At 57.0% G+C, this 57259-nt stretch carries 52 protein-coding genes and 1 tRNA gene (2 of these 53 running past the window's edge); 26 read left to right on the top strand and 27 right to left on the bottom strand.

Features of this window, described 5'->3' with window-relative positions; genetic code table 11:
- Both moaA and ACR0L9_RS12530 read left to right on the top strand, forming a co-directional pair.
- On the top strand, positions 1–68 hold the 3' portion of the coding sequence (gene moaA, locus ACR0L9_RS12525) for a GTP 3',8-cyclase MoaA (RefSeq protein WP_480895792.1). 940 nt of this gene lie to the left of the window's left edge; 68 of the gene's 1008 nt are visible here — the last part of the coding sequence; its start codon lies beyond the left edge, outside the window; the stop codon is at positions 66–68.
- Position 69: 1 nt separating this feature from the next.
- Positions 70–1368 (top strand): 3-deoxy-D-manno-octulosonic acid transferase, encoded by a 1299-nt coding sequence (locus ACR0L9_RS12530; protein ID WP_480895793.1) that lies wholly within the window; start codon positions 70–72, stop codon positions 1366–1368.
- A 74-nt stretch (positions 1369–1442) separates the two neighbouring features.
- Here the strand turns inward: ACR0L9_RS12530 and ACR0L9_RS12535 are convergent, their stop codons facing one another.
- Genes ACR0L9_RS12535 through ACR0L9_RS12555 form a run of 5 tightly spaced genes read right to left on the bottom strand, consistent with a single transcriptional unit; the run spans position 1443 to position 7983 of the window.
- Positions 1443–2606, bottom strand: a complete 1164-nt coding sequence (locus tag ACR0L9_RS12535; RefSeq protein WP_170511235.1) for a M20 aminoacylase family protein — start codon at positions 2604–2606, stop codon at positions 1443–1445.
- Positions 2607–2623: 17 nt separating this feature from the next.
- Positions 2624–3787: a M20 aminoacylase family protein gene (locus ACR0L9_RS12540; protein WP_170397097.1), complete on the bottom strand. Its 1164-nt coding sequence runs from the start codon at positions 3785–3787 to the stop codon at positions 2624–2626.
- 14 nt (positions 3788–3801) lie between these two features.
- Positions 3802–4968 carry a M20 aminoacylase family protein gene (locus tag ACR0L9_RS12545; RefSeq protein WP_170818027.1) on the bottom strand — a complete coding sequence of 389 codons (1167 nt, stop codon included), beginning with the start codon at positions 4966–4968 and terminating at the stop codon, positions 3802–3804.
- Positions 4969–4990: 22 nt separating this feature from the next.
- Positions 4991–6157, bottom strand: coding sequence for an acetylornithine deacetylase (argE, locus tag ACR0L9_RS12550; RefSeq protein ID WP_480895794.1), 1167 nt, complete (start codon positions 6155–6157; stop codon positions 4991–4993).
- Positions 6158–6162: 5 nt separating this feature from the next.
- Entirely contained in the window at positions 6163–7983 is a 1821-nt protein-coding gene (locus ACR0L9_RS12555) for an ABC transporter ATP-binding protein (RefSeq protein WP_480895795.1), read from the bottom strand.
- 285 nt (positions 7984–8268) lie between these two features.
- Between ACR0L9_RS12555 and ACR0L9_RS12560 the strand changes: the two genes are divergently transcribed.
- The 3 genes from ACR0L9_RS12560 to ACR0L9_RS12570 all read left to right on the top strand — a co-directional run bounded on the left by ACR0L9_RS12560 (position 8269) and on the right by ACR0L9_RS12570 (position 12050).
- The gene (locus ACR0L9_RS12560; RefSeq protein WP_170404084.1) at positions 8269–9975 is read left to right on the top strand and encodes a peptide ABC transporter substrate-binding protein; all 1707 of its coding nucleotides are present in this window, start codon (positions 8269–8271) and stop codon (positions 9973–9975) included.
- Between the two features lie 94 nt (positions 9976–10069).
- Positions 10070–11077 (top strand): ABC transporter permease, encoded by a 1008-nt coding sequence (locus ACR0L9_RS12565; RefSeq protein ID WP_170397107.1) that lies wholly within the window; start codon positions 10070–10072, stop codon positions 11075–11077.
- Positions 11070–12050, top strand: a complete 981-nt coding sequence (locus ACR0L9_RS12570) for an ABC transporter permease (protein WP_170397109.1) — start codon at positions 11070–11072, stop codon at positions 12048–12050. The genes ACR0L9_RS12565 and ACR0L9_RS12570 overlap by 8 nt, the downstream gene beginning before the upstream one ends.
- Positions 12051–12056: 6 nt before the next feature.
- On the opposite strand, the gene ACR0L9_RS12575 is transcribed toward ACR0L9_RS12570, so the two are convergent.
- From ACR0L9_RS12575 to ACR0L9_RS12600, 6 genes are all read right to left on the bottom strand, one after another.
- Positions 12057–13193 carry an MFS transporter gene (locus ACR0L9_RS12575; protein ID WP_480763592.1) on the bottom strand — a complete coding sequence of 379 codons (1137 nt, stop codon included), beginning with the start codon at positions 13191–13193 and terminating at the stop codon, positions 12057–12059.
- A 69-nt stretch (positions 13194–13262) separates the two neighbouring features.
- Entirely contained in the window at positions 13263–14540 is a 1278-nt protein-coding gene (locus tag ACR0L9_RS12580) for a DUF3422 family protein (RefSeq protein WP_480895796.1), read from the bottom strand.
- Between the two features lie 107 nt (positions 14541–14647).
- Positions 14648–15004: a VOC family protein gene (locus tag ACR0L9_RS12585; RefSeq protein ID WP_170597040.1), complete on the bottom strand. Its 357-nt coding sequence runs from the start codon at positions 15002–15004 to the stop codon at positions 14648–14650.
- 159 nt (positions 15005–15163) lie between these two features.
- On the bottom strand, positions 15164–16618 hold the full coding sequence (locus ACR0L9_RS12590) for an NAD(P)(+) transhydrogenase (Re/Si-specific) subunit beta (protein ID WP_170397117.1): 1455 nt from the start codon (positions 16616–16618) through the stop codon (positions 15164–15166).
- A 14-nt stretch (positions 16619–16632) separates the two neighbouring features.
- A complete protein-coding gene (locus tag ACR0L9_RS12595) occupies positions 16633–18204 on the bottom strand; it encodes a Re/Si-specific NAD(P)(+) transhydrogenase subunit alpha (protein ID WP_480895797.1) in 1572 nt (523 codons plus the stop codon).
- A gap of 132 nt (positions 18205–18336) precedes the next feature.
- Complete coding sequence (locus tag ACR0L9_RS12600; RefSeq protein WP_170397122.1) at positions 18337–18786, bottom strand: methyltransferase family protein; 450 nt, start codon at positions 18784–18786, stop codon at positions 18337–18339.
- 196 nt (positions 18787–18982) lie between these two features.
- On the opposite strand from ACR0L9_RS12600, the gene kynU reads away from it, so the two are divergent.
- Positions 18983–20176 carry a kynureninase gene (gene kynU, locus ACR0L9_RS12605; protein WP_480895798.1) on the top strand — a complete coding sequence of 398 codons (1194 nt, stop codon included), beginning with the start codon at positions 18983–18985 and terminating at the stop codon, positions 20174–20176.
- Here kynU and ACR0L9_RS12610 read toward each other — a convergent pair.
- Entirely contained in the window at positions 20169–20747 is a 579-nt protein-coding gene (locus ACR0L9_RS12610; protein ID WP_170424159.1) for a TetR/AcrR family transcriptional regulator, read from the bottom strand. The genes kynU and ACR0L9_RS12610 overlap by 8 nt on opposite strands.
- Before the next feature lie 99 nt (positions 20748–20846).
- Here ACR0L9_RS12610 and ACR0L9_RS12615 point away from each other — a divergent pair, with 99 nt between their 5' ends.
- Positions 20847–21311 (top strand): (2Fe-2S)-binding protein, encoded by a 465-nt coding sequence (locus tag ACR0L9_RS12615; protein WP_170397127.1) that lies wholly within the window; start codon positions 20847–20849, stop codon positions 21309–21311.
- Between the two features lie 3 nt (positions 21312–21314).
- A complete protein-coding gene (locus tag ACR0L9_RS12620) occupies positions 21315–23555 on the top strand; it encodes a molybdopterin cofactor-binding domain-containing protein (RefSeq protein ID WP_170424162.1) in 2241 nt (746 codons plus the stop codon).
- Positions 23556–23606: 51 nt separating this feature from the next.
- Here ACR0L9_RS12620 and ACR0L9_RS12625 read toward each other — a convergent pair whose 3' ends face one another.
- The 4 genes from ACR0L9_RS12625 to ACR0L9_RS12640 form a co-directional block, all read right to left on the bottom strand.
- The gene (locus ACR0L9_RS12625) at positions 23607–24947 is read right to left on the bottom strand and encodes an autotransporter outer membrane beta-barrel domain-containing protein (RefSeq protein WP_480592228.1); all 1341 of its coding nucleotides are present in this window, start codon (positions 24945–24947) and stop codon (positions 23607–23609) included.
- Between the two features lie 403 nt (positions 24948–25350).
- Positions 25351–26130 (bottom strand): gamma-glutamyl-gamma-aminobutyrate hydrolase family protein, encoded by a 780-nt coding sequence (locus tag ACR0L9_RS12630; protein WP_170397133.1) that lies wholly within the window; start codon positions 26128–26130, stop codon positions 25351–25353.
- Positions 26131–26264: 134 nt separating this feature from the next.
- Complete coding sequence (locus tag ACR0L9_RS12635; RefSeq protein WP_480895799.1) at positions 26265–26690, bottom strand: GlcG/HbpS family heme-binding protein; 426 nt, start codon at positions 26688–26690, stop codon at positions 26265–26267.
- Between the two features lie 81 nt (positions 26691–26771).
- Entirely contained in the window at positions 26772–28907 is a 2136-nt protein-coding gene (locus ACR0L9_RS12640) for a malate synthase G (RefSeq protein WP_480895800.1), read from the bottom strand.
- Between the two features lie 204 nt (positions 28908–29111).
- On the opposite strand from ACR0L9_RS12640, the gene pepN reads away from it, so the two are divergent.
- From pepN to ACR0L9_RS12670, 6 genes are all read left to right on the top strand, one after another.
- A complete protein-coding gene (pepN, locus tag ACR0L9_RS12645; protein ID WP_480895801.1) occupies positions 29112–31664 on the top strand; it encodes an aminopeptidase N in 2553 nt (850 codons plus the stop codon).
- Entirely contained in the window at positions 31661–32089 is a 429-nt protein-coding gene (locus ACR0L9_RS12650; RefSeq protein WP_170397141.1) for a hypothetical protein, read from the top strand. The genes pepN and ACR0L9_RS12650 overlap by 4 nt, the downstream gene beginning before the upstream one ends.
- 126 nt (positions 32090–32215) lie before the next feature.
- Complete coding sequence (locus ACR0L9_RS12655; protein ID WP_170404131.1) at positions 32216–33475, top strand: hypothetical protein; 1260 nt, start codon at positions 32216–32218, stop codon at positions 33473–33475.
- A gap of 77 nt (positions 33476–33552) precedes the next feature.
- On the top strand, positions 33553–35064 hold the full coding sequence (gene gatB, locus ACR0L9_RS12660; RefSeq protein ID WP_170424174.1) for an Asp-tRNA(Asn)/Glu-tRNA(Gln) amidotransferase subunit GatB: 1512 nt from the start codon (positions 33553–33555) through the stop codon (positions 35062–35064).
- A gap of 153 nt (positions 35065–35217) precedes the next feature.
- Positions 35218–36456, top strand: a complete 1239-nt coding sequence (gene pepT, locus ACR0L9_RS12665; RefSeq protein WP_170511263.1) for a peptidase T — start codon at positions 35218–35220, stop codon at positions 36454–36456.
- A gap of 98 nt (positions 36457–36554) precedes the next feature.
- Positions 36555–37001 (top strand): DUF4177 domain-containing protein, encoded by a 447-nt coding sequence (locus tag ACR0L9_RS12670; protein ID WP_170397148.1) that lies wholly within the window; start codon positions 36555–36557, stop codon positions 36999–37001.
- A gap of 273 nt (positions 37002–37274) precedes the next feature.
- On the opposite strand, the gene ACR0L9_RS12675 is transcribed toward ACR0L9_RS12670, so the two are convergent.
- Positions 37275–37517 carry a glycine zipper 2TM domain-containing protein gene (locus tag ACR0L9_RS12675; protein ID WP_170397150.1) on the bottom strand — a complete coding sequence of 81 codons (243 nt, stop codon included), beginning with the start codon at positions 37515–37517 and terminating at the stop codon, positions 37275–37277.
- A gap of 680 nt (positions 37518–38197) precedes the next feature.
- Positions 38198–39508 carry a hypothetical protein gene (locus tag ACR0L9_RS12680; RefSeq protein WP_480895802.1) on the bottom strand — a complete coding sequence of 437 codons (1311 nt, stop codon included), beginning with the start codon at positions 39506–39508 and terminating at the stop codon, positions 38198–38200.
- A 1320-nt stretch (positions 39509–40828) separates the two neighbouring features.
- Between ACR0L9_RS12680 and ACR0L9_RS12685 the strand changes: the two genes are divergently transcribed.
- The 3 genes from ACR0L9_RS12685 (at position 40829) to ACR0L9_RS12695 (ending at position 42987) form a co-directional block, all read left to right on the top strand.
- Positions 40829–41962, top strand: coding sequence for an XRE family transcriptional regulator (locus tag ACR0L9_RS12685; protein WP_480895803.1), 1134 nt, complete (start codon positions 40829–40831; stop codon positions 41960–41962).
- A gap of 163 nt (positions 41963–42125) precedes the next feature.
- Complete coding sequence (locus ACR0L9_RS12690; protein ID WP_480895804.1) at positions 42126–42563, top strand: TIR domain-containing protein; 438 nt, start codon at positions 42126–42128, stop codon at positions 42561–42563.
- Complete coding sequence (locus tag ACR0L9_RS12695) at positions 42556–42987, top strand: RipA family octameric membrane protein (RefSeq protein WP_480895805.1); 432 nt, start codon at positions 42556–42558, stop codon at positions 42985–42987. The genes ACR0L9_RS12690 and ACR0L9_RS12695 overlap by 8 nt, the downstream gene beginning before the upstream one ends.
- Before the next feature lie 9 nt (positions 42988–42996).
- On the opposite strand, the gene ACR0L9_RS12700 is transcribed toward ACR0L9_RS12695, so the two are convergent.
- Positions 42997–44328 (bottom strand): tyrosine-type recombinase/integrase, encoded by a 1332-nt coding sequence (locus ACR0L9_RS12700; protein ID WP_480895806.1) that lies wholly within the window; start codon positions 44326–44328, stop codon positions 42997–42999.
- 97 nt (positions 44329–44425) lie between these two features.
- Positions 44426–44501, bottom strand: a tRNA-Thr gene (locus ACR0L9_RS12705).
- A 179-nt stretch (positions 44502–44680) separates the two neighbouring features.
- On the opposite strand from ACR0L9_RS12705, the gene ACR0L9_RS12710 reads away from it, so the two are divergent.
- Positions 44681–45556 carry a hypothetical protein gene (locus ACR0L9_RS12710; protein ID WP_170564818.1) on the top strand — a complete coding sequence of 292 codons (876 nt, stop codon included), beginning with the start codon at positions 44681–44683 and terminating at the stop codon, positions 45554–45556.
- Positions 45557–45566: 10 nt separating this feature from the next.
- Here ACR0L9_RS12710 and ACR0L9_RS12715 read toward each other — a convergent pair whose 3' ends face one another.
- The gene (locus ACR0L9_RS12715; RefSeq protein WP_170397751.1) at positions 45567–45833 is read right to left on the bottom strand and encodes a DUF2312 domain-containing protein; all 267 of its coding nucleotides are present in this window, start codon (positions 45831–45833) and stop codon (positions 45567–45569) included.
- 147 nt (positions 45834–45980) lie between these two features.
- Here ACR0L9_RS12715 and ACR0L9_RS12720 point away from each other — a divergent pair, with 147 nt between their 5' ends.
- The gene (locus ACR0L9_RS12720) at positions 45981–46199 is read left to right on the top strand and encodes a hypothetical protein (RefSeq protein ID WP_170397154.1); all 219 of its coding nucleotides are present in this window, start codon (positions 45981–45983) and stop codon (positions 46197–46199) included.
- A gap of 9 nt (positions 46200–46208) precedes the next feature.
- Here ACR0L9_RS12720 and ACR0L9_RS12725 read toward each other — a convergent pair whose 3' ends face one another.
- On the bottom strand, positions 46209–46424 hold the full coding sequence (locus tag ACR0L9_RS12725) for a hypothetical protein (protein ID WP_170397156.1): 216 nt from the start codon (positions 46422–46424) through the stop codon (positions 46209–46211).
- A gap of 242 nt (positions 46425–46666) precedes the next feature.
- Here ACR0L9_RS12725 and ACR0L9_RS12730 point away from each other — a divergent pair, with 242 nt between their 5' ends.
- The 4 genes from ACR0L9_RS12730 to ACR0L9_RS12745 are packed head-to-tail and all read left to right on the top strand — an operon-like array spanning position 46667 to position 48847.
- A complete protein-coding gene (locus ACR0L9_RS12730; protein ID WP_170397158.1) occupies positions 46667–47530 on the top strand; it encodes an MBL fold metallo-hydrolase in 864 nt (287 codons plus the stop codon).
- A 19-nt stretch (positions 47531–47549) separates the two neighbouring features.
- On the top strand, positions 47550–47978 hold the full coding sequence (locus tag ACR0L9_RS12735) for a YeeE/YedE family protein (RefSeq protein ID WP_170397160.1): 429 nt from the start codon (positions 47550–47552) through the stop codon (positions 47976–47978).
- Entirely contained in the window at positions 47978–48409 is a 432-nt protein-coding gene (locus ACR0L9_RS12740; protein ID WP_170733220.1) for a DUF6691 family protein, read from the top strand. The genes ACR0L9_RS12735 and ACR0L9_RS12740 overlap by 1 nt, the downstream gene beginning before the upstream one ends.
- A gap of 9 nt (positions 48410–48418) precedes the next feature.
- Positions 48419–48847: a protein tyrosine phosphatase family protein gene (locus tag ACR0L9_RS12745; protein ID WP_170397163.1), complete on the top strand. Its 429-nt coding sequence runs from the start codon at positions 48419–48421 to the stop codon at positions 48845–48847.
- 5 nt (positions 48848–48852) lie between these two features.
- Here ACR0L9_RS12745 and ACR0L9_RS12750 read toward each other — a convergent pair whose 3' ends face one another.
- The 5 genes from ACR0L9_RS12750 to ACR0L9_RS12770 all read right to left on the bottom strand — a co-directional run bounded on the left by ACR0L9_RS12750 (position 48853) and on the right by ACR0L9_RS12770 (position 54765).
- The gene (locus tag ACR0L9_RS12750) at positions 48853–49947 is read right to left on the bottom strand and encodes a FliM/FliN family flagellar motor C-terminal domain-containing protein (RefSeq protein ID WP_480895807.1); all 1095 of its coding nucleotides are present in this window, start codon (positions 49945–49947) and stop codon (positions 48853–48855) included.
- Between the two features lie 77 nt (positions 49948–50024).
- On the bottom strand, positions 50025–52706 hold the full coding sequence (locus tag ACR0L9_RS12755; protein WP_170397168.1) for an ATP-binding protein: 2682 nt from the start codon (positions 52704–52706) through the stop codon (positions 50025–50027).
- Entirely contained in the window at positions 52694–53014 is a 321-nt protein-coding gene (locus ACR0L9_RS12760) for a hypothetical protein (RefSeq protein WP_170397170.1), read from the bottom strand. Before ACR0L9_RS12760 ends, ACR0L9_RS12755 begins: the two co-directional genes overlap by 13 nt.
- On the bottom strand, positions 53011–53391 hold the full coding sequence (locus ACR0L9_RS12765) for a response regulator transcription factor (protein WP_170397172.1): 381 nt from the start codon (positions 53389–53391) through the stop codon (positions 53011–53013). The genes ACR0L9_RS12760 and ACR0L9_RS12765 overlap by 4 nt, the downstream gene beginning before the upstream one ends.
- A 78-nt stretch (positions 53392–53469) precedes the next feature.
- Positions 53470–54765 (bottom strand): short-chain fatty acyl-CoA regulator family protein, encoded by a 1296-nt coding sequence (locus tag ACR0L9_RS12770; protein ID WP_480895808.1) that lies wholly within the window; start codon positions 54763–54765, stop codon positions 53470–53472.
- A 176-nt stretch (positions 54766–54941) separates the two neighbouring features.
- On the opposite strand from ACR0L9_RS12770, the gene ACR0L9_RS12775 reads away from it, so the two are divergent.
- The 3 genes from ACR0L9_RS12775 to accC form a co-directional block, all read left to right on the top strand.
- Positions 54942–55478, top strand: coding sequence for a helix-turn-helix domain-containing protein (locus ACR0L9_RS12775; RefSeq protein WP_170397176.1), 537 nt, complete (start codon positions 54942–54944; stop codon positions 55476–55478).
- A gap of 149 nt (positions 55479–55627) precedes the next feature.
- On the top strand, positions 55628–56122 hold the full coding sequence (accB, locus tag ACR0L9_RS12780) for an acetyl-CoA carboxylase biotin carboxyl carrier protein (RefSeq protein WP_170397178.1): 495 nt from the start codon (positions 55628–55630) through the stop codon (positions 56120–56122).
- Between the two features lie 9 nt (positions 56123–56131).
- A protein-coding gene (accC, locus tag ACR0L9_RS12785; RefSeq protein ID WP_170397180.1) for an acetyl-CoA carboxylase biotin carboxylase subunit crosses the window boundary here: on the top strand, positions 56132–57259 show its 5' portion. It continues 219 nt past the right edge of the window; the window shows 1128 of its 1347 coding nt (coding positions 1–1128); its start codon is at positions 56132–56134; its stop codon lies beyond the right edge, outside the window.

Here is a 57259-nt window from a genome sequence, read left to right on the forward strand (position 1 = left end):
ATTTCGACTATTCCCGGCAAGCCGTCGACGGTCAGATGAGCCGCCACATGAGTCATACGGGCGGCTGAGATGCCCGATAGATCCGCGCAGCCGACGCTGCTGTACAAACTGTACTGCGGTCTCATATCTATTGCCGAACCCCTGATTTGGCGGAAAGTACGCAACAAACTGCACGCTGCGGGTGTTCCCGAAAGCCGCCAGCGAGAACGGCTTGGCCATGCCAGTTTGCCGCGCCCAGATGGGCAGCTGATCTGGTTTCACGCGGCCAGTGTGGGTGAAAGCCTATCGGTTCTAAGCCTGATCAACCGTCTGGGGCAGCGCCTGCCGGAAGCTGAGTTTCTCATCACCTCGGGTACCCCGACCTCGGCGACGTTGATTGCTAAGCGCTTGCCTGCCCGGACGCGCCACCAGTATCCGCCATTGGACAGCGCCGCTCCGGTGCGCGAGTTTCTGGACCACTGGAAACCCGATGCAGGCATCTTTGTAGAAAGTGAAATCTGGCCTCGCCTGATCGTAGAGGCCGCAAATCGCGGCACGCCACTGGCGCTCTTGAATGCCCGGCTGTCGGACAAGTCGGTAGACGGTTGGAATAAGCGCCCCAATACTGCGCGCTTCATTCTGGATCATTTCAAGGTATTCCTAACGCAAAACTCCAAAACAGCCGATAACCTGATCGCCATGGGCGCTGATGCTGAGCGCGTCCAACCCGGCACCAACCTCAAGGCCATGTCTGACCCGCTGCCTGTGGATCAGAAGGTCCTGACCAAAACACAGGTTCAGATAAATGATCGCCCTCTGTGGATTGCCAGCTCGACCCATGCAGGGGAAGAAGAGACGGTTCTGGCAGCCCACAAAACGTTGCTGCAGCGCTGGCCCGACTTGTTACTGCTGCTGATCCCTCGCCATCCGGAACGCGGAGAGGATGTTGCGAAGCTGGTGAGTGATGCCGGTCTTTCGCATGCACGACGCAGCGCTAACCAACAGATAACATCAGACATACAGGTCTATGTCGCGGATACATTGGGTGAAACCGGAACCTGGTACGCCCTCTGCCCCATTGTTTTCCTGGGGGGGTCGCTGAAAGAGATCGGCGGCCACAACCCGTTCGAACCGGTTCAGGCGGGGGCTGCGGTGATCACCGGCCCTGGTTATTTCAATTTTGCCGAGACATTTGAGCCGCTCATCAAAACGGGCGGCGCCGTCCGGATCAACTCGGCCAACGCATTGTCAGATGCTGTCACCCTCTGGCTGTCGGACAAAGCCGAACTGCAAACCGCTCGAATGGCAGCCGATGCCTGCGTGAAAACACAGAGTTCGGCGTTGGATGCGGTGATCGAAACGCTCTGCTCCCGCCTGTCTCTCGGCTGACAAAACACACCGATCCCTCGTCATCTGGCTAAAAATACCTCGGGGGTGTGGGGGCAGAACCCCCACCCTTCCGATCAAGCAGCAGGCATCCGCTGCTCAACAATCTCGGCCCACCAACTACACCCGGCAGGAATGGCCTCGTCGTTGAAATTATACTCGGGATGATGAACCATGGCCGTATCGCCATTGCCCACCAGAATATAAGCCCCCGGACGCTCTTCGAGCATAAAGGCAAAATCCTCACCCCCCATGACAAGGGGCGCCTCGTCACAGCTGCCCGAGACCGATTTCGCCACCTCGGCCGCGAAATCGGTCTGCTCGTCACTGTTCACCATCACCGGATAGCCACGAATGTAGGTCACATCCGCCGTGCCACCAAAGGTCGCTGCAACTCCTGCGCAAATCTCGTTGATCCGTTTCTCGGCAAGATCGCGCATCTCTTTGCTCATGGTGCGTACGGTGCCTTTGATCTGCACCGTCTGCGGGATCACGTTAAACGCCTTCGAGGATGTCTCGAACGATGTCACAGACACCACGACCTGATCGATCGGGTCGGCATTGCGCGAGGCAATCGTCTGCAACGCCAACACGGCCTGCGCCGTCATCACGGTTGTATCCACGGTCTCTTGCGGTTTCGCGGCGTGGCCACCGCGTCCTTCAAAGGTGATGTCGAACTGATCGGTCGCGGCAAAGAACGAACCCGGACGGATCGAGAAGCTGCCGACCGGACGGCCCGGCCAGTTGTGCATGCCGTAGACTTCCTGAATGTTCCAGCGCGCCATCATGCCGTCTTCGCACATTTCGCGACCACCGCCGCCACCTTCTTCAGCGGGCTGGAAGATGACCACTACAGTGCCGTCAAAATTACGCGTTTCCGAAAGGTATTTCGCCGCCCCGAGCAGCATCGCCGTATGTCCATCATGGCCACAAGCATGCATCGCCCCATCGGTTTTCGAGGCGTAATCCAACCCCGTCGCCTCGTGAATCGGCAGCGCATCCATATCAGCACGCAGACCGATGACTTTGCCACTCGAGTCTGATTTGCCCTTGATCACACCGACAACCCCGGTGCGACCGATCCCGGTAACGACCTCGTCGCAGCCGAACTCTTTCAGTTTGTCCGCGACCAAAGCACTGGTGCGGTGGGTTTCAAACAGAATCTCGGGGTTTTCATGAATATCCCGTCGCCATTCGGTGATTTCGGCCTGCAATTCGGCAAAGCGGTTCTTAACTGGCATGTCTTCTCTCTCCTAATTCAAGCCGCCGGCATCCGGCGCTCGACCATTTCGGCAAACCATGAGCATCCCATCGGGATGATCTCATCGTTAAAATTGTATTCAGGGTGGTGCAGCCCGGCGCTGTCGCCATTGCCCAGCACGATGAACGCTCCGGGGCGTTCTTCCAGCATGAACGAGAAATCTTCGCCGCCCATCACCATGGGCGCTTCATCACAGCTGCCACCTACGGAAATGGCGGCCTCAGCGGCAAATTCCGTCTGTTCTTCGGCGTTGATCGTCACCGGAACTCCACGCGTGTATGAGACTTTAACCGTGCCACCGAAGGTTTCAGCAATACCCTCAGCCACCTCGCTTAGCCGCGTCTCGATCAGGTCGCGCATTTCGTTCGAATGCGTTCGTACAGTACCGCGCACCTGCGCCGATTGAGGGATCACATTGAACGCTTTGGATGAGGTCTCGACCGAAGTCACAGACAGAACCGCCTGTAAAATAGGGTCCGCGTTACGCGACACGATGGTCTGAAGTGCCACGATCAGTTGCGACAACATCACTGTAGTATCAATTGTTTCATGCGGTTTCGCCGCGTGGCCGCCTCGACCTTCCAGATGAATGTCGAACTCATCCGCAGCCGCCAGCAGCGGGCCAGACCGGATCGCGAACTGCCCCGTCGGCACACCTGGCACATTGTGCATGGCATAGACTTCCTGAATGCCGAACCGATCCATCAGACCGTCTTTGCACATCGCCTCGGCCCCATTGCCGCCTTCTTCCGCTGGTTGGAAAATCACAATGGCCGTGCCGTCGAAGTTCCGCGTCTCAGACAAGTATTTCGCCGCGCCCAACACCATCGCCGTATGGCCATCGTGGCCACAGGCATGCATGGCGCCATCGGTTTTCGAGGCATAATCAAGGCCCGTCTGCTCCTGCATCGGCAGCGCGTCCATATCGGCACGCAGGCCGATCACACGACCCTGCGTGTCGGTCTTGCCCTTGATGACGCCAACAACTCCGGTGCGGCCAATGCCCGTCACAACCTCATCGCAACCGAACTCTTTCAGCTTTTCAGCCACCAAGGCGCTGGTGCGGTGGGTGTCATAGAGGATCTCAGGGTGTTGATGAATATCCCGCCGCCAACCGGTGATTTCCTCGTGCATTTCGGCAAGTCGGTTCTTGATTGGCATCTGATCCTCCCAAATCAGGCGACGGGTAATCGTCGTTCCACCAGCTCGGCAAACCAGCTGCAACCGGCGGGAATGGCGTCGTCGTCGAAGTTATATTCCGGGTGATGGCACATGGCCGTGTCCCCGTTTCCGATAAAGATGTAGGCTCCGGGCCGTTCTTCAAGCATGTAAGCAAAATCTTCTGACGGCATAATTGGATCGGTGCTGTCATTGACCTTGCCTGCCACGGCCTGCGCGGCCTCAGCAGCATAGATGGTTTCATCGTCCGAATTCACCGTCACCGGATAGCCCGGTGTCCACGTCATCTTAGCCGAAGCTCCAAAGGCCGAGGCAGTGTCCTCGGCGATCCTGCGCACGCGTTCTTCAGCGACCTTTCGATATTCTGGGTCAAGTGTACGAACAGTTCCCCGCAACCGCACCGTATGGGCAATCACATTCGAGGCCACACTATCGGTTTCAAAAGTCCCGACGGTCAGCACCACCCTTTTGATAGGGTCCACGGTACGCGACACCACTGATTGCAAAGCTACAACAATGTGCGACGCAATCAGCGTTGTATCTACCGCCTCATGCGGGGCGGCAGCATGACCGCCTTTACCCGTTACAACAATTTCGAATTCATCCGAAGAAGCCAGCAATGCGCCTTGTCGAATGGCAAACTCACCAACCGGCATTCCCGGCATGTTGTGCATGCCATAGACTTCCTGAATACCCCAGCGCTCCATCAGTCCGTCCTGACACATGGCCAGACCACCTGCCCCGCCTTCTTCGGCAGGCTGGAAAATCAACACAACGGTACCGTCAAAATTCCTCGTCTCGGCCAGATACTGCGCCGCGCCCAACAGCATTGAGGTATGACCGTCATGACCACAGGCATGCATCTTACCAGAAACCGTCGAAGCATAGTCCAGCCCCGTCGCCTCTTCTATGGGCAGCGCATCCATGTCGGCACGCAACCCGATAACACGGCCTAGCGTATCCTGACGTCCCTTGATCACGGCAACCACGCCAGTCTTGCCGATGCCGGGCGTGATCTCATCCACACCGAACTCCTTCAGTCGGTCGACCACAAACCCTGCCGTTTCTTCCACATCATACATCAGCTCGGGATGCATATGCAGGTGACGGCGCCATTTGGTGATCTCGCCATGCATTTCGGCGAGCCGGTTCTTGACGGGCATCTTTAACCTCTCCTTTGAGATGTTATTCGCAGAGCCTCTTTACCAGACGCTCCATAAATTTTTGACCTGCGTTGAATTGAGAAATCGTAATGAACTCATTCGGCTGATGGGCCTGCGCGATATCACCTGGGCCGCAGATAACAGCGGAATAACCAGCTTCCTGAAACTGCCCCGCCTCGGTGCCATAGCTTACCACATGTGTCGCATTGTCACCGGTGAGCGCGCGCACCAGCGTCTCAGCCTCGCCATCTTCTTCAGGCACAAGACCTGGGATCGAAAAATGCTCGAACAGCTCGATCCGGGCGTCGGGATGAACCGCTTGCATCCGCGCCTCGACTTCACGAACCTTATCGAAATAGGCCTTCTGCCAGACCGATTTTTCATCGTCCGGAACGGTGCGGAAATCCATCATGAAGCGACAGTCTTTGGCAGTGATATTATGCGCGGTTCCGCCTTCGATCATACCAACATGGCAGGTAGTCCAAGGCGGATCGAACACTGACGCAATGTCTGAAGGTTGCGCCGCCATATTCTCGGCGTTCCGATCATTGGCCCAATTGATCAGCGGCGCGGCCTCCATAATTGCGTTGACACCCGTATGCATGATCGAGCTATGCACCTCAAAGCCAACGATATGAGTGTCATAGCCGAACCCGCCCTTATGGCCAGTAACGGCCTGCATCATCGAAGGTTCACCCACAATCACAGCCGAGCCCTTGGGTAATACGTCCTGCATGCGAGCGATCATTGGCGGCGCGCCGGTGCATCCGACCTCTTCATCAAAGCTCAGCGCCAGTTGAAGCGGACGTTTGATACCTGAATGATGTGCCTCGACCAAAGCCCAAATCGCCAGAGCGTCGAACCCCTTCATGTCGCAAGTACCGCGACCGAAGTATTTGCCGTCTTTCTCGGTCACAACGAAAGGATCGGTATCCCAGGGCTGACCATCGATGGGCACGACATCCGTATGCCCCGACAAGACGATTGCACCTTCTTCCCACGGACCGACATGCGCAAACAGTGCCGCCTTGTGAGGCTGATCCGGATCAGGCCAGCGATGTGGTTCGATCCCATGACTTGTTAGATAGTCTTCGACCCAATCCACCAGAGGCAGGTTCGTGTCGCGGCTGACTGTCGGGAACGAAATCAGCCGGGTCATGATTTCTAACGGCGTCAAGCGTTCAACCATGAGGGTCAATATCCGCTGTCAGTGGTCAGAATGAAATGACCCGGCTCGACCTCATTGTATTCAGATGGTTTTGGCTTGTAGCCGATGGGATGAATCGGGGACGGAATAGGTTTGAAGTTCAGGTCTTTTTCCGACTTGCGCTTGTTCGGGTCGGCAATTGGTACCGCCTTCATCAGTGCCTGCGTATAAGGGTGCTGTGGGTTCTCAAACACCCGAGCACGCGGGCCCAGTTCGACAATGCGGCCCAGATACATCACACCGACATGGTGACTGACCCTCTCGACCACCGCCATGTCATGGCTGATGAACAGATAGCTTAGGCCAAGTTCCGATTGCAGCTCCATCATCAGATTCAGCACCTGCGCCTGAACCGAGACGTCCAGCGCCGAAACAGCCTCATCTGCGATGATTAGCTTGGGATTCAGCGCCAGTGCTCGCGCAATCGCAATCCGTTGCCGCTGACCACCCGACATCTCATGCGGGAAGCGGCGCATGAAGCTGCGCGGCAGTTGCACTTTGTCGAACAGTTGCGCCACGCGGTCCTGCAGTTCTGACCCCGACGCAACCCCATAGTTCCGCATCGGTTCGGCGACCTGATCAACCAATTGCATCTGCGGGTTCAGCGAGGCGAACGGATCCTGAAAGATCATCTGCATGTCCAGCCGCGCTTTGCGCAGGCCGGCCTGGTCCAGCTTCATGATGTCGACACCGTCCAGATCAACCTCACCCGCCATCGGCTCCACCAATCGCAGGATCGAGCGCCCTGCCGACGACTTGCCACACCCAGATTCGCCAACGAGGCTGAGAGTCTGCCCCCGGTTCAGCGTGAACGAGACATCTTCGACTGCATGCACGTTCGAGATGGTCCGACGCAGCAATCCGCCTTTCACCGCAAATCGCGTGGTCAGGTTCTTGACCGTCAGCAACACTTCGTTCGTACCCGGGATCGGAGCGATCTTCTGGCCTTCCTCACCCAGCAGTTTCATTGGCTCGGGCGCGGCTTTACCCTGCATCTCGCCCAATTTCGGAACCGCCGCCAGCAACGCCTTGGTGTAATCGTGCTGCGGGTTTTCGAAGATTTCTTTGACGGTGCCTTCCTCGACCTTGTTGCCGCGGAACATAACCACCACGCGGTCCGCCATCTGCGCGACCACAGCCATGTCATGGGTGATAAACATCACCGCCGTTCCGGTCTCGCGTTTGAGGCGGTCCATCAGCGCCAGAATCTCGGCCTGGATGGTGACATCCAATGCAGTAGTGGGTTCATCCGCAATCAGCAGGCGAGGCTCACACGCCATGGCCATGGCGATCACCACACGCTGGCGCATGCCACCGGACAGTTCATGCGGATATTGCTTCAAACGTCGCTCGGGCTCGGGGATGCGCACCTGACGCAATAATTCCAGCGCGCGCTCTTCGGCCTGCGCTTTGTTCATGTCCTTGTGGATTCGCAATCCTTCGGTGAGCTGCCGTCCGACGGTGAAAACCGGGTTCAAGGCCGTCATCGGCTCCTGAAAGATCATTCCGATCTCATTTCCGCGAATCTGCTTCATCAGATCTTGATCGGCGTGGGACAGATCCATTTCCTCGCCGCCGCGGCGATCGAAAAGCAGTTGTCCGCCAGCAATTTCACCGCCGCCGAACTCGACCAAGCGCATCAGCGATAGAGATGAGACTGATTTGCCCGACCCCGATTCGCCCACGATACAGACGGTTTCGCCTGGGTTAACCTCGAACGAGACGTCCTCGACGCCCACCACTGGGCCATCTTTAGTTTGAAATTCGACCCGCAGTTTTTTGATCTGGGCAATTGGCTGATCCAGCACGCGCGCTCTCCCCTTGGCGGCTTTTCGGATTGGGTGCCAAACGCTAAGGCGGGCAGATGTGAAAAGTCAAACCGATAGGTCAAATTTCGCAAGGCAAGGCTTGCAATTTTCCAAAACTCTGTTTCGATACGCCGCGTAACCGTTCTGGGGAGAGGTCTGAATACACGAAGGCGATACAATCGTTTCCGTTTGATTCCAAATCCTTATCCCTTTTGACGGCCACGCCTAACCCGCGGGCATCGCGGAGATAATCGAGACACGTATGTGTCCAACATGGAGTGTATGATGAAAATCAAAACCCTTTTGCTTGGTGCGATTGCAAGCACGGCAATGGCCCCGATGGCCATGGCCGAGCGTGGATCGGACGGCAATGTCAGCATCATTTACTGGCAAGCCCCATCGATCCTGAACCCGTTCCTTTCGGGTGGCACCAAGGATGTGGAATCCGCGTCGCTAGTGATTGAGCCGCTCGCCCGGTACAATCAAGATGGCGAAATGGTTCCGTTCCTGGCATCCGAAATTCCGACAGTTGCAAATGGTGGCGTCAGCGAAGACCTGACCTCGATCACTTGGAAAATCGCGCCGGGAATCACCTGGTCAGACGGCACGCCATTCACCTCCGCTGATGTTGTGTTCACTGCAAACTATTGCATGGACCCAGAAGGCGGTTGTGCGCAGGTGACCAAATTTGAAGGTGTCACCAATGTCGAAGCTGTCGATGATCTGACCGTCAAAGTCACATTCGATGCGCCGACCCCGTTCCCTTACGGCCCGTTCGTGGGTGGTGAGAGCCCGATCATCCAGGCAGCACAGTTCGCGGATTGCATGGGAGCCAAAGCGCCCGAATGCACCGAGCAGAACTTTAACCCGATCGGCACAGGCCCATTTGTTGTCACCGAATTCAAGCCGAATGACGTGATCACTTTCAAGGCCAATGATAACTACCGTGACCCGGCAAAGCCTGCGTTCGCAACGGTAACATTCAAAGGCGGTGGCGATGCAACTGCTGCTGGTCGTGCGGTCATGGAAACCGGCGAATTTGACTATGCCTGGAACTTGCAGCTTGCGCCTGAAGTGATCGCGCAGATGCAGGAAGGCGGCAAAGGTACTCCGGTCGCAGGCTTCGGCCCGCTGGTGGAACGCATCATGCTGAACCAGACAAACCCGTCGCCAGATCTGCCGGAGGGCGAGCGTTCGACTGCAAAGCATCCGCACCCGTTCCTGCAGGACCCTGCTGTTTACAAGGCCATGTCGCTGGCCATCGACCGACCGCTGCTGGTTGAAATCGGCTACGGTCAGGCCGGTAAGGTTACCTGTAACTGGGTACCTGCGCCTGCCGCGGTGAATTCCGACACATTCAGCTGCGATACTCAGGATATCGAAGGCGCCAAGAAGCTTCTGGATGACGCGGGTATCGTTGATTCCGATGGCGATGGCATCCGTGAAAAAGACGGTGTACCGCTGAAGATTGTCTACCAGACCTCTACCAACGCAGTTCGCCAGGACTTCCAGGCGCTGATCAAAGAATGGTGGAGCCAAATCGGTATCGAAACTGAGCTGCGCAACATCAATGCTTCGGTCTTCTTTGGTGGTGATCCGGGTTCGCCTGACACCTTCCAGAAGTTCTATGCCGACGTTGAAATGTATGCCAACACCTTCAACGGCACTGACCCGCAGTCCTATCTGGGCAACGGCCTGTGCGACAAGGCACCCAAGCCTGAAAGCCAGTGGCAGGGCGAGAACATCAGCCGTTTCTGCAACGAAGAGTTCGACAAGCTGCATGGCAAACTGGCCGAAACCGCAGGTGCGGATGAGCGCGCGCAGATCGCGCGTCAGCTGAACGACATCATGGTTGAAAATGGCGGAATGATCCCGCTGGTGCACCGTGGTCGTCTGTCGGCACACGCCAATACGCTGGGTGGCGTTGTCCTGAACGTTTGGGACAGCGAGCTGTGGAACATTGCGGACTGGTACCGCAAGACCGGTTCCTAAGCGTTAATCTTGCAAAACCGCGCCCCGACCCATATCGGGGCGCGGTCATTTGCAGACCACTCCAACAAGAAGACGCATATAAAGGCGCCTCTTAATGCTCAACTTTACCATCAGACGACTGGTGCTGGCCGTTCCCACGCTACTGTTCATCAGCCTCGTCATCTTCCTGCTCCTCGAACTCGCACCCGGCGATCCGATGGCGCAGGTTCCACTTACCGTCCCCCCCGAAGTCAAAGAGAAGATGCGCGAGGCACTGGGCCTCGGTCAGCCGATGCATATCCGGTTCTGGAAATGGATCGTGCAGTTCTTCTGGATCGAACCGCAGGTTCTGGTCGACTCGATCTTTGGCACAACCTTCTCCGAAGGTGACCTGCGCGTGATTTCGTGGCAGACCCGCTCACCCGTCATGGACATCGTCGTTCAGCGCATCCCGCAGACCCTGTGGGTTGTTGGCACCGCTTATGTGGTCGCCATCCTGATCGCCCTGCCCATCGGTATCTATTCGGCTTACCGGCAGTATTCCTGGTTCGACCAAATGGGCACATTCGTGTCGATGGTCGGCTTCTCGGTACCGCCGTTCTTCTCGGGCGTATTGGTGATCGTGATCTTCTCAGTCCAGCTTGGGTGGTTCCCGTCGATCTATGACACTACCCATGTGGTCAATAGCTGGGACAGCTTTGTTGTACAGCTCAAACAGATGATCATGCCGGTCATGGTTCTGGCGCTGCAGATCACCGCGCAGCTCAGCCGATTCATGCGCGCCTCGATGCTGGACAACCTTAATCAGGATTATGTCCGCACCGCCCGCGCCAAGGGCCTCAGCGAATATACGGTCGTCATGGTCCACGTCCTGCGCAACTCGATGATCCCTGTGGTCACCGTTATCGCGCTGGGTATTCCAGCCATCTTCGGCGGAGCGATCATTACCGAGCAGGTGTTCAAAGTGAACGGCATCGGCCAGTTGCTGATCGGGGCTATTCAGGCCAATGACTTGCCGATGGTCCAAACCCTGACCTTCATATTTGCCGTGCTGATCGTCCTGTTCAATCTGATCGCCGACGTTCTCTATGGCATTCTGGACCCGAGGATTCGTTATGACTGATCATGATCGTACCGATACACTGGTCCCGGACGAAGGGCTTGCGCCCGCCTCGACAGCGCTGCCAACCACCGATGTGATGGAAGAACTGGCCACCCCACCACGAAGCCAATGGCGCGATGTCTGGGATCAGTTCAAGACCCACAAAGGCGCGATGATCGGAGCGATTCTGTTCATCTTCATCGTCGCAGGCGTCTATCTGGGCCCATACTTATGGAGCATCGACCCCACTCAGATCGACATCCGTTCGCGCAATCAGGGCCCCAGTTGGGCGCATCCCTTTGGCACCGACCAGTTGGGCCGCGATATCCTAGCTCGCATGATGTCAGGCGGTCAGACATCGGTGTCAGTCGGCATCACCGCGATGCTGTTGGCGCTGTTTCTGGGCTCGTTCATCGGTGTTCTGGCCGGGTTTTTCAAACGGCTGGATGGCCCACTGATGCGCCTGACGGATCTGTTCTTGGCCTTGCCGTTGCTACCGCTGCTGCTGGTCATGATGCTGCTCTTCCGCGAGCCGCTATCTGCTGCCTTCGGGTTAGAGCGTGGAATCTTCATCCTGATCGTCTGCGCCATCGGCATCACCTCATGGATGCCCACAGCGCGGATCGTGCGCGGCGATGTGCTGGCGATCAAAGAGCGTGAGTTCGTTCTGGCCGCCCGGTCCATCGGCACCAGCAATGGCCAGATCATCACCCGGCACATCCTGCCGAATGTTCTGTCTCCGATCATGGTCTCGGCCACGCTGGGGATTGCAACTGCGATCATCACCGAAAGCGCGCTTTCCTTCCTCGGCCTCGGATTTCCGCCGGACTTCCCGACATGGGGTCGGCTGCTATTCGATGGCGTCGACTATCTGCAGCAATACCCCGAGCGCGTGTTCTGGCCCGGACTAGCGATCTCACTTACCGTCCTCAGTGTAAATTATCTGGGTGACGGCCTGCGCGATGCGCTGGATCCACGTATTCGCGGACGATAAGCGAACTTAGTCGGCGCGCTTCAGCGCGCCGGCCAATACGATGATAAGAAAGGCCAGCGGTAAAAGAACTGCAAAGGCAAATCTCAGCGTCATCAACTCGGCCAGAAATCCGATCAGAGGCGGCCCAATCAATAAACCTCCGTATCCCAAAGTCGCGACGCTTGCGATCGCCTGTCCGGGCGGGACATGCGGGTCGTTGGCCGCGCGGCTAAAGGCCAGAGGCATGATTACCGCATAGCCCACTCCCATCAGAGCAAAACCCGCCAAAGCCAATCCTGCCCCTCCCGCCGATACCACGCCAAACACGCCCAGCGCGGCGCAAACGCCGCCAAATCGTGCTGTTGCAACAGGCCCGAAACGCGCGATCACCACCCCGCCCGCAAGCCGGAACGCAACCATTGTGACCGAGAAGACCGCATAGCCCAACGCCGCGATACTCTCAGCCGCACCGGTAACGTCACGCAGGAAAATCGCGCTCCAATCCGCAACAGCCCCTTCGCCCAAAGCGCCGCACAGCGCTGTGAAACCCACAAGGATCAGGGCTCCCGATGGCAAAGCGAACACCGATCCAGGTTTCGAAGCCGATCGTTTCGAAGTCCAGCGTACCCAAGACAAAACAAGCGCAAGCGCGACGACAACGCCACCCGCTAGCAGAAAATGTTGCAACACCGACAGCCCCATCTGTACGGCACCGTATCCGCTGAGCGCCCCCAGCCCGGCTCCAAGGCTCCACATCGCGTGAAAGGACGACATGACCGGTTTGTCATAGGCCTGTTCGACCTCTGCCGCCCAGGCGTTCATCGCAACATCCATCGAGCCATGGAAAGCTCCGAACACAAACAGAAACGCCGCAAGCGACCAGAACCCGCCGGCGAGAGCCAAAAGGATCAGGGAAAAGGTGTAGAGAACCGCGATCACCCGCGTGATCGCCACCGCCCCAAACTTGTCCGTCAAACGGCCCGTGATCGGAAACGAACAAACGGCCCCTGCTGCCATGAACAGCAAACCAAGCCCTAGCGCCTCGTGCGTCAGATCCAGCCTGTCCCGAACCGCAGGTATGCGCGATGCCCAGATGCCGAACAGCGCACCGTTCAGGATAAACATGGCGGCCACAGCCCGCCACGCCGCAACAATACCGATCACAGGGAATCCTCATAAAATCTGCCAAACGCCACCCGTTCTACAGATCATTCGTCGCCCGGCATAGACCGCTTATTCAATTCGCTTCCGGATCTGGCGCACCCCGAACCAAACGGCAAGGATGACAGGCACGGTCACAATTGCCGTCAGCATCCCTTTGCTAATCCCGGCCTGCGTCAGTGGGTAGAGCAAGTAGCTGACCAGAGACACCGCATAGTAGCTGATCGCCACCACAGATAATCCCTCGACTGTGTGCTGCAATCTAAGGGCCAGATCAGCACGCCGGTCCATGCTTTCCAGCAGAGCCTGATTTTGAGCGCTGCGTTCGACATCGACACGGGTACGCAACAGGTCGCCGGCGCGAATAGCCCTGTCGGACAAGGCCTGCAAACGTCGCTCGGTTGATTTAACCGTCCGCATCGCGGGGTCATAACGACGCATCATGAAATCGGCAAAACTCTGACGTCCATTGAATCTTTGTTCACGCAACACTTCGATGCGCTGATTGACAATCGCCTCATAGGCACCCGTGGCGCCGAACCGAAAAGAACACCGTGCCGAAAGTGTCTCAAGCTCGATCGAGGTAGACAGAAGATCCGGCAACAATTCGTCTGGGTGCGCTGTTTCATCGGACATCTGCCCCATCAGGCGGGTCAATTGACCATCCAGTTCGCCGATGCGCGGCATCAGTTGCTTGACCCGTGCAAATCCCAGCATCGACATTGCCTTGTAGGTCTCAATCTCGCACAGCCGCTGAACGATCCGCCCGGTCCGACGCCGCCCGGTGCCTTTCTTGACAAACATCGCAAGCCGCATATGCCCCGCCGGATCAATTCGGAAATCACAAGCGCAGATCGCGGCATCATCCAGCACCCGCGCCACCGCAAGGCTTTCCGGCTCGAACCACTGAGCCAGCGAAGCCTTTGCCGCCTCATCTCCCTCGTACTCGACCACGCGAATTAAGGCCGATGTCACCCGCTGCCCCGGGCTCGCAATCAACCAGTCTGGAGGAAACACCTCAAAGTCTGCCGGATTGAACGCACGTTCACTGACGTTCGGAGTGATCGCGGTATAGGTCACAAACTCGGTATGTTGTTCCCATTTCAGCCAATGACGCCCGATCTGACCCGCGTAGTGAGTGGCTTCTGGCTGAGGGTGCTGCGCGCCGTGGCGATCCAGCAGATTGATCAGGTGGGCCATATCCTCGCCACGATCGCGCGTAACCGCTTCTTCGGGCTTCTTGATCGCCAGAAACACAACCGTGCTGGGTAAGGGTGCAACCGGAAATGGGCGTGCATGCAGTTCATTGGCCAGCGTATAGCGAAGCGGATGATTGTCTATGGGCGTCATGTAAGGCTCCGGTGTATCACCGGCACTATAAGGCAGACCGACACAACATCAATTGTTTATTTATTTCAATTACTTACAAGGATACAACGGTATACAATCCCGCTATCTTATTGATTCGGCTCCCATAGCTCGATGGGATTGCCTTCAGGATCGTGGATGCGGGCGAATTTCCCGACCTCGCTGTCCCACTCCGGGTTCGTCTCGACGGTGATTCCGGCGATCTTTAGTTGGTCGATCAACGCGTTCAGGTCATCAACTCGAAAATTGATCATCCACTGCTGCTCGGAGCGGCCAAAATACTCGGTGTCCTGCGCAAAGGGTGCGAACACCGTATATCCTTCCCGCTGCTTCCAGGGCACAGGATCGTAGTGATTGACGCCCAAATGCTTCTCATACCAAGCACTCAACGCCTGCGGATCACGGGCCCGAAAGAATATCCCGCCAATTCCATTTACCTTCTGCATGGTCTGCCTCCGACTATCCCGAACACTCGCCAAAGTTAACACAGCCCGCTTGCTTCATATGGCTAAAAAATCTTGAGGGGGTTGGAGGCAAGCCCCCATCTCATCGCAAAAGAAAAGGGCGCCCTCAGGCGCCCTTTGCAATCAGATTGTCCCTTCTGATCAATCGATCATGGGCAACAGCTTGTCGAGCGAAGCCTTGGCGTCGCCATAGAACATGCGGGTGTTCTCCTTGAAGAACAGCGGGTTCTCGATGCCCGAATAGCCGGTGCCCTGACCACGCTTGGACACAAACACCTGCTTGGCTTTCCAGCATTCCAACACCGGCATCCCGGCGATGGGGCTGTTCGGGTCTTCCTGCGCCGCAGGGTTCACGATATCGTTCGAGCCAATCACGATCGCCACATCCGTATCCGGGAAGTCGTCGTTGATCTCGTCCATCTCCAAAACGATGTCATACGGCACCTTCGCCTCGGCCAGCAGCACGTTCATGTGGCCCGGCAGACGACCGGCAACGGGGTGGATCGCAAAGCGCACGTTCTTGCCCTTGGCGCGCAGCTTGCGAACCAGCTCGGACACCGATTGCTGCGCCTGCGCCACGGCCATGCCATAGCCGGGAATGATGACGATACTATCTGCATCATTCAGCGCCGCCGCGACACCATCTGCCTCGATGGCGATCTGTTCACCCTCAACAGCCATCTGTTCGCCCTGCGGGCCACCAAAGCCGCCCAGAATTACGCTGACAAAGTGACGGTTCATCGCCTTACACATGATGTAGGACAGGATCGCACCAGACGAGCCCACCAATGCACCAACCACGATCAGCAGGTCGTTGCCTAGCGAGAAGCCGATGGCCGCAGCCGCCCAACCCGAATAGCTGTTCAGCATCGACACAACCACCGGCATGTCGGCCCCGCCGATGCCCATGATCAGGTGATAGCCGATGAACAGCGCTGCCAGCGTCATCAGGAACAGCGGGAAGAAACCGCCCGAATTGGTGTACCAGATCAGGCAGATGAACGACAAAGCAGCCGCACCCGCGTTCAAAGCATGACCGCCCGGAAGCTTGGTCGCCGCCGAGGTCACCTTGCCCGCCAACTTGCCATAAGCCACGACCGATCCAGTAAAGGTGATCGCACCGATGAAGATACCGAGGAACAGCTCAACATGCAGGATCGCCAGTTCGGCCGCGGTCTTCTTCGCGATCAGCTTGGCGAACGCCCCGAGATCGGACAGGTCTGCCTGAGACGCACTGTCAGCAATCGCCATGACTTGCGCCACATTGCCGATCTCGAAATGGGCATTGAATCCCACGAACACAGCCGCCAGACCAACCAGCGAGTGCATCGCGGCCACCAGCTGTGGCATCTCGGTCATCTGGACGCGCTGTGCCACGTACTGGCCAATCAGGCCACCGCCCGCGATCAGCAACAGCGACAGCAGCCACAGGCCCGAACCGGGGCCAACCAGCGTTGCAAAGACTGCCAGTGCCATACCGACGATGCCGTACCAGACCGCGCGTTTGGCGCTTTCTTGGTTCGATAGACCACCCAAAGAAAGGATGAATAGAACAGCCGCAACAACGTAGGCGGCAGTGGTAAAGCCAAATTCCATCTACCCGGCCTCCCTTAAGATTTCTGGAACATGGCAAGCATGCGCCGGGTTACGAGGAAGCCGCCGAAGATGTTGATTCCGGCCATGAAGACTGACAGCGCCGCCAGCAGAATGACCAGGAACGACCCCGATCCGATCTGCATCAAGGCTCCAACGATAATGATCGACGAGATCGCGTTGGTGATCGCCATCAGTGGTGTGTGCAAGCTATGGCTGACATTCCAGATCACCTGGAAGCCCACAAAGATCGCCAGCACAAAGACGATGAAATGCTGCATGAAGCTGGCCGGAGCGATCAACCCCACCAGCAACATCAACGCACCGCCGACGCCGAGCAACGTGAACTGTTGCTTGGTCTGCGCTTTGAAGGTCGCGATTTCCTGCGCCCTTTTCTCTTCCGGTGTCAGTTCCTTGACCTCGGCCTTAGGCTGTGCCGCAATCGCCTGCACCTTGGGCGGAGGTGGCGGGAAGGTGATCTCGCCCTCATGGGTCACGGTCGCGCCACGGATCACGTCATCTTCCATGTCGTGATTGACCTTGCCGTCCTTCTCGGGTGTCAGGTCAGCCATCATGTGACGGATATTGGTCGCGTAAAGAGACGATGACTGCGCCGCCATCCGGCTGGGGAAGTCGGTATAGCCGATAATGGTCACGCCATTGTCGGTCACGATCTTCTCATCCGGCACCGTCAGTTTACAGTTACCGCCCTTTTCCGCTGCAAGGTCAACGATGACCGAACCCGGCTTCATGCTTTCGACCATATCTTTGGTCCAAAGCTCAGGTGCCTCACGGTTGGGGATCAGCGCCGTGGTGATGACGATGTCCATCTCGGGTGCCAGTTCCCGGAACTTGGCAAGCTGGGCGTTGCGGAATTCTTCCGACTGGACCGATGCGTAGCCACCAGTCGATGCACCGTCCTGCTGTTCTTCCTCAAAATCCAGATAGACGAACTCAGCCCCCATGGATTCGACCTGCTCGGCCACTTCGGGGCGCACGTCGAATGCATAGGTGATCGCACCCAGCGAGGTTGAGGTCCCAATCGCGGCCAGACCAGCCACACCAGCACCAACGATCAGCACCTTGGCAGGCGGTACCTTACCGGCCGCCGTCACCTGACCGGTGAAGAAACGGCCAAAGTTGTTGCCTGCCTCGATCACAGCACGGTACCCGGCGATATTGGCCATCGAAGACAGCGCGTCCATCTTCTGCGCGCGCGAGATACGCGGGACCATCTCCATCGCGATCACGGTCGCGCCCTTGGATTTGGCGGCCTCCATCCCATCTTCATTTCCAGCCGGGTTAAAGAAGGAAATCAGGGTCTTATCCTTGGTCAGACGCTTCAGTTCGGTGGCATCGGGCTGACGCACCTTGGCAATAATATCCGCCGCCTTCCAAAGCGAGGCGGCGGTCTTCATGACCTCAACGCCTGCGGCTTCATAAGCGGCGTCCGAAAACCCCGCAGCAGCGCCTGCGCCCTTTTCGATCAGGCACTCATAGCCCAGTTTCTGCAACTGCACAGCCGAGTCCGGAGTCATCGCGACCCGGTTCTCGCCCTTGTACGTTTCCTTTGGCGTCCCAATTTTCACCAGTCGGTTCCCCCTAATTTTTGATTCAGGCCAGGTGGGTGTTCGGCATAGAATGACAAGCAGACATGTATCCTGCGCAAGATTATTTCGCAAGCGCAGCAATTATGACGCTGTGTCATGATGACCACACCCTTATATCCATCGTCTGGTCTTGCGTTCATACCGGGCGAAATCGGCGCGGAATGTGCGGCGCAGACGGTCTTCCTCGGGTATGATAAAGCGGCGTTCCAGCACCCAGACAAAAACCGGGATCAGCACCAGCGACAACACCGCGTCAAAACGCAGGATCAGCCCGGTCAGGATCAGCACATCGCCCACATAGATAGGATTGCGGCTGCGCTTATAAATCCCGGTCTGCACCATGGTCGAGGGTGTTTCGTGCGGAAAGACCGTGGTTTTGTGCCGGCGGAACTCGATTACCGCCATCACGGCCAGAATGATACCGCCACCGATCAGTATGCCGCTGAGCAGATCTGTCACCGCCCCATCCAGAGACAACCCCAGCGGCAACACGCGGGCCTGGACCCAGGCGAGCAAGGCAAAGCCCACAAGCCAAACAGGTGGTATGTCGATCAGGCGCATGGCTGTCCCTTCACGCGGCGACACATGGTGGCAGATGTCGCTTCTGATCGCTCTCCTATCGTTTTCTGACCGCATTGGCAAAAGCGCAGGGTGTCGCATCGACCCAGGGCGCTGGACAACCCGCACCAATAGACAGACACAACGGGATCAGATAGCCAGTTACAACCTGACTGTTTCAGAAAGACAAAGCCTCGCCATGACCGATTTCGCCAAAACCAAATCCATGTTTCACCTGCCCGAGGGCGTTCTTTATCTCGACGGTAACTCTCTGGGCCCGTTGCCGAAATCAGCCGGTGACCGTGTCGGAAGCATGATGAAGGACGAATGGGGTCAGTTGCTGATCACCGGCTGGAACAAAGCCGGGTGGATGGGTATGCCGACCGGCCTGGGGGATCGGATCGGACGGCTGATCGGGGCAGAGCCCGGCAGCGTCGTGGTGGGCGATACTCTGTCGATCAAGGTTTATCAGGCGGTCGCCTCAGCGCTGGAGCTGAACCCGACCCGCAAGGTCGTCCTGTCGGACAACGGAAATTTCCCGTCGGATCTTTACATGGCAGATGGACTATTGCGATCACTGGGGACGGATTACGAACTGCGCGTGGTCGATCCCGAAAGCGTCGCTGCACATATCACCGAAGAGGTCGCCGTTCTGATGCTGACCGAGGTCGATTATCGCTCCGGCCGTATGCATGACATGAAGGCTTTGACCGAACTGGCCCACGCGAACGGTGTCGTGACCGTCTGGGACCTTGCCCATTCTGCGGGGGCAATCCCGGTCGATCTGTCCGGTTGCAACGCGGATTTCGCTGTTGGCTGCACGTATAAGTACCTCAATGGCGGTCCCGGCGCGCCAGCGTTCGTCTATGTCGCTCCGCGTCTGTCGGATCGCGTGCGCCCGGCGCTTTCGGGCTGGTTGGGGCATGAAGCCCCCTTTGCCTTCGATCTCGACTATCGTCCCGGCGCGGGGATTGAGAGGATGCGGGTCGGGACCCCTCCGGTCATCCAGATGGCAGCGCTGTCGGCGGCTATGGATATCTGGGACATGGCTGAAATGGCTGATGTGCGCGCCAAGTCCATCGAATTGACCGAGTTGTTCATTACCCGGGTAGAGGCTACCTGCCCCGGGCTGACACTCGCCAGCCCCCGCGACCCTGCCCAGCGCGGCAGCCAGGTCTCGTTCCATTTTGATGAAGGTTACGCGGCCATGCAGGCTTTGATCGCACGCGGCGTGATCGGTGATTTCCGCGCGCCCGATATCATGCGATTCGGCTTCACGCCGTTGTATATCGATGAAGGTGATGTGGAACAGGCCGCCCAAATTCTGGCCGACATTATCACCAACAAATTGTGGGACAAGCCGGAATACAAGATCCGTCAGCGCGTCACCTGACCTCAAGCGCCGCGCCCAAAAGCGTGGCCAATTGCGAGATACCCTGCTCAAACTCTTCAGCGCTGGAGGCTGTCATCTTGACACCCTTCAGCGATGTGGTGATTGTCTTTGCGGCCTCATCCGGGCCGACAGGCAAATGCGCGCGACCTGCCGCATCCTCGCGCCGTAACCATTCGGCGTAAAGTTGCGTCAATTTGGCCTCGCCCTCCTGAACGATATCCGTCGACATGGATTTGGTCGCGTCCAGCATTTCAAGCCCATGAGGTGAGGCCAAAATTTCAGCCATCCCGTTTGATTGCGCCTCGATCGCCTGAGCGAGGATCTGAGGCAAAGGACCTTCGCTGGCCAAGGCTTCAGCGACTAGGGTAACTTTCTCGCCATAATAAAACTGCGTCAGTTCGCGAACGATGGCCTCTTTATTCTTGAAATGCAGATAGACCGCAGGCCGGGACATCCCTGCCCCTTTGGCAATGTCATCCATCGAAGTTTTCTTAAACCCATAGGTCGCAAAGGCCTGAAATGCCGATTTCAGAATGGCCGCTGTCTTGGAATCTTCACTTACACTCGTCATGCGAGAACCTCTGACACTTCTTGTGCATTTTGTCAATTGACAAGCTGACACTTTTCATTAATTATGTCAGAAACCAGCCAAAGCTAAGAGAGGTGCGCCATGGCGACGGCCCTTAAGATCAACGGAAAGACCCATCAGGTTGATCTGCCTGATGATGTGCCCTTGTTATGGGTTCTGCGTGATGAGGTTGGACTAACCGGTACCAAGTTCGGCTGTGGTGTGGCTGCCTGCGGTGCCTGCACCGTTCATATTGATGGTGAGGCCGTGCGGTCCTGCCAGGTAGCGCTCTCGGATGTTTGGGGTGATGTCACCACGATCGAGGGGCTTGGCACGCCTGACGCCATGGCAACGATCCAGAAGGCCTGGGTTGACCACCAAGTGGCCCAATGTGGTTACTGCCAGTCGGGCCAGATCATGCAGGCCGCATCGCTACTGGCTGAAAACCCGGCCCCAACGGACGAAGACATCGACGATGCGATGCAAGGCAACCTTTGCCGCTGTGGCACCTATCCTCGCATCCGCGCGGCCATCCATGATGCCGCTGCCAAGTTGAAGGAGGCTTGAGCCATGGGACGTATCGGTAAAATCGTTCGCCGCACATTCCTGATCGGATCTGCCGCCATCGTAGGTGGAGTGGCCTTCGGTGCCTACTACGTCACGCGTCCAGCTGCGAACCCGCTGAAACCGCGTGACGGGGAAACCGCGCTTAGCCCCTTTGTTCTGATCGACCAGCAGGGCGTGACCCTGTTCGCCCCCCGCGCTGAAATGGGTCAGGGCGTTATGACCACCTGGGCAGCACTGATCGCCGAGGAGCTGGATGTTGAGCTGGACGAAATCCGTGTGCTGCACGGACCTGCTGCTGCCGCCTATTACAACCATGCTCTTATGGGGGAAAGCCTGCCAGGCAAGGGCTATGACATCTCGGATTTCCAGCACAATCTGGGTGAGGCACTGGGTGTTCTGGGCAAAACGTTAAGCCTGCAGGTTACCGGCGGCTCAACCTCGATGAAAGACGGGTTCGAACGGATGCGGATGGCCGGCGCTACTGCGCGAGAAACCTTGAAGCAGGCTGCCGCGGACCAACTGGGGGTCGATCGCGATCAACTCATGACCGAAAATGGTGCTGTGGTTGCCCCGGATGGCACGCGCATTCCCTATAGCGAACTGGCCGAGGCCGCAGGCCAGATCGAACCGCCCGAGGTTTCCCTGCGTGATCCGTCCGAATGGCGATTGATCGGCAAATCCCTGCCCCGCGTCGACATTCCGGGCAAATCCACCGGCACCGCCACCTTTGGCATCGATGTAAGGCCAGAGGGCCTGAAATTCGCCTCGGTCCGCATGAACCCCAAGCTGGGCGGGGCAATGAACGGCTTTGACGCCAGTGCTGCAGAAGCCATGCCCGGCGTTGAAAAGATCGTCGATCTGGGCACGGGCGTCGCGGTGATTGCCAACAACACTTGGCTTGCCATGCAGGCGGTCGAGGCGATTGACGTGGATTGGGGCGATGCCCCCTATCCGCCCGATACTGATGCGGTATTCGCGCAAATTGCCAAGGCGTTTGATGACGCCCCGAACTCGACCATGCGCGATGAAGGCGATGTCGAAACGCTTCCTGAAGGTGCCACCGAGATTACGGCAGAATATACCGTGCCCTATCTGGCCCACGCCACAATGGAACCGATGAACGCCACGGCGCTCTATACCAGTAACAAGCTGGACCTGTGGTGCGGCAATCAGGCCCCGACCCTGATCCAGATCCGCGCAGCCAACACCGCCGGTCTAGATACCGAAGCGGTTGAGATTCACACCACCTATCTGGGCGGCGGTTTCGGCCGCCGGGGCGAGTTGGATTTCGGCGAGATCGCCACAAAGGTCGCCATGGCCATTCCAGGCACCCCTGTGCAAACGACGTGGAGCCGCGAAGAGGATATGCGTCACGATTTCTACCGCCCCGGCGCGATGGCGCGCATGCGAGGGGCAGTGAAGGATGGCAAGGCCGTTCTGATCGACGGCAAGGTCGCCTCGCAATCGCCGACCCATCAGGCGGTTGAACGTGTTACGGGTTTCTCAGGCGGTGGCCCCGACAAGGTTCTGGTTGAGGGATTTTTTAACCAGCCCTACGCGGTGCCCAACTACCGCATGAGCGGTCATGTCGCCGATCTGGCCGTGCCGGTGGGCTTCTGGCGCTCGGTCGGCAACAGCCATAATGCCTTCTTCCACGAGACCTTCCTGGATGAAATGGCCCATGCCGCCGGGCGCGACCCTCTGGAGTTCCGGCTGGAGTTGGCAAGGTCCGAGTTCGCCCCGGCTGCGGGATGCCTGGAGGCCGTGAAAGAGATGTCAGGCTGGACCGGCAAAACCCCCGATGGTGTCGGACGTGGCGTGGCAATGGCCTACAGTTTTGGCACCCCGGTCGCACAGGTGATCGAAGTGGTTGACGATGACGGCACCATCCGCATCAACAAGGCCTGGATCGCCTGCGATGTCGGCTTGGCTTTGGATCCGGCGACGGTCGAGGCGCAGATGATCGGCGGCATGATCTACGGATTGTCTGCCGCCGCTCAAGAAGAGATCACCTTTGCCGATGGCGAGGTCGAACAGTACAATTTCCCGGATTATGATGCGTTACGGATGCAAAGCACACCGATCACGGAAGTCCGGATACTCGAGACCAACAAACATCTGGGCGGTGTCGGTGAACCGGGAACACCGCCGTCGATGCCCGCTTTGGGCAACGCGCTGTTCGACCTGACCGGCCAACGCGCGCGCAGCTTGCCGCTGAACAAGCAGTTCGACTTGCTCGTATGATCAATTTGCGCCGACCCGGCTCTGGGTCGGCGCTAGCTCTTCCTGATGGCCTTAGAAGTTGACAGAGAGAAAGATTGCAGCTTCCGTCGCTTCAAAATCACTTTCGAACATGTCGAGATATCCGATTGAAGCCTCCAGAAACACCGTCTTGCTTGTGCGTCCTCTCACACCCAAACGGGTTGACCAAACAACATCATTGTCAGTGTTTGCAACTGTTCCACCCCCTAAGTTCTCGCGTTCAAACCAATAGGTCGCGCTGAGCGATGCATAAGGTGAAATGACAGAGCTGCCATTGAAGAACGGACGACTTACTTCGACCTCGGGCGTTAGGGCACTGTATTTTGCTTCTTGGATTTCACCAATAAACTCGGCTGGATTTCCCAGATACGTCCCGGTGAGATCGTAATCCTCGGCACTGTAATTATAGTAATCAAACGAGATCGACGGACGAATTAAGTAAGCTCCAGCCTCATATTGTCCGATTGCCTCGAGATTCGCGCGCCAACGGGTGCGATCAAAATCACCGCTCAGCTCCAGCACATCCACATCCGTGGAGAAGCGACCGATCGTGGCGAGACCGTTTAGAACCCACCTCTCAGACATCCGCCAGGCGAAATAGGGTCCGATCGCGAATCCCGAAGTATCCTGAGAAAACTGCCCCTGAAAGCCGTCCAGCTGAGTGTTTTCGTATTCAAGCTGCAAACCAAGCACGAGGTTTTCTTGGACAAGACGGTCGATCCCAATTTCGAAAAAGCTGTCGTTCACATCCAGTTCGCTGTTTCCACGGGTGTCTTCAATGTCTGTGTAGGTGAAATTGGTCCATACATTCCAAACAGATTCTGGCCCAAACTCGCGCCCCTCCGTCAGCGGAGGGCCGACAACCGGATCGCACAAGGCAGGGTCAAGCTTACCCGTCGCATCCGCCACGCAGGCTTGGTCATCGCCCGATGGTCGCCCACTTACGTAGAGCGGATTAACGGGTCGACCTGTCTCGCCTATGTTGCCAATTCCACCGCCCGACCCTCCGGAACCGCCACCAGAGCCACCACCGGATCCACCACCAGAGCCACCACCGGATCCGCCCGAGCCGCCGCCACCGCCGAAGCCACCCCCGGAACCGCCGCCTCCAAAGCCGCCCCCGCCTCCGAATCCGCCACCTGATCCACCCGAGCCGCCGCCACCGCCGAAGCCACCCCCGGAACCGCCGCCGGATCCACCCGAGCCGCCTCCGTTTCCTCCCCCGCCGCCACCATTGCCACCACCCCAACCCGGCAGCGTCCAATCTCTTTTTTGGTTTTGCGTATCGATCAGACAGTCGCGCCCATTTGGTGCCCCTCCGCGTTTGAACAGACGATGAACGCCCCCTGATCCATTAGATACGAAGGGAGACAAGCTTAGATGAACTCCAGGCCGAGATCGGCTCCAGGTATCAACGGTCGTGTTGCCCTGTGCAGCTTCCAGACGAAAAGCACCGCTTTCCGTCTGCGATAACCACAATGAGGATGAAGAGTCAGGTGTTCGCCCGATGTAAAGCAGGTCTCCGGCCGAGCTGCATTGTTGCGCATGCCCTGCAGTTCCCAGGACCGCCAAAAAAAGTGCCGCAGGAACGAATTCTCTTAAACCGCGAGGGTACTTTCCTGAAAAGCTGTGCATGAACTGCTCCGAACCCAGTCAGATTTGAATATGGCCAAGGGTATCTCGGCGCAAATTCGCGGTTCAGGGAAGATATCCAATTATCTTTTTATTCGAATGTTGCCGGCAAACCTTAGAACGATCCATCGACAGATTAGCGTGACTAAGCAGACTGCCGGATCGCCCCGACCGTTTTCGCGTTTTTCCAATCGTATACGGCGCGACCAAATTCCTTGAACAATGGCCGCGAAACCGGGTCATTCGCCGCGTCCCATTCAGGGTGCCATTGGACCGAAAGGGTAAAGCCGGGGGCATCCTCGACATAGATCGCCTCGGGCGTGCCATCAGGCGCGTGGCCATCGATCACCACATTCTCGCCCAGCGTCTTGATCCCTTGTCCGTGTAACGTATTGGTCATCACTTCGGCCGCGCCCAGCAGGCGGTGGAACACACCACCTTCGGTTAGCGACACGACATGGCGCAGAGCAAACTTCTCCTCCAAAGTGCCGTCGGGTGGCATCCGGTGGTTCTGACGCCCCGGGAGGTCACGAATCTCAGGGTAGAGCGTACCACCCAAGGCGACGTTTACTTCTTGAAACCCGCGACAAATCCCAAAGAACGGCTGACCCCGCTCAGCACAAGCCCGGATTAAAGGCAGCGTGATTGCATCCCGCGCGCGGTCAAACTCACCATGCGCCTCGGTCGCGGGCTCGCCATATTCTTCGGGGTGAACGTTCGGACGGCCGCCGGTCAACAGGAAGCCGTCGCAAACCTCGAGCAACTCATCAACCGCAACATAGCGCGGGTCGGCGGGGATCAGTAGCGGCAGACAGTCAGACACGTTCGAGACCGCCTCGGAATTCATCGTTCCGCCCGCATGGGTCGGATACTGATCATTCATCAGATAAGAGTTGCCGATTATTCCAACGACGGGGCGCGCCATTCCAAGTCCCTTGTATCGCTCATTTCCTGCAAAACCTATCGGCAGGTTTGGCCGCGCGCAACGGCACAGACCCTGCATGGTAGCGCAAGCGCGTGTTCAGCGACGCACATCCCCGATGAAGTTCGGCGTAGGGGTCAGATCTCGCCCGTCAACCCAGCGGCTTCGATACCTGCCAACGCGGCCGCTGCGTCATTATCCGAAGTGTCGCCGGTTACACCCACGGCACCGATCACCGCGCCCTTGCGGTCACGCAGCAGCACACCGCCAGGAACCGGAACAACCTGACCGCCATAAACCCCGTTCACGGCCGCCATGAAATAGGCCTGCCCTTCGGCCCGCTGCATCTGCGCGGTCCCCGCCATACCCAGCATTACCGATCCGTAGGCCTTACCATGTGCGATAGCAAAACGCCCCGGCGCAGCACCGTCTTCGCGTTCGAACGCGATCACGTGACCACCGGCGTCCAGGACAACAACCGAGAGCGATTTCAGCTCCATCTCGCGCCCTTTTTCCAGAGCTTTCCGAATGATGGTCCGCGCTTTGCGCAATGAAATGTTCATGCCCGATCCTTTTCATCTGGCCAAAAATACCTTCGGGGGAGCACGAGGGGGCAGACAGCCCCCTAGTACCTGCCGTTGCCCCTAGCTCAAACTTGCCTTCAGTTCCAGGCGACGGGCGTGCAGCACAGGCTCGGTATAACCCGAGGGCTGCACCCGCCCCCGGAACACCAGATCACAAGCCGCCTGAAACGCCACCCCGTCAAAACCCGGTGCCATGGGCCTGTAGGCCGAGTCTCCTTCGTTCTGACGGTCCACTACCGCGGCCATTTTCTGCATCGCCGCCATCACCTGTTCCTGACTGACCACATCGTGATGCAACCAGTTGGCCAGCGCCTGCGAAGAAATCCGACAGGTCGCGCGGTCCTCCATCAGTCCTATGTCGTTGATATCCGGAACTTTCGAGCAGCCAACACCCTGATCAATCCAGCGCACAACATAACCCAAGATTCCTTGTGCGTTGTTTTCGATCTCACGGGTGATCTCACCAGCGCTGAGATTACGACCGCCCAGCAGAGGTATGGTCAGCAGATCATTCAACGTACCACGAGCCCCATCAGCAGCCAATTCATCCTGGCGCGCCAACACATCGATCTTGTGATAGTGGGTTGCATGAAGCGTTGCCGCAGTAGGTGACGGCACCCAGGCGCAGGTTGCACCGGATTGCGGGTGGCCGATCTTGGTCGCCAGCATGTCCGCCATCCGATCGGGCATGGCCCACATACCCTTGCCAATTTGCGCTCTGCCTTTCAGGCCGCAGACCAGTCCGATATCCACATTGCGATCCTCGTAAGACGCAATCCATGGCGTATCCTTGATATCGCCCTTCGGCAGCATCGGGCCTGCTTCCATAGAAGTATGAATCTCATCCCCCGTCCGATCCAGGAATCCGGTATTGATAAAGGCCACGCGCGATTTTGCGGCCCGGATGCATTCCTTGAGGTTGGCCGATGTGCGCCGCTCTTCATCCATAATGCCCAGCTTCACCGTATTGCGCGGCAGGCCCAGGATGTCCTCGACCATGTCGAAAATCTCGACCGAAAACGCCACCTCCTCGGGCCCGTGCATCTTGGGTTTGACCACATAGACCGACCCCTTGACCGAGTTCCCGCCCTCGCGCTTCAGGTCATGCATGGCGATCAGCGTTGTGCAGAGCGCGTCCATCAAACCTTCACCAATCTCGCGCCCTTCGGCATCCAGCACTGCGGGGTTCGTCATTAGATGGCCCACATTTCGCACCAGCATCAGCGACCGACCTTTCAGAGTGGCTGGCGTGCCATTCGGAGCCATGTAGGCCAAATCCCCGGCAAGCTTGCGCGTGAAGGTTGTGCCGCCTTTCGTAACCTCTTCGGTCAGGTTGCCGGCCATCAAGCCAAGCCAGTTTCCATAGGCCAACACCTTGTCGGTCGCGTCGACACAAGCAACAGAATCCTCGCAATCCATGATGGTCGAAAGCGCGGATTCCAAACGGACATCAGAAATACCTGCAGGATCGGTGGCGCCAATTGTGCTATGCGCATCAATCCTGACTTGAATGTGCAGCCCGTTGTTGCGCAGCAGTACAAACTCCGGTGCTTCAGCTGCGCCAGCGTAGCCTGCGAACTGAGACGGTTCGGCGAGCTTCGGTATCAGCGCACCGTCCTTAACGCTTAACCCGGAGACCTCCGCCCAGGACCCGTCGGATAGCGGCACAGCCTCATCCAGGAACGCCTTGGCCCAGGCGATGACCCGCGCACCGCGCCCGGCGTCATAAGCCTTGCCTGTCGGCAGATCGCCTAACGCATCTGTTCCATAAAGCGCATCATATAAACTGCCCCAGCGCGCATTTGCGGCATTCAACGCAAAGCGCGCGTTGGTGATCGGCACAACCAATTGCGGTCCGGGGATTAGCGCGATTTCAGGGTCGACACTGGCTGTCTCGATCTCGAAATCGTCGCCTTCCTCTACCAGATACCCAATCTCACGCAGAAAAGACTGATATTCAGCCGCGTCAATGGGCAACCCCCGCCGCGCCGCGTGCCAGCCATCGATCCGACCCTGAATGTCAGCCCGCTTGTCCAGCAGCGCCCGGTTTTTCGGCCCAAGTTCATTGGCCAAGCGCGCCAGACCCGCCCAGAAATCAATTGCCGAAACTTCCGTGCCCGGCAGCGCCTTCTGTTCGATGAAATCCACCAGAACCGGGTCAATCTGCAGCCCGTTGCGGGTCTCTCTGCTGCTCATATTCCGAATCCCCTACGATTGTGTGCCATTGTATGCGCTCCTCAATTAGGGCGTTCGTTTCCGATAGGCAACTTCTGTCCCGACATGAGGGGCATTTGACCCAGCGCGAACCGTCTCAAATGAACAGCGGCAATGGCACATCGGTTGCAGCGTCCGCGCGAAGCCCATAACGTCTCGCCAGATTCCCAGTCGATGAGGCCCCCGATGCGCGACGCCGCCCCCACAACGATTTATCTGAAAGACTACACTCCGTTCGGGTTTCTAGTGGACAGTGTGCATCTGACCTTCGATCTAGCCGCACACGCCACTCGCGTCACTTCCCGCATCGCCTTCCGCCCGAACCCCGAAGCGACCGACCGCACGTTTTTTCTGCATGGCGAAGAGCTAAAGCTGATCCGTGCTGCAATTGATGGCGACGTGATCACGCCTGAGGTGACCACCGAAGGCCTCACCGCACCGGTTCCAGACGCGCCTTTCGTGTGGGAGGCCGTGGTCGAGATCGATCCCGGCAATAACACCGCGCTTGAGGGGCTGTATATGTCGAACGGCATGTATTGCACCCAATGCGAGGCCGAAGGGTTTCGCAAGATCACCTATTACCCCGACCGCCCGGATGTGATGTCTACCTTTACGGTGCGCATCAACGGCGACCTTCCCGTGCTGCTATCGAACGGCAACCCTTCGGGCAAAGGCGAGGGCTGGGCTGAATGGGTCGATCCATGGCCAAAACCTGCCTATCTGTTCGCGCTGGTCGCCGGAGAGCTGATCGCCCATCCCGGCCAGTTCACCACCAAATCCGGTCGCGACGTCGAACTAAATCTCTGGGTCCGCCCCGGCGATGAAGGCAAATGCGCCTTTGGCATGGAAGCCCTCAAGAAGTCAATGAAATGGGATGAGGATGTCTATGGCCGCGAATACGATCTGGACGTGTTCAACATCGTGGCCGTGGACGATTTCAACATGGGCGCAATGGAGAACAAGGGGCTGAACATCTTCAACTCCTCCGCCGTTCTTGCCAGCCCTGAAACCTCGACCGACATGAATTTCGAACGGATCGAGGCGATCATCGCACATGAGTACTTCCACAATTGGACCGGCAACCGCATCACTTGCCGTGACTGGTTCCAGCTGTGCCTGAAGGAGGGGCTGACCGTGTTCCGCGACGCGCAGTTCACTTCGGATATGCGCTCGGCTCCTGTGAAACGTATCCATGATGCCATCGACCTGCGCGCGCGGCAATTCCCCGAAGATAACGGGCCACTTTCACACCCGGTCCGGCCCGAGAGTTTTCAGGAAATCAACAACTTCTACACCTCAACCGTCTATGAAAAAGGCGCCGAGGTGATCGGGATGCTGAAACGGCTGGTCGGGGATGAGGCCTACAGCAAAGCACTGGACCTGTACTTCGATCGCCACGACGGGCAGGCCTGCACGATCGAAGATTGGCTGAAAGTATTCGAAGACACTACGGGCCGCGACCTGACCCAGTTCAAACGTTGGTACAGCCAATCCGGTACCCCCCGTGTCTCAGTTGCCGACGATTGGACCGATGGCACCTATACCCTGACGCTGCGCCAACGGACCGAGCCGACGCCGGGGCAAGAAGACAAGCAACCTCAGGTCATCCCTATCGCTGTGGGTCTGCTTGGCCCGAACGGGGACGAGATACGTACGACCGAAGTGCTGGAACTGACCGAAGCCGAGCAGAGTTTTACCTTTACCGGTCTCGCGGCCAAACCTGTGCCCTCGATCCTGCGTGATTTCTCGGCCCCTGTGATCCTTGAACATGAGATCAGCAATGCCGAACGCGCCTTCCTTCTGGCTCATGACACCGACCCGTTCAACCGCTGGCAGGCAGGGCGGTCGCTAGCCGAGGACACCCTGCTGCGCATGATCACCGATGAGGCAACGCCTGATACCGACTACCTTGACGGCTTGCTGGCAGTGCTACGGATTGAGGCGCTGGACCCGGCCTACCGGGCACTGATGCTGGGTCTGCCGACGCAATCGGAACTGGCCGCAACACTATTTGACAAGGGCATCACCCCCGACCCGATGGCGATCTGGCGAGCGGTGGAGACTTTGCGTCAAGCCACGGCGCAACACGTTCAAGACCTGCTCCCCCGTCTGAACAGTGAAACGCTGGTGGACGCGCCTTATCAGCCGGACGCTGAACAATCAGGCAAACGCGCCTTGGGCAGCGCGGCGCTTGCGCTGACCTCGAGACTGGATGGAGGTGCCAAGGCCGCAGAGCAATATGCACGTGCTGACAACATGACCCTGCAGTTGGCCGCGTTGTCTTGTCTGCTACGCGCGGGCAAAGGCGAACGTGAGCTGGCCGCCTTCTATGATCAATGGCAACATGACCGGCTGGTCATGGACAAGTGGTTCGCCATGCAGGTCTTGATGACCGGACCGGAAAAATCGGTTGAGACCGCGCGCAGGTTGACCGAGCATGCTGATTTTAATTGGAAGAACCCAAATCGTTTCCGCGCCTTAATGGGATCCCTGGCAGGCAACCACGCAGGCTTCCACCAAGCGAACGGAGCAGGTTACGCGCTGCTGGCAGACTGGTTGATCCGACTTGATCCCGTAAACCCGCAGACCACCGCCAGGATGTGCAGCGTGTTCCAAACTTGGAAACGCTATGACGCCGACCGTCAGGCCTTAATACTTGCACAACTGAATCGCATTGCCGACACGCCGAACCTGTCCCGGGACACGACCGAAATGGTCACGCGCATCTTGAGCGCATGACCGCGTTTACGTTCACTCGACAGAACCGAAATCAGCGAACGGTTCTGATCCTGATCGGCGTTTACGCGATGTTGATCGCTTTGATGATCCTGCTGAACGCGGTCTGGTGGCTGATGGCGCTTCTGGCCCTGACTACCCTGCCCGCGCTGTGGGATGTTATCAAGGACACCAGCGCAGGTATGGAGCTGACCGATGAAACCCTGCGTTGGCACACCGGCCAACGTCAGGGACAACTCAAGCTGTCCGAGGTGGATCGATTCCGGTTTGACACGCGGTGGGATTTCTCAGTGCGCGTCTCAGCGGTTCTGAAATCCGACAAACGCGTGCGTTTACCCGATGAATCACTGCCGCCACACAAGCAATTCGAAATGGTCCTGAATCAGGCGGGATTCGCGGTCGAACGACATCATTTTAGAGTTTTCTGAAACGATTCATGGAGTCTGGGCCACATTGGCACCTGAATCACGGGTTCTCCGCGACGCAGTCTTGATTTGAGCAGATTTTTTGGCAAACTGGACGGGTTACAAGTTTGTTCCAGTTCGAGTTTTGCCATGTTTTGGTCTTTGAAGGCTTTTGCCGCCCGTATTGTCGGTTCTTCTGATCCCACCCCTACACCTCTGCCTGCGTCCGTCGCCGATGCTACTGCATGGCTTGTCGCCTCGGGGCAGTTGAACATCCCAATCGCAGAATCAGATGAAAATGATGCGATCGGGCATCAGGTGATCGAACGTGGCCGCCATCTGGCGCGGCAGGATATGTGGGCAGAACTGTCGCTGGAGATGCGCGCTGCAGATGAGGGGCGCAAGGCTACCCCTTGCGGGCAGCCGATCTCCGAGCTGTTGGCCTTTGGGGCCCGGTCCGATGTGGTTTTGGCGGCCGAGCACGCGCTATCGGACGGCAAAGCACTGTCAGACTATGATCTGCTGGGCGGGATCTCGGAATTGGAAGGCGAGATTCAGAACCATCCCGATGATCCGATGATCACGCTTGTGGTTGCCTTGGCCCATATCGATTTGGCGTGGGCCTGGCGCGGGACGGCGCATCCGGACACGCTGCCGGCGCTGCACCAATCCCGTTGTGCCGCGCATTTCGACCGGGCTGCTGCGCTGCTTCCGAAATGCCGCGCTGCGCTGCCCGACAGTCCGGCGATTGCTGCAGCGGATTGCGCTTTGCTGGCAGGACACATTGATCCGCGCACCCGCGTTGCTGATAAATACGAGGCCCTGATCACGCTGGATCCCCAGAACCATCGCCACATGCGCGCGATGGGCAGCCACCTGCTGCCACGCTGGTTCGGCAGCTATGAACAACTTGAAGTGCAAGCCTTGCGCAACGCCGCACGGACCCAGAAAAATTGGGGTGCGGGTGGGTATACCTGGGTGCAATTCGACGCCATCGCGCTGGATGACGAGGCCTGCGCGCGGGTAGATGTCGAATACTTCCTTGAAGGTTTGCGCGATATCGTTGCACGTCGTCCGGATCAGCAGACAATCAACCTGCTGGCGGCCTATTGCTCGGTCACATTGCAGAACAGAATGGGCCAGAACCCGCGCGCCGATATCGCCCGCAAACAGATTTGCGAGGCCGCAAACTGGCTGATCCGCGATCACATGACTGAACTGCATCCGCTGATCTGGGCCCACGCGGCGAACGGGTTCAATAACAGCCTTCGCGTCAACTCGGCCGAGCGTTTTGCCGCCCGTGGTCGCCGCGATGCGCTGAAGGCAATCGCCAATCTGTTGCGGGATGAGTTGCGCAGTGGGCAGAGTGTGACCTTTACACCGTCGGGGCTGCAGTTCTCGGGGAACTAAAGCGCCATTGCCCCTTGCCCCTTAGGCGCGCCGGGCCTAATACGCAGGCTTAGACTTCTGCGGAAATGAGGCGCGCCATGCTCGACCTGACATACGAAATGCCCAAACCCAAAACCATTGCCGGGGCCAAGCACGATTGGGAACTGGTGATCGGGATGGAGGTGCACGCTCAGGTCTCGTCCAACGCCAAACTATTCTCGGGCGCGTCGACCCAATTCGGGGCCGAGCCGAATTCGAACGTCGCATTCGTGGACGCCGCAATGCCGGGGATGCTGCCGGTGATCAACGAGTATTGCGTTGAACAGGCCGTACGCACCGGGCTGGGTCTGAAAGCGGATATCAACTTGAAATCGGCCTTTGACCGCAAGAACTACTTCTATCCCGACCTGCCGCAAGGATACCAGATTTCCCAGCTTTATCAGCCTATTGTAGGTGAAGGAGAAGTTCTGGTCGAGATGGGCGACGGTACCGCGCGCATGGTCCGCATCGAACGCATCCACATGGAGCAAGACGCGGGCAAATCGATCCACGACATGGACCCGCATATGTCCTTTGTCGACCTGAACCGGACCGGCGTCTGCCTGATGGAGATCGTTTCGCGCCCCGATATTCGTGGACCAGAAGAGGCCGCGGCATATATCGCCAAGCTGCGTCAGATCATGCGTTACTTAGGCACCTGCGACGGCAACATGCAGAACGGCAACCTACGGGCGGACGTAAACGTTTCGATCTGTTTGCCGGGTGCTTACGAGAAGTATCAGGAAACACAGGACTTTTCGCACCTGGGCACGCGCTGCGAGATCAAGAACATGAACTCAATGCGCTTTATCCAGCAGGCGATTGAGGTCGAAGCCCGCCGTCAGATCGCAATCGTCGAAGCGGGTGGCGAGATTGATCAGGAAACCCGTCTGTATGACCCGGACAAGGGTGAGACACGCTCGATGAGATCTAAAGAAGAGGCGCATGACTATCGCTACTTCCCTGACCCCGATCTGTTGCCGCTGGAGATCGAACAGGCATGGGTGGATGACATCGCCGCCAATCTGCCCGAGCTGCCAGACGATAAAAAAGCTCGTTTTATCAGTGCGTTCGGCCTGACCGACTATGACGCATCGGTGCTGACCGCCGAGGTGGAATCAGCGGCTTATTTCGAAGAGGTCGCCAAGGGGCGCAGCGGCAAGCTGGCCGCGAACTGGGTCATCAACGAACTGTTTGGTCGCCTGAAAAAAGAAGACCACGACATCACCGAGTCTCCGGTGTCTCCGGCTCAGTTGGCGGGTATCATTGATCTGATTTCGTCGGATGCCATCTCGGGCAAGATCGCCAAGGATCTGTTCGAAATCGTCTATACCGAAGGCGGTGACCCGGCGCAGATCGTTGAAGACCGCGGCATGAAACAGGTGACAGATACCGGCGCGATCGAGGCCGCTTTGGACGAGATCATCTCGGCCAATCCGGCACAGGTTGAGAAGGCCAAGGTGAACCCGAAACTGGCCGGATGGTTCGTCGGTCAGGTGATGAAGGCCACCGGCGGCAAGGCCAACCCGAAGGCCGTTAACGAACTGGTCAGCAAAAAGCTGGGTTCGTAAATCTTCCGAGTTGTACAAACCCCGGACAGGGGTTTGTTCGACCTGTACATAACGAAAACTTAATTTCAGAGCGCTCAAATCGGGCAAGCCATCGGCTTGACTCCCTGCCCGAATGCGCATTCTCATCTCGCCAAGTCAGAGAGGTGAGCATCTATGAAAAATCGTTTCGATCAGGAACTGGAAACCCGGCTGGTGCGCTATGCCGCCATCGACAGCCAGAGCGATGAGACCTCGCCATCGACCCCAAGCACCGAAATCCAGTTCGACATGCTGAACCTGCTGAAGCAAGAGCTTACCGAAATCGGTGCGCAGGATGTTGAGATGACTGGTGACAGCGTCGTGGTGGCAACCATCCCCGGTACGGCCGAAGGACCGACCATCGGGTTTCTGGCGCATGTCGACACCGCGCCTCAGTTCAACGCAACCGGGGTCAAGCCGCGGGTGATCAAGGGGTATAATGGCGGCGAGATTACATTCCCCGATGACCCCGATCTGGTGCTTTCGCCCGAAGAACACCCCTATCTGGCCGAGAAGATCGGGCATGACCTGATCACCGCCTCAGGCACCACGCTACTGGGGGCTGATGACAAGGCGGGCGTTTCGATCCTGATGACGATGGCGCGACACCTGCTTGAGAACAAGGACGTGCACCACGGTCCGATTCGCATCGCCTTTACCCCGGATGAAGAGATCGGGCGCGGTGTTACCGAACAGCTGCCCAAAGATCTGGGCGCGGATTTCGCCTATACGCTGGACGGACAGGAACTGGGTGAAATCGAATACGAAAGCTTCTCAGCAGACCGCGCGGTGATCAAGATCACCGGTGTTTCGATCCACCCCGGACTGGCCAAGGACAAAATGGTAAACGCGGCGCATCTGGCTGCAAAGATCGTGCAGACCCTACCTCAGGCAACGATGACGCCCGAGGTGACGGATGGGCGCCAGGGGTTCATCCATGTCACCGATATGAACGGCGGCTCGTCCGAGATGGAGATAAAACTGATCCTGCGCGATTTCGAGATGGATGCGCTGGAAGCCCAGCGCGAGATCGTCCGGCAAGTCTGCGCCGCCGTACAGGCCACCGAGCCGCGTGCGACCATCACCTGCGACATCTCCCATCAGTATCGCAACATGCGCTATTGGCTGGAAAATGACATGACGCCGGTTGATCTGGCCCGCGAGGCCTGCCGTGAACAAGGGATCGAGCCGGTCTCGGTGCCGATCCGGGGTGGCACCGACGGCTCGCGCCTGACCGAATTTGGCACACCGACACCTAATATCTTCACAGGCATGCAATGCATACACGGCCCGTTGGAATGGATTTCGGTGCAGGACATGGCGGTCGCGACAGAAACCTGCTTGTCACTCGTAGGCAAAGCAGCGCGGAGCTAAGGCCACAGTGCGGGCCGAAATTCGCCAATGCGCGATCTTGGCTTTCGCCCGCCCGTCAAAATGTTAATTTGCCCCGACACGGCAATCAGGACCAGTTGATGCAGCGCTACGAATACAAAGTTGTCCCCGCTCCGCAAAAGGGCACCAAGGCGAAGGGCGTGAAAACGCCCGAGGGCCGGTTTGCCACCTCGATCGAGCAACTGCTGAACCAGATGGGACAGGATGGCTGGGAGTATCAGCGCGCCGAATTGCTGCCCAGCGAAGAACGTTCGGGGCTGACCGGGTCAACCACCAACTGGCGCAACGTGTTGGTTTTCCGCCGGGCTCTGGCGTTGGAAAAACCTGAACAGCCCGAACTCGTCGAAGAGGACACCGCCCCAACCGCGCGCGCAGTCCCGGGACCCGAAGAGGTTTTGGCCAAAACTCCTGCCGCCCCTGCCCCAATCTCGGAAGAGCCCGAAGACCCGCCCTTGTCTTTGAAACCTTCGGACGAAGTGGCGGATGACGAAGTGCGCCCCGAGCAAGCACGCCCAGCCGAGCCGTGATTGGATAACAATCAATCGAAGGATACCGCGTGAAGGGGCAAGGCCCTTATATCCTGCCCCATAACGGTTATGCTTTGTCAGTTCCGACCCGCGAATCCCATCGGCGAGAAACGACGCAGAAAGGGGATTGCCTGCTGAGCCAGTTGACCTTGAATTTGGCACATCCAGGAAGCTAGGCGCGCAACCGCCAGACAGGGCAACTAAATGACCTGCGAAAACAATATTTGCGGAGCCAAAAACGAGCGTGGGGTAAGAGGGTTTATTGCAAGGTTGTCAATTGCAAGCTGATTGCCCTGCATACATCCCAGCGCCTGCACCTGCTGCAGTCGCGAGTGTCTTGCCTGTACCGCCTCCGAACCGATTTCCAACCACTCCTCCAAGGGCAGCGCCACCAAGGATTCCCGCAGCGCAGCGAGCGTCTTGCTGTACCTGCGCCTGAGTTGGCGTCGTCGGAGCCCCGCAAGCAGCCAAGAGCAGTGAGGTCGCAAGCGCACAGGTTGTCAGTGCTTTGTTCATCTCGATTGCCTCTCAAATACCAAATAGTTATCTGAGTAAGTGGCTCTGGCGCGTCTAGCGTACAAGAGATCAGCGTCTGTTTGATTCGAGATTAATCAAAACTTAATAAAGAAGACTAAGGGTCGAGCGCCTAAAGCGATATTTGCTGGTTTCCGATCGTTGCGGGTGCCGGGTTCCTGGTAAACCCCGACATTGGACGGCCGTGTTTTAATTGTAGAAAGCGGGCGATGAGCGCGGAGCATCACAGTAAGATTTGACGCACAATAAAGCGCGACTACTGAATCTTCTGTTCCCCTATATTTGCCCCCAAGACCACATAGGTCGCGAGCCAGATCGAGCAAATATACATAGATATCTGAAGAGATGGTGCCCCCACACGACTTCAACCACTAATTCCCGCCACCCTCAAACACCTCCCAACTTTCTGTTTTTATAATATTTTTTATCAAGCTCATCGTCATCTGGAACACCTAGTGTTCCTACAACTGAACCTTAAATGTTCCTACAGAAAACAAGGAGCGAAAATGCGTGAAAGATAGCACTCTCGCAATTACTCACCGCTTTCACGGGTGAACAACGACTTGAGGTCATTTCAATATGCGACTGGGAATTCTGGGCGACCACTAGTTGCTCGACACAGTGGATTGACACCGGGCGCGATTTCCGCTCCAACCAGCAACCTACGGCAAAGACGCCACACAATCCGCGTCGGCGGGTACGAAACCGGGCGACGCAAGTGGAGCAGCATTCTTAGCTGTCATATTGAACTGAGACATTAGTCTTCGCACTGTGCTTTCCTTGCGATCCACCGTTTCAAATTCGTATTTACCCGGAGACGAAATAATCAAATAACAGCCTTTAAAGCTACCTGCTACATCTCTATCGGGACCAACTATTAAGAATGCGACCGGTTGCGCTGAATTTACCTGAATGTGAGTAACCCATTGGCGCAGCCTTCCACTCCAGTTGTTTTGCTGAATGTCCTCACCTCTGGACCACTCTTTGCTGGAGCCGTCTATGTAAAGTACTTCGATCCAGGGAACTACCTTTATTTCTTGTGACACCTTGCTGGTAAGGCCGGCATTCTCCGCAGTCAACGTGAAAGTAATATCTTTTTCTCCTACGTTTACAACACGTTGGCCACTTGATGTCACAGCTCCTATTTCATTATCTATTCTCTGAATGGAAGCGTTCTCTGTGACCCAATTCAGTGCAACTTCCCCGCCCTTTTCGACGACAGAGCGAGACGCGTAGAGCTCAACTGTTGGCTTTATTGGAACAGTGTCGTCCACGATTTGTCCTCGGTTTTCAAGTGAAGGCAGTACTAGCTCGCCTCCGCCAATTACGTTTTGAGAGGCGTTAATAACAATGCGAACAGGTTTGTTGTTTCCTCTAATACATAGCGCGCGGAGCGTATTACCCGACGATATTTCGGCTTTCGACGTAAATATGCCTGGGTCAGCAAGCTTTCCTTTGCATTCAATTTGGTCAGGAAGTAACAGCTCATCAACAGAAACAGTTGGCGGCTCTCCCGGCGAGCGATATTGGATTGCTACAGTGAAAGTGTCCTCGAATTTGTCTTCAACTTCCAACCAAGCAAATATGCCTGTTCGAGATAGACAGTTGTCAAGCACCTGCAAAGCTCTATCGTTGATTTTTTCATTAATGAGGTCAACGTCTTGGTTCAGAAATGTTTGGCTTCCAGTGTAGGTTTTTAAGTTTTCTTTGAGGCTGGAAAAGCCTTCATCATCTTTGGAAAATCCAAAACTCTGCAATGTGGAGTCAAATGCGCTACTCAACCCTACGGAAGAGTTCTTGGCTTCGTCGTATGAGGAATATTGCTCCATCCAAGACAGGAAGCTCGACAAATAGAGAAAACGATTATTGCTTGTTGAACGATCTACCACAGGTATGTGTTTAAATATTGAGCATTCTTCGCTTCGCGCCATGTCCACAAAAGTGAAGGAAGCCAAAAAGGCAAATGCAGCCATAGAGTATCTGAGCATCGATGTAGCCTCGCTAAAAAAATCACTACCCAAAATTGCCAATGTGAAAATTCACATTCCAGTTGTGGAAGGTAAACCAGTTCGCGCTCATAGCAAAATTTATTCTCTTGCTAACAAATTATGCACATTCAAATTATGCCCTAAGGGAACGTCAGGTTTGACCAGACCAGTATGTGTCTGTTGAGCTATATTCAATGACTAACACTGTCATTATGTTACAACCATATTGCGCTACCTTACAAGTTCCGCTCAGTACAGCTTCACAGCACCCTTAGGGAGCGCCTTAAGCCTCTCGGGGCCGATACCCTTCCGTCCATCTACACCGCCTCTGGTGAGCCGTTAGGTGGAGCCTCAGAGCTAAGCCAAGCGGCAAGGCTAGGGGTCGCCTCTCTGGTGGCGATGAAACAAGAATAAGCATGATTGCTCCCTTCCAGTCGCCCCACAAGGCAACCTTCGGGGAGGGTCTAATTTATCCATTCAATTTCAATACCTTACAATTCACCCCCACTGTAGCCCTAGGTCCCCCTTAAAGTTATTATATTAGGGTGTACCTTAAGGTGGTGATGAAGATGAAGACTATCATCATCAATCATCTCTAAGACTTACACTAGGTTGCCCTTCTGGGTGACTGTGATCATGAAGACCAACATCATGTTCATATGACAAAGATGATGCATGGGGGTTCCATGTTCCTTCGTACCATCTTTCTATTTGGTCTTTGATCACTAGTGGTCCCAAATACTTTGGAACAAAAATCTGAGCGGCAGTCTGATAAAAGTGTAGCCCGCAATACCCCCCGCTGGGTCCACAAGGACTGCCTTAGGACGTCCTTTCAGTGGTGCCCATGACGGGAACCATGTTGTCGCGGGATTAAAGTAATTTGGTAGAATTCAGCTAACCCACTGTATTCAACTATTGTCGAAAGCCTATCGTTACCAAATCAACAGCTTGATCGTATGTACAGCGGCTGTTCCTTCGCGATATCAGTAAGATAAAAACCCGACTTAACATACTATTGCTTTCTATCATCAATGGTCATCTCTCTCACCTGAGAGTCGGGGTGTATCATCGGTTATTGCTTGATTTGATGTCTTAAAGTTAAGCGACGCACGGGTACGCGGCTATTCCGGTTCACTTCGCAATTCAGAGAATTCGGCATCTATCGACCCGAAATCCAAAGGCCTGCGCTACTTGTCAACTAAAGGCTCCGAACCCAAAGTTTAGGAAGCAGTGTCTGTCCACAAGGCGCAAATCCGGGCAATACTATGAACTTTTGACACTGCTAGGGCGACACCAAATATAGGGTTGACCGATACATCATGGCGCATATATTGTATTTCACAAATTTTTTGTGAAGTAGAGGCAGGCCAAGATATGCGCTCGGGTTTCGGAAAAGCTGTTCAGCAAATTCGCTCAGAACGCGGTATGACGCAGTCCAAATTTGCGGAGCTTTCAGGATGGTCACTTTCTCGAATTAGCAATATCGAGTTTCAGAGGGCCGCGATAAGCGATGACGTACTCCGAGTGTACCTCAATGTACTGCAAACATCCGGGGCAGAGGCCCATGAGTTGCGAAAGCTTGCGTGTTTTTCAAACGGGGTACGAAAAGAAGTTCAGCAACAGTCTGAACATCCAAGCGTCGTGGCGTTGTTGCGTCAATTCGGAAAAGAATTATCGCCGAAGGCCATCGCAGAAATTCAGAAGATCATTGAGAGTGAAACCGGAGAACGTGTCTCGTCGCTTACATTTGCAAGTAATCAAATGCGAAGCAAACGTGTCTCCAAAGCTAAGCGGGTGCATCTGCACTTACATAGATTTGTTGAGATTTGCATTTTGGCAAGTCGTGTTCGGCGTGAATACGCGGAGGAAACACACAAGCTGGACTTGGAGATAGCTCTCGAAAGATTGGCTTCTGATAATGACGATTTCGATCTCCGAGTTTCCGAAACACTCCCATCTTTAGCACAGGGGGCGTTTGCAGTCATAATTGGCGAAATTGGCGGCGTTACTCTACATGTTGAAGAAGATCGCTACGCCAAGCTGGCCAAAGGTGTACATTTTTGCCGGCACGTGGTTGCACATGAAATTGGCCATTATTTGCTGCATCGGCGAAAACTAGACTCTGACGGCGAGTTGCTTTTTGAACCTCAGTCGCTTGCCCAAAACTCATCGAAAATGATCGGAACAAAGGGTCAAATTGAACAGGTGGTAGATACGCTGGAAGAAGCGGAAGCTGAGTGCTTTGCAACGATGCTGCTCGTGCCTTGGGAGTCTTTCCTTCGAGGTACAACAACAAAGTTCCTTGCTTCTGACTATGGCGAACAACAATCCGAAGTGGAGCGCTACATGCCCTACTTTAAGCAGCGCGCCGTCATCGAAGAACTAAAATCACAGCTTTGGAAATCAGGTGAGACATCTCATCCAATCTTTCATGACTAAGAATTCAGGGTAATGACTGTTGGGTAGTTCTACTTCGACCACCCGGCGTAAACAGAAAGGGGCGACCATTAAAGCTGATCATACCGTTTAGCGTAGGCCAATAAAGATCGTGCTGCTTTCACTCACTGCCTATCAGCAATAAAGTCCGAAGCGAGATTTTGACATGTCCATATATCAAGTGAAGATTTTTATAAGCCATTCTTGGTCATATTCTGAGCACTACGACAAACTGGCTGAGTGGTTCTTTGAAGAAAACTGGAACGTGGACGGCACGCCTTTGAAGTTCTTAGATCGGTCCGTACCCAAAGAAGACCCCATCCATTATGCAAACAATGCCCAGCAACTCAGAACCGCAATATATGAAAAAATACTAGACTCTCATGTGGTGATCATTCCGACAGGTATGTACGCAAACTATAGCAAGTGGATACAGGAAGAAATTGATGGAGCATCAAATTACCAAGTACCCGTTCTTGCGGTGAACCCTTGGGCGCAAGAGCGCAAATCATCAGTGGTGGTAGACAACTCGTCTGACCAATCAGGTTGGCAAAAACAGTCGGTAGTGGAGAAAACTTGGGGGTTGTATCAGCTAAATGCCTAACCCAACAAACTTCGAGATTTACTCTGTCTACATACAAACGATAACGGCTAATGAACAACGGCGTCAGCAGGCTTCTGTGATCTACCTGACATTGATAGCCGCAGGCATTGCGTTACTCGGTTCAGATGTAGAAATCGAGCCGGCATATATTTTTGGGCCGATAACTATCATTGCTTTGATTTGGTTTCTGACAATAAATTACTTTCGTGATTTAGCTAAGGCCAAGTTTGACGTGATAAACGAGCTTGAGGCTGGATGGGAGATTGCCCCATTCGCGAAAGAATGGGAGGCACTTCACTCGGGCTCAAAGCCTAGAAGGCTAAAGTATGGCCTCACTCACTTAGAAATGTTTGTGCCTCTTGCCATTTTTCTATTTGGAGTCTCCTACTTCGTTAGGCTGATCATCGGGTACCTTTGCGGGTAGTCGTAGTATTCAAAGGCCAGCCTTAACAAACCACTCACGCACTTGCTCAACCCGTTCATCACCACCGTACGTGGAAGCCCCAGCACCCCGCTGCGAGTGCCCCAGCGCACGGTCGATAACCGCCTGCTCAGCGCCTGCCGAACGTAACTTCATACTGGCTCGGTGGCGCATCCCGTAAGTAGTTGCATCAATGTCCAATGGCTTAATGTGCTTGGTGTTAATTGTCTGAGTCAAGCTGTCCGCACTGCGTTCGTTTTTGGCGTACCTCGGGAACAGCGAGTCAGACTTCTCAGCGCCCTCATCCTCTCGACGCTTAAGCGCCCTCTGAACAGCTAAGCGGGTCTTAGGGGTGAGAGGGATGTCCCTGTCTCTGCTCTTGGTCTTAAGCCTGCCACGAAGGCTATTGCCCCGTACCTTCACTACAGATCGCTCAACATCAATGTCCTGAACTTCTAAGAAGCAAATTTCTTTGGCATGGCATCCCAACGACAGCAGGGACCAGATATCCAATAGCTCTGGGTTAGATGCCGCCACAGCTTCAACGCTCTTAGAAACCTTGACCACTTCCTCGTCAGTCAACGGCCTGCGCTTTTCATCCACCCGACCACTAACCTCAGGCAACTCTACGTCATCCAGAGGGTTGGCTACTTTGCCCGTCAGATCGTTCTCTTTGATACTCAGGCCGATTACGGCCTTTGCTTGCCCTACTTCACGGGCGATGCTTTCTGCACTCAGTGGCTCACCGTTGCCTTTCTTATGGCTCACGAAATGGGCCACAAGATCGCGCCCATGCACCCTACGAAGGTTCACCAATTCCAAAGCCTCAAGGTCACCCCAAACAGCCTCAAGGCGCTTCTCAAGGCGTTTCAATCGGGTTTCCTTCTGGCGGTCACCCTTCACGCGAAGTTGTCTGTAGAGTTTAAGCCCATCGGCCACCGTAGGGGTTGGCTCAGGTGCGTTAGGGTACAATAAAGCCTTCTTTACCGCCTTATCCTTGACAGCCCCGGCAAGATGTCCACGAAGCCATGGGTCGTCGGCGTCAAGACCAACGACTTCATCCAACATTTTGGCAGCTTCCATTGCAGCATCTCGAAACAGTTGGGCATTGGTCCGCTGGTCATCACCCTCCTTGCGCTGACGCATCGTCTCAACAACTTTCTCGAATTGAGTACCGATCACCGCATACTCGCGCATCATCGCGGGGCCAGATTTGTTTTTGAGGCCAACATCGAAATAGTCACCATCCATCATTTTGATGATGTCCACGGGCCACCTGCGGCGATATCGGGCGACTTTGCCGCCCCTTTCAAAGGACAAATGCTGGATTTTCATGATCGCCATTCTCTATTCCCTCACTGGCAATGTGTCCACAAAGTTCCTACAAGCGGGCTTTGAAACCCCTTATTTTCAACACCATAAGGCTCTGATGGGAATATAGTGGTGCCCCCACACGGACTCGAACCGCGGACCTACTGATTACAAATCAGTTGCTCTACCAGCTGAGCTATAGGGGCACTGGGTGTCGATTAATATCTCGGAACAGGGACTGCAAGCCCGAAATTTCGGGTCATCTTAACTTTGTGCTGGTTTGCCTTAGGATAACAGTAATAACAGGCCTCATCCGAATTTGACTGCACCGGGGACAGGTTGTAACCCAAGCGGCGATCCCGACCGAGGTAAGGACAATTCCGATATGCAGATGGTCATCCAAGCCGGAGCGCACTTTACCGACCATGATCACCTGCTCAATCTACTGCAGGCGAATGCGGATCTGGTTGCGGGAAATCATACTGCCTTCTGGGGGCTTCGTCCGTTCAGAAAGATCTTTCGACCTGCGCTGAAACCCTCTGCCGACCGGCCATCACATCAGGATACACTGGCGCGATTTCATAAACTGTTCCCCAATGGGCAGCAGGTCGACCGGGCGATCTTGTCGAGCGCGCTTTACCTGGGGGAACGGCCTTCCATCATCATGGATGGGCAATTTTACGCGAATGCCGGTCAAAGGTTGGCCTATCTGGATAATCTGTTCAGCGATTCGACGGTTGAGCTATTCGTGGGGCTACGTAATCCCGGCAGCTTTATTCCCAAGGTGCTGATGCTGCTGTCGGCGCCTGAGCGCGAGCATATCATTGCCACCACCGATCTGAGTTGCCTGAGTTGGCTCGCCATGATCGAAGACATTCGCGACCTAGCGCCAGATGTCAAAATCACACTGTGGAGCAATGAGGATTCGCCACTGATCTGCGGCGACATCGCGCGCGCACTTGTAGGGCTACCCGAGGACACGCCGCTGGAACAGGAATACGCGCTGCTGTCCTCACTTGTCTCAGACATGGGCAAACAGGAGATTCAGAGCTTGTTAGAGCATCAAGCGGCCCCCAATGATCCCGTGCTCAGGGTCAGGCTGGCGCAGGTGTTTCAGCAGCATGCGCTGACGGATGAAATCGAAGAAGAGGTGGAGCTGCCTGGCTGGAACGAAGATATCGTTACCGCCTTTACCGAGCTTTATGAGCAGGATCTGGCACGGCTGCAGACCATGCCAGATATACGTTTTCTGAACCCGTAAGCGGCTGGCGCTACATGCCCAGCGCTTCCTTGTACATTTCCAGTACCGCCTCTTCCTCGGCGATGTCGTCCTTGTCGCGCTTGCGAAGAGCGACGACCTTGCGCATGACCTTGGTGTCGTAGCCGCGGGCCTTGGCCTCGGCCATGACCTCTTTCTGCTGGTCAGCGATATCTTTCTTTTCGGCCTCAAGACGCTCGAACCGTTCGACGAACTGGCGCAGCTCGCCTGCGGTCACTCGGTAGTTGGCTGCGGCCTGATCTTCGGTGATGTCTTCCATCTGCGTCTCTCCCAAGGGCTGAAAATAAGGTGCCGGATACATCGGCACCGACCCGACCGCAAGCGTGCATTCTGCACGGCGGGCTTGTCTGACCTGCGCCGATCCGATAAGCGCGGTCACGGATTCAAAGGGTGAGCGTAAACAACCATGTTCGACATTATCGTCTGGGGCGGGGCCGCCCTGTCTGTGGCCGGGCTGGTCGGTCTGGTCTGGTGCATCCTGCAAGTGATGAAAGCGCGCAAAGCCAACCTGACGGATGACGAGTTGCGCGCTGCAGTTCAGGGGGTTCTGCCTTGGAATCTGGCGTCGCTTTTCCTGTCGGTACTTGGGCTGATGATGGTTATCCTGGGCATTTCGCTGGGATAACCAGATCGATCAGATCGGCATATTGTCGAACCGCGCTTCAAGCACGTCTTCGCATAGCGCAGCATCCAGCCGACGCAAGCGCGATGGGATATGAACCCCCTGCGCGCGCATTTTATCCAGAACCATGCTGACATGTGGCTGAAGCTCTAGCCGGGTCTCAAGACACGCACCATTCAGCTTTTGTTCAAGCCGTTCCGCTTCGGTAAAAAGATCCTGAGCAGTCATTTCCTTCCTCCCATATGGTGCCAATGTGCCTGATATAGGTAACGAGTTTAAGACGAGCACGAGACCGGAACAAAACATCGCGAATTCTTGCCTATTCAGGCAAAAAACCGTCAATATGTCCGTGGTCGCCTAAAGCATACGCTCAAATTGCGGAGATTGCTTTGACAGACATCAACTCGTGATTAGGGGCTTTAAACATATTCCAATATTGTTATATGTATGCAAGCTGAACGGAGGAACCCATGACGCCCAGTGTGAAAGCTTTTTTCGACCCGCAGACCTTCACCGTCTCATACGTTGTGCAGGAACCTCAGGGGCAGGCCTGCGCCATCATCGACAGTGTACTGGATTTCGATCACGCCTCGGGGCGGACCGACACCAGCTCGGCCGACCAGATTGTCGACTATGTGACGGCACAGGGACTGAAGGTGGAATGGATTCTGGAAAGCCATGTCCATGCCGACCACCTGTCAGCAGCCCCTTACCTACAGGAAAAGCTGGGTGGTCAGATCGGGATTGGCGAGAATATCGTGGTCGTTCAGGACACGTTCGGCAAGGTCTTCAACGAAGGCACCGAGTTTCAGCGTGATGGCAGCCAGTTCGATGCACTGTTTGCCGAAGGGTCCAGCTTTCACATCGGCCAGATGCGCGGGGACGTTTTGCACACGCCAGGCCATACGCCCGCCTGCATGACCTACGTGATCGGCGATGCGGCGTTTGTGGGCGATACGCTGTTCATGCCGGATTTCGGAACTGCCCGATGCGATTTTCCCGGCGGGTCATCGGCGGACCTGTATGCCTCGATCCAGAAAATCCTGTCTCTGCCTGACGAGACGCGGATTTTTGTAGGCCATGATTACAAAGCGCCTGGTCGCGATGAATACGCGTGGGAGACCACAGTTGGCGAACAGAAGGCGCTGAACGTTCATATCGGTCAGGGCCGCAGCGTCGAAGAATTTGTCGAGATGCGTGATGCGCGGGATGCAACCCTTGCGATGCCGCGCCTGATTTTGCCCTCGCTGCAGGTCAATATGCGGGCCGGTCAGATGCCACCAGCGGATGAGCAGGGCGACGTTTTCATGAAAATCCCAGTCAATAAGCTTTGATACGAGGGCAGATGAGACAATGAATATCGAATGGATTTCGGGTCTGGCTGGTGGTCTGCTGATCGGGCTAGGTGCCAGCGTTTATCTGCTGTGTAATGGGCGGATCATGGGGGCGAGCGGCATATTGGGCGGGCTGCTGGAACGCAGCGACCGGAGCGTAATGACTGAACGCCTGGCTTTCGTCGCGGGTTTGATCGGGATGCCCTTATTGCTGCGCCCATTGATTGCGCCGCAGGCCGAGACCCATTTGACCCCGGATCTGGCGATCGTGATCCTTGCTGGGCTGCTGGTGGGGGCTGGAACACGGATCGCCAATGGCTGCACGTCGGGTCACGGCGTTTGTGGGATTTCTCGCTTCTCGTTGCGCGGGATCGTCGCAACGGTGTTCTACATTCTTGCAGGTGGCCTGACGGTTGCGCTGTTTCGCCATGCTTTGGGGGTGATCTAATGCGCGCAGTGTTTGCTTTTCTCGCCGGATCGCTGTTCGGCATCGGGCTTTTGATCTCAGGCATGACCGACACCACCAAGGTGCAGGGGTGGCTGGATGTGTTCGGCAATTGGGACCCGACGCTCGCCTTTGTCATGGGCGGGGCGATCCTGCCGATGCTGGTGGCGTGGCGATTGACACGGAACAGGGTCCCTTTTGTGGGCGGACAGTTCCCCGCCCCGCCCCGTGTTGAACTGGATCGCCGTCTGATCGTCGGGTCGGTCCTGTTCGGCGTCGGTTGGGGATTGGCGGGATTGTGCCCGGGCCCGGCGATGGCCTCGCTTGGATATGGGGGCGTTGGCGGGATTGTGTTCCTGATTGCGATGATCGCGGGCATGTTTGCGGCACCAAAGCTGGGTGCGCAACTGGACAGGATCGCCGACGCAGCCTAAGCAATTGCCATGGAGATTCGACCGATAACCCCCCGCTACGCCGTCTCACCTCAGATTTCGGTGGAGGACGTGCCAGCCATTGCCGAGGCCGGTTTCGTCAAGGTGATCTGCAACCGTCCCAATACCGAAGTTCCGCCGGATCAGCAGTCAGACGCCATCGGTCAAGCCGTTCGCGAGGCCGGGATGGAATATGAGGTTCTGGAGTTGACACACCAGACGATGACACCGGAAAACGTGGCGCTGCAACGCGATCTGGCCGAAAGCTGCAGCGGGCCGGTTCTGGCCTATTGCGCCTCTGGCACACGATGTTCGGTGGTCTGGGCGCTGGGACAGTGCGATCGGCTAAGCACGGATGAAATCCTCGATGCGACCGGAAAAGCGGGCTATGCGCTCGACGGGTTACGCCCGGCATTGGAACAGCTGCGAGGGCGCGGGTAAGCCCCTTAATCGCGGCCCTTGCCTTCGGGCGCTGGCAGACCGGCGAGGTGCGAGATTTCCGTGACACGCTGTTCGGAACTGGCAGGCAACAAGTCGTCGGGTTCCAGGAGGGAATCCTCGGTCGTCAGATCATGCGCTACAATATCGTCATCAAGCGGGGACGACATCTCGTCATCCGGGGCCGAGGGCGTCAAGCTTGATTTGCTGGCCAGAAATCCGGCGCAGTCCTTGGCGGGCAACGCAGTAGGAGGGCCTTGTTCGTTGATCCGTACCGCACGCATTCCGCCGCACTGACCCAGACGTCCGATGGCGGTTCGGGCACGATCGATTGACAGAACTTCAACCCGATCCACCCGCGCGCCCTGCAGCGGCAGAACATCCCCGACGGACAATTCCGAAAGCGCTGTCAACGGCAAAGACAGGCGGCAGATCACGGTGTTCAGCTCAGCCCGAATTACCCCGGATGCCTGATCAAGATTCACCCCCGATTGGGTGATATCCGCAACCTGTTCCTGATCCGAGAGCGGGCGTTCGGGCAGCAGGATACTGACCTCGCCCTGACGCGGACCACCGGCAAGTTCGACCGTCAGATCAAACATGCGATAGACCTCATCCACCAGCGCCAGGTTCAGTGCGCGCCGACCTTCGGCGCGTGAGGTGAACTCATACCCGGACAGGCTGGCCATGTCTGCCGGGGACTCAACCAGTTTAAGCGCCCTGCTCAGCATATCCTCGATCAGAGGGGCGACCATGGCAGCGTCGGTGTCGGTAAACGCACGCTCGGGTGGTGGGTCAGAGGTGACCATGGCAATCGTTTGCTGCTGGACGATGGCAGAGACGCAACCCGGGTCCAGACAGGCCGCAGCCAGGCCGCCCTGATCCGAGGTAAACAGCAGCATCAGCCACCCCTCATTCAGCCGGTCGGCTATATCTTCCTGCGCGCGTACGGCCTGCTTTGCCCCGATGACCGACAGCGCGAGCCCCATGCTTTCGCCGGAGGCGCGTGCCAACCCCAGCCGCAAGGCGCGCAGGACCGAGCGGGGCGTGTCGGCACCGCATTGCCCCGCTGAAAGCTTTCGTGCCAGTGCTGATTTGGTCATGGCCCCGTTCCGCCGTTTGTCGATGCGATGACAATTTGTCTAACCCGGCGGAGGTTACGAATGTCTTTATGACGCCCTCATTGCGCGGCCTGACGGAAGGCCAGCGGAAGGCTGACGCGGAAGGCCGCCCCTCCCTGCCCCGGCAGATAGGCAACTTCGCCGCCCAAGCGCTGCATAATCTCTCGGCAGATCGCCAGCCCCAACCCTGCCCCGCCTGCCTTGTCCGAGCCGACGCGGGCAAATTTTTCGAATACCATCGATTGCGCCTCGGCCGGGATACCACCACCGTTGTCGATGAAATCGATTACCACTTGCCCGCCGACATCATGGGCCGAGATGGTCAGCACCGGTTCAATGGCGTCGCAATATTTCTGGGCGTTGGAAATCAGGTTGATGAACACCTGCCCCAGCCGATCGAGATCCGTGTGCAGCGGGATACGTTCACTTGCGCGCACCCGCCGTACGCCAATCTTTCGATCACTGCCCGCCAGCGCGCTTGAAACGGCGCGGTCCAGAACTTCGCTTAGGGTGGCTTCGCCCATGTTCAGGCTAACCTGGCCGCTTTCCAGCACGCTAAGGTCGAGCAGATCATCCAGTAGCCGGGTCAGACGCAGCGATTCATCATGTATGATCGCAGCATAACGGATTTGTTCCTCGGCGCTGAGGCCATCGGTGTCGCGCATAATTTCAGAAAACGCCCGAATCGAGGTCATGGGCGTGCGCAATTCGTGGCTGACCTGGCTAAGAAACGCGTCTTTCTGTTTCGAGACTTGCGTAAGCTTGGCATTCGCCTCGCGCAATTGCCGCGCTGTGCGGCTGAGCTCAGTCGATTTCGCCTCAAGCTGGCTGGAATATTCCAACATCTGCGCGGACTCGTCGGCAACGGCCAACAGGTCTTCGACAGACACAGACGCCCCGCCAACGATCTGACCGATCATCGCATGCGCGGTTGCGGCCCCGACCGAGCCGCTGAGTTCGCGTTCCAGCCGTTCCAGAAACTGCGGCGTGGGCTCGGGCAGTCGTCCGGGGCGACCATTCTGGCGCTCGGCTTCGGCTTGAAAGAACTCTTGCGCGGGAATAGTGCCCAGAATCCGCTGGGTCATGATCATCAGGTCTTCGCTTTGCGCCACCGAACCAGTCCAGCCACGGGCTGAAACCGAATGGTCAAATACATTTACGAATTGCGCACCCTGAAGGCGTTCCAGCGGGCTGGGGAAGCTGAGCATCGAGGCGACGCAGAAGGCGATTGTATTCAGCGACAGCGACCACATGACCGTATGCACCATCGGGTCGATCCCTTCGATCCCGAACAACGCCTGCGGGCGCAGCCAGCCCCAGCCGAAGGGTCCGTTTTCAATCACCGATGCCGGGACAATGCCGCCACCCATGCCAGGCAGCAGCAGTGTGTAAATCCAGAGAAAGAACCCGACGCTGAGCCCGACCAACGCCCCAGTTCGGGTCGCGCCGCGCCAGAACAGGCCACCCACCAGTGCGGGCAGAATCTGGGAAATCCCGGCAAAGGCCACCAGCCCGATCGAGGTCAGGGCAGCCCCGCCCCCCGAAAGCTGGAAGTAGAAATAGCCCAACGCCATGATCGCCGCGATCGAGACGCGCCGCGCCATCAGCACGACTGTTCGCACATCACCAGAGACCGACGCGGTGCCTTCCTGCGTATTCAGCCAGATCGGCATGACCACATGGTTCGAGACCATGGTTGACAGCGCCATCGCGGTAACGATCACCATTGATGTGGCCGAGGAAAACCCGCCGATGAACGACAGCATCGCCAACCAGTCATTGCCCTGCGACAGCGGCACGGTCAGCACAAACAGGTCGGGGTTCGAGCCTTCGGGCATCAGGTCCAACCCAACGACGGCGATGGGCACGACAAACAAGCTCATCAGCAGCAGGTAGAGCGGAAAGGCCCAGGCGGCGGTGCGCAGGTGGCTTTCATCGTCATTCTCGACCACCATGACCTGAAACATCCGCGGCAAGCAGACAAAGGCCGCCGCCGAAAGGAAAATGAAAGTGGTCCAGCGCCCGGCATCCACATGCCATTGGCCAATTTCCGAGGCATCGATCTGATCCATCATCGGCCCCAAGCCGCCAGCGACGCCCCAGACAACAAAGATGCCAACGGCCAGAAGGGCGAAGAGTTTCACCACAGATTCCAACGCAATAGCGGTAACAACGCCGTGGTGGCGCTCATTGGCATCCAGATTGCGCGTCCCGAAGAGGATCGCGAAGACGGCCAAGCCCGCCGCGACCCAGAACACACTGGAGCCTTCGCGATAGAGACCTGAGGGATCGGCCTCGGCAAAGATCGAAAAGGACAGTGTGATCGACTGCAATTGCAGCGCGATATAAGGCGTGCCGCCCAACACCGCCAGAATGGTCACGCAGACCGCCAGTGTGTTGGACTTGCCGTATCGTGACGAGATCAGGTCAGCGATCGACGTCACGCGCTGGCTGCGTCCGATGCGCACGAGTTTGCGCAGGCCCCACCACCAGCTGATCATCACCAGTGTAGGACCCAGATAGATGGTTACGAATTCAAGCCCAGAACGCGCGGCGTTGCCAACCGCGCCATAAAACGTCCATGCAGTGCAATAGATCGACAGTGACAGGGTGTAGATCAGCGGGGAACGCAACCATTTCCCGCCGCCACGCGCAGCCAGCCGGTCCGCTGCGAAGGCGACGCCGAACAGAAGAACCACATAGCCCAGACAGACCAGAATCAGGACATTCAGGGTTGCCATGTCTCGGCCTCGGGCTCGGCAGTCTCGCGCGCGGTCATGCGTTTGGCGACGAAGCCGAAGATCACGCTGATCAGGATCAGAACACCCCAGCACGCAAAGATGTAGAACATGGCCGTCGACAGCGACAGAGCCTCGGCGCCTGCGCTATCATCCGGCCATAGAAGCGGCAGCGCGAGCATTGCGGCACCTAGAAACGGCAGCAGCCGCGCTGCATCCGCCAGCCTGCGCCGACGATAGCTTTGCCGTTCCAGAAACAGGGACGGACGAACTGGCGAGGGCCGATCTTTGCCGTCGCCCGCGGAGCTCATAACTGAGACGCCTGCGCATGCAGGTCGCGCACCGCTGTCAGGACTTCGGTGTTCGAAAACGGCTTGGTCATGAATCGGCTGACCCCTGCCTGCTCGGCCATTTCACGATCGCGGGATTGCCCGCGCGCGGTCAGCATCAAAACCGGCAACGCCTTCATATCATCATGTTCGCGCAGATCACGCAGCACATCCATCCCGCTTTTTCCCGGCAACATCACATCCAGAATCACCAGATTGGGCCGCGCGGACAGAATCACCTGCACCGCATCCGTTCCCTCGGCATGGGTTTCAACCTGCCACCCCTCGCGTGTCAGCAGAAACCGGATCGCCTCGGTGATGTTGGGCTCATCCTCGATCAACAGAACCTTGCGGCTCATATTTGCATATCCTCCCCATGACGGATTGCACGTCCGGCCACCCGTCCAGCCCAGATTAAGCGCTGTGTCACGAAACTGTCAAAACCCTTCGCTCAGGATCGATGGCTCGCGCCGCGCGCTGCATTCGCGTTTCGGGCATATCCGACAACTGGCTCCGGCTTGCGCCGCGTTTTCCGCAGGCTGCACCGTGTCTTCGACCGGCAGCACCAGCATGACCGAACGATAGACCGGCTCGGCCCCGAATTCCTTAGCTGGCTGAGGGGTTGCGATTGCAAAACACTCAAACTCAGCAGCGGTTCGACCAAGCTGAACGACCCGTTTCCGGATCGGGACCAAGGGCCGATTCAAGGCGGTGAACAAGGGCCAGAGCGGACAGGCCTCGCCATGGCGCGGCAGGGCAAACCCCGGCGCGGGTTTAAAAAACAGAACGCTGCCGGAGGCGTCGCAAATCACCAAGCCAGCCGGACGCGCCAGCGTGCCTTCAGGCAGAAAGGCCAACCGTCGCAGCACCGTAGCAAGGTCCACTGAAAACACCGTCGCCAACGCCAGAGGATCGGGGTTTGCTGCATCCAGCGCGGCACACACCTGATCCAGCGGCATAGCGCGCGCGTCGGCGGCATAAAGGTCCAGCAACCCCGAGGCCACAGTGTTGGCTGCAGCGGAATCGAGCCCATCCAGCGGCACTTCGGTCAATTGCCCGCCGGCTTCGAGTTCCGGGAAATGATATCCTTGCTCGGCAAAAAACGCCTCGACCGCGTCCAGTGGGATACCGCGCAGATCGCGTTGCCCGTCACTGTCATCCAGATAGGTCACCAGCGCTTTGGAGCTTTCGGCCAGTCGTTCGGCATCCTGATGCAAGTTGCGATGGAACCGGTCGCGCCATTCCGGTTCGATCTCTCCCGGTTCAGCCAAGATTGCAGCTGTTGAGCGGATGGCGGCGGCGGTCGACAGCACCTCGTGCATTGAGGCCGCCAGATGCGGGTCATGGGTCAGTCGGTCGGAAAGAACTTCGACAGTGCGCTCCAGCGACACTACGCGGCGATGCATCTGCGCCAGAACACCCGACCAACCAGGAAAGCGGCCGGCGAATTCTTCCAGCCCGTCCACCTCGGCCTTTTGACCGACTGCATCCGCCGCGGCCTCGCGCAGAGCGGCGATGAGCGTCTCTTCGATCCCTTTTGTCAGCAGCGACGGCTCGACGGACAAAGCCGCCGCGATATCGACGAGCAGTTTGCCCCCAATGCGGCGGCGGTTGTGTTCGATCAGGTTCAGATACGATGCCGAAATCCCCACCTGCCGCGCCAGTTCCGCCTGTCGCAGCCCAGAGATTTGCCGTCTTTCGCGTATCCGGCTGCCGGTCAGCGTGTTGCGCATGGCGTTTATGTCCTTGGCTACTGCGGCTGGATTTGCAGATTAACTAAGTATTTATTATCTGTTGCTGACTAATTTTCAAAGAAGATTTACAGCTTTGACAACAGCAACAGAAAGAAACCCACCCTTTCCTGCCGCCCACCCTTCTCTTTCGACGCAATACCCGTCACCATAAGAACATGAGCGATCCCGCCTTTGAATACGCCCCCATCGGCCTTGTTGAGCTTGAGAACCGGATCATCCGACGGTGCAATCTGCAATTTGCGCGGACCTTTGGCGGGGATGAGGTTGACTATCGCAACATGCCCCTGCTGCATCTTTATCCTTCGGTCGCCGATTGGGAACGGATCGGCGCGCGTAGTCTGCAGGTGATGCGCGATACAGGCTATTACACAGACGAACGGGTGATGCGGCGACGCGACGGTGACCTGTTCTGGTGCCGCGCGCGGGGGCGTTCGCTGACGCCAGACGATCCGTTCCGGCACGGGATATGGAGCTTTTCGGACATCTCGGAAGAGCGCCCCTTGGTGCAATTGACAACCCGCGAACGCGAAGTGGCCATCCTGTCATGCCGGGGTTTATCCGCGAAGGAAATTGGCGTTGAACTTGGGCTAAGTTACCGCACGATCGAGGCCTATCGCGCCCGACTTTTGGAAAAATACGGAGCCCGCAAGCTACCAGAACTGGTCGCAAAATTGTCTGGAACGCCGCTGTAATCGCGACAGCCCTCGTAATTCGCGCAAAAACCCCCATTTGGCAGGCTTAGACGGCGCTTTTCATGGCCGTCTGCATGGCTTATAACCCTGCGTAATCAAACCAAGCCCGCAGCAAACAGACGGGCATAGGGGAACCTTCGAGGACACTCATGACAGATACCAAACACGAAGCGGATGTCGCGTTTATCAAGGCACTGGCCGAACTGCTGCGCGAGAATGACCTGACCGAATTGCAGGTCAAGCGCGAATATGGCGAGGAAGACAGCCTGAATGTCCGTGTCAGCCGCATGTCGCAGACCGTGGCCGCTCCGGTTCAGGTTGCGGTTCCTGCGGCTGCACCGGTTGCCGCACCTGCTGCCGCGCCTGCCGCTGCCGAAGCGCCCGCTGCCGTGGATGATCCCGCCAGCCATCCAGGCGCTGTGACCTCGCCCATGGTAGGCACGGTTTACATGCAACCGGAACCGGGCGCGCCTGCGTTTATCTCGGTCGGTGCATCGGTCTCGGAAGGTGACACGCTATTGATTGTCGAAGCCATGAAGACAATGAACCACATCCACGCACCCAAGTCGGGCACCATCAAACGCATTCTGGTCGGCGATGGTGATGCTGTGGAATTCGGCACGCCTCTGGTCATCGTTGAGTAAGGCGGGCCCATGTTCGACAAAATCCTGATTGCCAACCGAGGCGAGATCGCCCTGCGTGTGATCCGTGCTGCGCGCGAGATGGGGATCAAGACGGTTGCCGTGCACTCCACCGCCGACAGCGATGCGATGCATGTGCGCATGGCGGACGAATCGGTCTGCATCGGCCCCCCGCCCAGCCCGCAAAGCTATCTGTCCGTGCCCGCGATCATCTCGGCCTGTGAAATCACCGGCGCGCAGGCGATCCATCCCGGCTATGGCTTCTTGTCCGAGAATGCCGAGTTCGTGCAGATCGTCGAAGATCACGGCATTACCTTCATCGGACCCACCGCCGAACATATCCGCGTGATGGGTGACAAGATCACCGCCAAGGACACGATGAAGGAACTGGGTGTCCCTTGTGTTCCGGGTTCTGACGGCGGTGTGCCAACGCTGGCCGACGCCAAGCGCATTGGTGAAGAGTTCGGCTATCCCGTCATCATCAAGGCAACCGCCGGTGGCGGCGGTCGCGGCATGAAGGTGGCACAAAACGCCGATGAGATGGAAAGCGCCTTCATGACCGCACGCGCCGAGGGCAAGGCCGCCTTTGGCAATGACGAGGTCTATATCGAGAAATATCTGACAACCCCGCGCCATATCGAGATTCAGGTCTTCGGCGATGGCAAGGGAAAGGCAGTGCATTTGGGCGAACGCGACTGTTCGCTGCAGCGCCGCCACCAGAAGGTGTTCGAAGAAGCCCCCGGCCCCAGTATCACGCCGGAAGAACGCGCCAAGATCGGTAAGATCTGTGCCGATGCGGTCGCCAAGATCAACTATATCGGCGCAGGCACCATCGAGTTCCTCTATGAAAACGGCGAGTTCTACTTCATCGAGATGAACACGCGTCTACAGGTGGAACACCCCGTGACCGAAGGCATCTTCGGCGTCGATCTGGTGCGCGAACAAATCCGCGTCGCCGCTGGTGAGGACATGTCGTTCGGTCAGGACGATCTTGAGATCAATGGCCACGCCATCGAGGTTCGCATCAACGCGGAAAAACTGCCGAACTTCTCGCCCTGCCCGGGCAAGATTACGGCCTATCACGCGCCAGGTGGTCTGGGCGTGCGGATGGATTCCGCGCTCTATGACGGCTATTCGATC

The sequence above is a fragment of the Ruegeria sp. I3 genome, from assembly GCF_056532525.1.

What these genes read in the sequence shown, in the direction of transcription:
- ACR0L9_RS12530 (WP_480895793.1), top strand. Translation starts at nt 70, where the DNA reads ATGCCCGATAGATCCGCGCAGCCGACGCTGCTGTACAAACTGTACTGC.
- ACR0L9_RS12535 (WP_170511235.1), bottom strand. Translation starts at nt 2,606, where the DNA reads ATGCCAGTTAAGAACCGCTTTGCCGAATTGCAGGCCGAAATCACCGAA.
- ACR0L9_RS12540 (WP_170397097.1), bottom strand. Translation starts at nt 3,787, where the DNA reads ATGCCAATCAAGAACCGACTTGCCGAAATGCACGAGGAAATCACCGGT.
- ACR0L9_RS12545 (WP_170818027.1), bottom strand. Translation starts at nt 4,968, where the DNA reads ATGCCCGTCAAGAACCGGCTCGCCGAAATGCATGGCGAGATCACCAAA.
- argE (WP_480895794.1), bottom strand. Translation starts at nt 6,157, where the DNA reads ATGGTTGAACGCTTGACGCCGTTAGAAATCATGACCCGGCTGATTTCG.
- ACR0L9_RS12560 (WP_170404084.1), top strand. Translation starts at nt 8,269, where the DNA reads ATGAAAATCAAAACCCTTTTGCTTGGTGCGATTGCAAGCACGGCAATG.
- ACR0L9_RS12565 (WP_170397107.1), top strand. Translation starts at nt 10,070, where the DNA reads ATGCTCAACTTTACCATCAGACGACTGGTGCTGGCCGTTCCCACGCTA.
- ACR0L9_RS12570 (WP_170397109.1), top strand. Translation starts at nt 11,070, where the DNA reads ATGACTGATCATGATCGTACCGATACACTGGTCCCGGACGAAGGGCTT.
- ACR0L9_RS12580 (WP_480895796.1), bottom strand. Translation starts at nt 14,540, where the DNA reads ATGACGCCCATAGACAATCATCCGCTTCGCTATACGCTGGCCAATGAA.
- ACR0L9_RS12585 (WP_170597040.1), bottom strand. Translation starts at nt 15,004, where the DNA reads ATGCAGAAGGTAAATGGAATTGGCGGGATATTCTTTCGGGCCCGTGAT.
- ACR0L9_RS12590 (WP_170397117.1), bottom strand. Translation starts at nt 16,618, where the DNA reads ATGGAATTTGGCTTTACCACTGCCGCCTACGTTGTTGCGGCTGTTCTA.
- ACR0L9_RS12600 (WP_170397122.1), bottom strand. Translation starts at nt 18,786, where the DNA reads ATGCGCCTGATCGACATACCACCTGTTTGGCTTGTGGGCTTTGCCTTG.
- kynU (WP_480895798.1), top strand. Translation starts at nt 18,983, where the DNA reads ATGACCGATTTCGCCAAAACCAAATCCATGTTTCACCTGCCCGAGGGC.
- ACR0L9_RS12610 (WP_170424159.1), bottom strand. Translation starts at nt 20,747, where the DNA reads ATGACGAGTGTAAGTGAAGATTCCAAGACAGCGGCCATTCTGAAATCG.
- ACR0L9_RS12615 (WP_170397127.1), top strand. Translation starts at nt 20,847, where the DNA reads ATGGCGACGGCCCTTAAGATCAACGGAAAGACCCATCAGGTTGATCTG.
- ACR0L9_RS12620 (WP_170424162.1), top strand. Translation starts at nt 21,315, where the DNA reads ATGGGACGTATCGGTAAAATCGTTCGCCGCACATTCCTGATCGGATCT.
- ACR0L9_RS12630 (WP_170397133.1), bottom strand. Translation starts at nt 26,130, where the DNA reads ATGGCGCGCCCCGTCGTTGGAATAATCGGCAACTCTTATCTGATGAAT.
- ACR0L9_RS12635 (WP_480895799.1), bottom strand. Translation starts at nt 26,690, where the DNA reads ATGAACATTTCATTGCGCAAAGCGCGGACCATCATTCGGAAAGCTCTG.
- ACR0L9_RS12640 (WP_480895800.1), bottom strand. Translation starts at nt 28,907, where the DNA reads ATGAGCAGCAGAGAGACCCGCAACGGGCTGCAGATTGACCCGGTTCTG.
- pepN (WP_480895801.1), top strand. Translation starts at nt 29,112, where the DNA reads ATGCGCGACGCCGCCCCCACAACGATTTATCTGAAAGACTACACTCCG.
- ACR0L9_RS12650 (WP_170397141.1), top strand. Translation starts at nt 31,661, where the DNA reads ATGACCGCGTTTACGTTCACTCGACAGAACCGAAATCAGCGAACGGTT.
- ACR0L9_RS12655 (WP_170404131.1), top strand. Translation starts at nt 32,216, where the DNA reads ATGTTTTGGTCTTTGAAGGCTTTTGCCGCCCGTATTGTCGGTTCTTCT.
- gatB (WP_170424174.1), top strand. Translation starts at nt 33,553, where the DNA reads ATGCTCGACCTGACATACGAAATGCCCAAACCCAAAACCATTGCCGGG.
- pepT (WP_170511263.1), top strand. Translation starts at nt 35,218, where the DNA reads ATGAAAAATCGTTTCGATCAGGAACTGGAAACCCGGCTGGTGCGCTAT.
- ACR0L9_RS12670 (WP_170397148.1), top strand. Translation starts at nt 36,555, where the DNA reads ATGCAGCGCTACGAATACAAAGTTGTCCCCGCTCCGCAAAAGGGCACC.
- ACR0L9_RS12675 (WP_170397150.1), bottom strand. Translation starts at nt 37,517, where the DNA reads ATGAACAAAGCACTGACAACCTGTGCGCTTGCGACCTCACTGCTCTTG.
- ACR0L9_RS12680 (WP_480895802.1), bottom strand. Translation starts at nt 39,508, where the DNA reads ATGGCTGCATTTGCCTTTTTGGCTTCCTTCACTTTTGTGGACATGGCG.
- ACR0L9_RS12690 (WP_480895804.1), top strand. Translation starts at nt 42,126, where the DNA reads ATGTCCATATATCAAGTGAAGATTTTTATAAGCCATTCTTGGTCATAT.
- ACR0L9_RS12695 (WP_480895805.1), top strand. Translation starts at nt 42,556, where the DNA reads ATGCCTAACCCAACAAACTTCGAGATTTACTCTGTCTACATACAAACG.
- ACR0L9_RS12700 (WP_480895806.1), bottom strand. Translation starts at nt 44,328, where the DNA reads ATGGCGATCATGAAAATCCAGCATTTGTCCTTTGAAAGGGGCGGCAAA.
- ACR0L9_RS12710 (WP_170564818.1), top strand. Translation starts at nt 44,681, where the DNA reads ATGCAGATGGTCATCCAAGCCGGAGCGCACTTTACCGACCATGATCAC.
- ACR0L9_RS12715 (WP_170397751.1), bottom strand. Translation starts at nt 45,833, where the DNA reads ATGGAAGACATCACCGAAGATCAGGCCGCAGCCAACTACCGAGTGACC.
- ACR0L9_RS12720 (WP_170397154.1), top strand. Translation starts at nt 45,981, where the DNA reads ATGTTCGACATTATCGTCTGGGGCGGGGCCGCCCTGTCTGTGGCCGGG.
- ACR0L9_RS12725 (WP_170397156.1), bottom strand. Translation starts at nt 46,424, where the DNA reads ATGACTGCTCAGGATCTTTTTACCGAAGCGGAACGGCTTGAACAAAAG.
- ACR0L9_RS12730 (WP_170397158.1), top strand. Translation starts at nt 46,667, where the DNA reads ATGACGCCCAGTGTGAAAGCTTTTTTCGACCCGCAGACCTTCACCGTC.
- ACR0L9_RS12735 (WP_170397160.1), top strand. Translation starts at nt 47,550, where the DNA reads ATGAATATCGAATGGATTTCGGGTCTGGCTGGTGGTCTGCTGATCGGG.
- ACR0L9_RS12740 (WP_170733220.1), top strand. Translation starts at nt 47,978, where the DNA reads ATGCGCGCAGTGTTTGCTTTTCTCGCCGGATCGCTGTTCGGCATCGGG.
- ACR0L9_RS12745 (WP_170397163.1), top strand. Translation starts at nt 48,419, where the DNA reads ATGGAGATTCGACCGATAACCCCCCGCTACGCCGTCTCACCTCAGATT.
- ACR0L9_RS12750 (WP_480895807.1), bottom strand. Translation starts at nt 49,947, where the DNA reads ATGACCAAATCAGCACTGGCACGAAAGCTTTCAGCGGGGCAATGCGGT.
- ACR0L9_RS12755 (WP_170397168.1), bottom strand. Translation starts at nt 52,706, where the DNA reads ATGGCAACCCTGAATGTCCTGATTCTGGTCTGTCTGGGCTATGTGGTT.
- ACR0L9_RS12760 (WP_170397170.1), bottom strand. Translation starts at nt 53,014, where the DNA reads ATGAGCTCCGCGGGCGACGGCAAAGATCGGCCCTCGCCAGTTCGTCCG.
- ACR0L9_RS12765 (WP_170397172.1), bottom strand. Translation starts at nt 53,391, where the DNA reads ATGAGCCGCAAGGTTCTGTTGATCGAGGATGAGCCCAACATCACCGAG.
- ACR0L9_RS12770 (WP_480895808.1), bottom strand. Translation starts at nt 54,765, where the DNA reads ATGCGCAACACGCTGACCGGCAGCCGGATACGCGAAAGACGGCAAATC.
- ACR0L9_RS12775 (WP_170397176.1), top strand. Translation starts at nt 54,942, where the DNA reads ATGAGCGATCCCGCCTTTGAATACGCCCCCATCGGCCTTGTTGAGCTT.
- accB (WP_170397178.1), top strand. Translation starts at nt 55,628, where the DNA reads ATGACAGATACCAAACACGAAGCGGATGTCGCGTTTATCAAGGCACTG.